The 50604-nt window shown below is 64.1% G+C and carries 37 protein-coding genes (1 of these 37 only partly in view); 24 read left to right on the forward strand and 13 right to left on the reverse strand.

From position 1 onward, the window contains the following. Together DKM43_RS10965 and DKM43_RS10970 are read right to left on the reverse strand one after the other, a co-directional pair. Positions 1-308: the beginning of a dihydroorotase gene (locus tag DKM43_RS10965; protein WP_109798555.1), read on the reverse strand. Its footprint begins 922 nt before the window's first position; 308 of the gene's 1230 nt are visible here — the first part of the coding sequence; it begins with the start codon at positions 306-308; the stop codon falls past the left edge of the window. Beyond that, the gene (locus DKM43_RS10970; RefSeq protein ID WP_109798556.1) at positions 305-1348 is read right to left on the reverse strand and encodes an aspartate carbamoyltransferase catalytic subunit; all 1044 of its coding nucleotides are present in this window, start codon (positions 1346-1348) and stop codon (positions 305-307) included. Before DKM43_RS10970 ends, DKM43_RS10965 begins: the two co-directional genes overlap by 4 nt. A gap of 130 nt (positions 1349-1478) precedes the next feature. Here DKM43_RS10970 and sppA point away from each other — a divergent pair, with 130 nt between their 5' ends. Beyond that, complete coding sequence (sppA, locus tag DKM43_RS10975; protein ID WP_109798557.1) at positions 1479-3368, forward strand: signal peptide peptidase SppA; 1890 nt, start codon at positions 1479-1481, stop codon at positions 3366-3368. On the opposite strand, the gene DKM43_RS10980 is transcribed toward sppA, so the two are convergent. The 3 genes from DKM43_RS10980 to DKM43_RS10990 are packed head-to-tail and all read right to left on the reverse strand — an operon-like array spanning position 3365 to position 6808. Continuing rightward, positions 3365-4471: an acyltransferase family protein gene (locus DKM43_RS10980; RefSeq protein WP_236632527.1), complete on the reverse strand. Its 1107-nt coding sequence runs from the start codon at positions 4469-4471 to the stop codon at positions 3365-3367. The two genes, sppA and DKM43_RS10980, sit on opposite strands and share 4 nt — an antisense overlap. 14 nt (positions 4472-4485) lie before the next feature. After that, entirely contained in the window at positions 4486-6042 is a 1557-nt protein-coding gene (gene ubiB, locus DKM43_RS10985) for a 2-polyprenylphenol 6-hydroxylase (protein WP_109798558.1), read from the reverse strand. A 4-nt stretch (positions 6043-6046) separates the two neighbouring features. Continuing rightward, positions 6047-6808 (reverse strand): class I SAM-dependent methyltransferase, encoded by a 762-nt coding sequence (locus tag DKM43_RS10990; protein WP_109798559.1) that lies wholly within the window; start codon positions 6806-6808, stop codon positions 6047-6049. 59 nt (positions 6809-6867) lie between these two features. Here DKM43_RS10990 and mutM point away from each other — a divergent pair, with 59 nt between their 5' ends. Then, positions 6868-7680: a bifunctional DNA-formamidopyrimidine glycosylase/DNA-(apurinic or apyrimidinic site) lyase gene (mutM, locus tag DKM43_RS10995; RefSeq protein ID WP_109798560.1), complete on the forward strand. Its 813-nt coding sequence runs from the start codon at positions 6868-6870 to the stop codon at positions 7678-7680. Between the two features lie 156 nt (positions 7681-7836). Continuing rightward, positions 7837-8217, forward strand: a complete 381-nt coding sequence (locus DKM43_RS11000; RefSeq protein WP_109798594.1) for a VOC family protein — start codon at positions 7837-7839, stop codon at positions 8215-8217. A 3-nt stretch (positions 8218-8220) separates the two neighbouring features. Here the strand turns inward: DKM43_RS11000 and DKM43_RS11005 are convergent, their stop codons facing one another. Continuing rightward, positions 8221-9630 (reverse strand): helix-turn-helix domain-containing protein, encoded by a 1410-nt coding sequence (locus DKM43_RS11005; protein WP_109798561.1) that lies wholly within the window; start codon positions 9628-9630, stop codon positions 8221-8223. Between the two features lie 285 nt (positions 9631-9915). Here DKM43_RS11005 and DKM43_RS11010 point away from each other — a divergent pair, with 285 nt between their 5' ends. The 7 genes from DKM43_RS11010 to DKM43_RS11040 all read left to right on the forward strand — a co-directional run bounded on the left by DKM43_RS11010 (position 9916) and on the right by DKM43_RS11040 (position 22468). After that, positions 9916-11442 (forward strand): acyl-CoA carboxylase subunit beta, encoded by a 1527-nt coding sequence (locus tag DKM43_RS11010; protein WP_109798562.1) that lies wholly within the window; start codon positions 9916-9918, stop codon positions 11440-11442. Between the two features lie 29 nt (positions 11443-11471). Beyond that, the gene (locus DKM43_RS11015) at positions 11472-12650 is read left to right on the forward strand and encodes an acetyl-CoA C-acyltransferase family protein (RefSeq protein ID WP_201739849.1); all 1179 of its coding nucleotides are present in this window, start codon (positions 11472-11474) and stop codon (positions 12648-12650) included. Positions 12651-12665: 15 nt separating this feature from the next. Then, entirely contained in the window at positions 12666-13106 is a 441-nt protein-coding gene (gene mce / locus DKM43_RS11020; protein ID WP_109798596.1) for a methylmalonyl-CoA epimerase, read from the forward strand. Positions 13107-13225: 119 nt separating this feature from the next. After that, positions 13226-15367 carry a methylmalonyl-CoA mutase gene (gene scpA, locus DKM43_RS11025; protein WP_109798563.1) on the forward strand — a complete coding sequence of 714 codons (2142 nt, stop codon included), beginning with the start codon at positions 13226-13228 and terminating at the stop codon, positions 15365-15367. A gap of 32 nt (positions 15368-15399) precedes the next feature. After that, positions 15400-16683: an O-acetylhomoserine aminocarboxypropyltransferase gene (locus tag DKM43_RS11030; protein ID WP_109798564.1), complete on the forward strand. Its 1284-nt coding sequence runs from the start codon at positions 15400-15402 to the stop codon at positions 16681-16683. Between the two features lie 20 nt (positions 16684-16703). Next, complete coding sequence (locus tag DKM43_RS11035) at positions 16704-18725, forward strand: acetyl-CoA carboxylase biotin carboxylase subunit (RefSeq protein ID WP_109798565.1); 2022 nt, start codon at positions 16704-16706, stop codon at positions 18723-18725. 278 nt (positions 18726-19003) lie between these two features. Continuing rightward, a complete protein-coding gene (locus DKM43_RS11040) occupies positions 19004-22468 on the forward strand; it encodes a hybrid sensor histidine kinase/response regulator (protein ID WP_236632528.1) in 3465 nt (1154 codons plus the stop codon). On the opposite strand, the gene DKM43_RS11045 is transcribed toward DKM43_RS11040, so the two are convergent. Continuing rightward, positions 22442-23074: a response regulator transcription factor gene (locus tag DKM43_RS11045; RefSeq protein ID WP_109798567.1), complete on the reverse strand. Its 633-nt coding sequence runs from the start codon at positions 23072-23074 to the stop codon at positions 22442-22444. The genes DKM43_RS11040 and DKM43_RS11045 overlap by 27 nt on opposite strands. Positions 23075-23122: 48 nt before the next feature. Next, positions 23123-25069, reverse strand: coding sequence for an acetate--CoA ligase (gene acs, locus DKM43_RS11050; RefSeq protein WP_109798568.1), 1947 nt, complete (start codon positions 25067-25069; stop codon positions 23123-23125). 175 nt (positions 25070-25244) lie between these two features. Between acs and DKM43_RS11055 the strand changes: the two genes are divergently transcribed. The 11 genes from DKM43_RS11055 to DKM43_RS11105 all read left to right on the forward strand — a co-directional run bounded on the left by DKM43_RS11055 (position 25245) and on the right by DKM43_RS11105 (position 40251). Beyond that, positions 25245-26696, forward strand: a complete 1452-nt coding sequence (locus DKM43_RS11055; protein ID WP_201739850.1) for a DcaP family trimeric outer membrane transporter — start codon at positions 25245-25247, stop codon at positions 26694-26696. Positions 26697-26714: 18 nt separating this feature from the next. Continuing rightward, positions 26715-28391: an MFS transporter gene (locus tag DKM43_RS11060; protein WP_109798569.1), complete on the forward strand. Its 1677-nt coding sequence runs from the start codon at positions 26715-26717 to the stop codon at positions 28389-28391. Positions 28392-28461: 70 nt separating this feature from the next. After that, positions 28462-30345, forward strand: coding sequence for an AMP-binding protein (locus DKM43_RS11065; protein ID WP_109798570.1), 1884 nt, complete (start codon positions 28462-28464; stop codon positions 30343-30345). A gap of 180 nt (positions 30346-30525) precedes the next feature. Further along, a complete protein-coding gene (locus DKM43_RS11070) occupies positions 30526-31248 on the forward strand; it encodes a response regulator transcription factor (protein WP_109798598.1) in 723 nt (240 codons plus the stop codon). Next, on the forward strand, positions 31248-32555 hold the full coding sequence (locus DKM43_RS11075) for an ATP-binding protein (protein ID WP_201739851.1): 1308 nt from the start codon (positions 31248-31250) through the stop codon (positions 32553-32555). The genes DKM43_RS11070 and DKM43_RS11075 overlap by 1 nt, the downstream gene beginning before the upstream one ends. Before the next feature lie 118 nt (positions 32556-32673). Continuing rightward, positions 32674-33369, forward strand: coding sequence for a carbonic anhydrase (locus DKM43_RS11080; protein WP_109798572.1), 696 nt, complete (start codon positions 32674-32676; stop codon positions 33367-33369). Further along, positions 33366-34898 carry a SulP family inorganic anion transporter gene (locus DKM43_RS11085; RefSeq protein ID WP_109798573.1) on the forward strand — a complete coding sequence of 511 codons (1533 nt, stop codon included), beginning with the start codon at positions 33366-33368 and terminating at the stop codon, positions 34896-34898. The genes DKM43_RS11080 and DKM43_RS11085 overlap by 4 nt, the downstream gene beginning before the upstream one ends. A gap of 283 nt (positions 34899-35181) precedes the next feature. Next, positions 35182-36108: a DUF6733 family protein gene (locus DKM43_RS11090; RefSeq protein ID WP_109798574.1), complete on the forward strand. Its 927-nt coding sequence runs from the start codon at positions 35182-35184 to the stop codon at positions 36106-36108. 182 nt (positions 36109-36290) lie between these two features. After that, positions 36291-37136 (forward strand): TorF family putative porin, encoded by an 846-nt coding sequence (locus DKM43_RS11095; RefSeq protein ID WP_109798575.1) that lies wholly within the window; start codon positions 36291-36293, stop codon positions 37134-37136. A gap of 153 nt (positions 37137-37289) precedes the next feature. After that, a complete protein-coding gene (locus DKM43_RS11100) occupies positions 37290-39761 on the forward strand; it encodes a M1 family metallopeptidase (protein ID WP_109798576.1) in 2472 nt (823 codons plus the stop codon). 1 nt (position 39762) lies between these two features. Further along, positions 39763-40251: a DUF6702 family protein gene (locus tag DKM43_RS11105; RefSeq protein WP_109798577.1), complete on the forward strand. Its 489-nt coding sequence runs from the start codon at positions 39763-39765 to the stop codon at positions 40249-40251. A gap of 9 nt (positions 40252-40260) precedes the next feature. Here the strand turns inward: DKM43_RS11105 and bchJ are convergent, their stop codons facing one another. Both bchJ and bchE read right to left on the reverse strand, forming a co-directional pair. Beyond that, positions 40261-40827 (reverse strand): bacteriochlorophyll 4-vinyl reductase, encoded by a 567-nt coding sequence (bchJ, locus tag DKM43_RS11110; RefSeq protein WP_161554076.1) that lies wholly within the window; start codon positions 40825-40827, stop codon positions 40261-40263. Between the two features lie 11 nt (positions 40828-40838). Next, positions 40839-42446: a magnesium-protoporphyrin IX monomethyl ester anaerobic oxidative cyclase gene (gene bchE / locus DKM43_RS11115; RefSeq protein ID WP_109798579.1), complete on the reverse strand. Its 1608-nt coding sequence runs from the start codon at positions 42444-42446 to the stop codon at positions 40839-40841. Between the two features lie 539 nt (positions 42447-42985). Here bchE and DKM43_RS11120 point away from each other — a divergent pair. The 3 genes from DKM43_RS11120 to DKM43_RS11130 are packed head-to-tail and all read left to right on the forward strand — an operon-like array spanning position 42986 to position 45961. Beyond that, entirely contained in the window at positions 42986-44827 is a 1842-nt protein-coding gene (locus DKM43_RS11120) for a hypothetical protein (protein WP_145960504.1), read from the forward strand. 19 nt (positions 44828-44846) lie between these two features. After that, complete coding sequence (locus DKM43_RS11125) at positions 44847-45605, forward strand: hypothetical protein (protein WP_109798581.1); 759 nt, start codon at positions 44847-44849, stop codon at positions 45603-45605. A gap of 23 nt (positions 45606-45628) precedes the next feature. Further along, complete coding sequence (locus DKM43_RS11130) at positions 45629-45961, forward strand: hypothetical protein (protein ID WP_109798582.1); 333 nt, start codon at positions 45629-45631, stop codon at positions 45959-45961. On the opposite strand, the gene DKM43_RS11135 is transcribed toward DKM43_RS11130, so the two are convergent. The 3 genes from DKM43_RS11135 to DKM43_RS11155 all read right to left on the reverse strand — a co-directional run bounded on the left by DKM43_RS11135 (position 45958) and on the right by DKM43_RS11155 (position 50285). Continuing rightward, the gene (locus DKM43_RS11135) at positions 45958-47271 is read right to left on the reverse strand and encodes an NRAMP family divalent metal transporter (protein WP_236632529.1); all 1314 of its coding nucleotides are present in this window, start codon (positions 47269-47271) and stop codon (positions 45958-45960) included. The two genes, DKM43_RS11130 and DKM43_RS11135, sit on opposite strands and share 4 nt — an antisense overlap. 1033 nt (positions 47272-48304) lie before the next feature. Continuing rightward, positions 48305-49585, reverse strand: coding sequence for a DUF6538 domain-containing protein (locus DKM43_RS11150; RefSeq protein ID WP_109798584.1), 1281 nt, complete (start codon positions 49583-49585; stop codon positions 48305-48307). A 472-nt stretch (positions 49586-50057) separates the two neighbouring features. After that, a complete protein-coding gene (locus DKM43_RS11155; RefSeq protein ID WP_109798585.1) occupies positions 50058-50285 on the reverse strand; it encodes a hypothetical protein in 228 nt (75 codons plus the stop codon). Positions 50286-50604 lie beyond the last annotated feature (319 nt).

Below are 50604 nucleotides of genomic sequence, written 5' to 3' on the forward strand. Positions count from 1 at the left end.
TTGCCCGATTGCGCGGCAAAACGCACGCGCGCGGGATGATCGAGCGGCGGTGACTGGTCGGGCATCAGGCCCGCTCGGGTGATGCCGCCAAAGTGGAACGCGGGCTTGTCGATGGCGAAAACGCCCAGATCTACAAGACCGGGCGCAACCACCGCGCCCTTGGCATCGAAGATTTCATCGCCGGGCTGCGGCGCAATATCGCCCAGCGCGGCGATGCGCCCGCCTTCGCAGCGCAGGGCGCCCGGCACCGGCGCGCCCTCTGCCAGAACCAGCCTGCCGCCCGTGATCGTGAGAGGCCGCGCGATCATGCCGCTGCTCCTGCGTCGTCCGATGCGCCTTCGCTGTTCCAGCCGGGCACGCGGCGCGCCCTGCGCGTAAGGACTTCAAGGCAGGCCATGCGGATTGCCACGCCCATTTCCACCTGCCGGGTAATAAGGCTGCGGGTGGGATGATCGGCCACCGTCGAATCGATCTCGATCCCGCGGTTCATCGGGCCGGGGTGCATGATGAAGGCATCCGGCTCGGCACGCTCCAGCCGTTCCGGGGTCAGCCCGTAAAGGTGGCGGTATTCGCGCGGCGAGGGGATGAACTGGCCCGACATGCGTTCCTGTTGCAGGCGCAGCATCATCACCACGTTCGCCCCTTTCAGCGCCGCGTCGAAATCGAAGAATGCGGTTACGCCCATGGCTTCGATCTCGGCCGGCATCAGGGCTGGCGGCGCGCAGACGCGCACATCCGCGCCCAGTGCAGTCAGGCTGAGGATGTTCGATCGGGCCACCCGGCTGTGCAGGATATCGCCGCAGATCGTCACCTTCAGCCCGTTGAGGTCGGAACCTGCGGGCAGGCCCATGGCGTGGCGCATGGTCAGCGCATCAAGCAGGGCCTGCGTGGGATGCTCGTGCTGTCCGTCGCCCGCATTCAGAACCGGGCAATCCACTTTCTCCGCGATCAGCCGCACCGCGCCCGAACTGGCATGGCGGATCACGATGGCATCGGCGCGCATTGCGTTGAGCGTCATCGCCGTGTCGATCAGCGTTTCGCCCTTCTTCACGCTGCTGGTGGCCGCATGCATGTTCACCACGTCTGCGCCCAGCCGCTTGCCCGCAATCTCGAACGAAAGCAGCGTGCGGGTGGAGTTTTCGAAGAAGGCGTTGATGATTGTCAGCCCGCTCAGGAGATCGGTCTTCTTCTGGCTCTGCCGGTTCAGCGCCACCCACTGCTCCGCCTCGTCGAGCAGGTAGAGGATTTCGTGGCGCGCAAGCTGGCCGATGCCGGTCAGGTCGCGGTGCGGGAAGGCAAGGCCGCCCGCCGGGTAGCGGCCTGTCGAAGGGTGGTTCGGGCTTTGCATCAGGCCCAGTTCCCTAGAGATGCGGTGCCCGCGGCTCAAGTCGTTTCCCGCGGCCCGTTACCCGCTGCCCATTCCTTGCGGGCCGTTTCCCGCTGGCATTGCGCCCCCGTCCACAATAGACATCCCGGTCATGAGTTTTGCCGCATCGGTCTGGAAAGCCCTCGTCGCCATCAAGGACGGCCTTGTCCTGTTGTTCCTGCTTCTGTTCTTCGCCGCACTCTACGGCGTGCTGGCCATGCGCCCCGCGCCGGGCATGGTGCGCGAGGGCGCGCTCTATCTGCCGTTGTCGGGCGTGATCGTCGAGGAAGCAAGCACGGTTTCCCCCGCTGCCCTGCTTTCCGGCCAGACTCCCGAACCCGAATATGTCGCCCGCGATGTGGCGCGCGCCATTGCCGCCGCCGCCGATGACAAGCGGATCAAGGCGGTCGTGCTTGATCTTGAGGCCTTCGGCGGCGGTTCCGCAGTGCACCTGTCCGAAATCGGCGCGGCCATGGACAAGGTGCGCGCCGCAAAGAAGCCGGTGCTGGTGCGCTCGCTGATCTACACCGACGATGCGATGCAGCTTGCCGCCCATGCCGGCGAGGTCTGGGTCGATCCCATGGGCGGGGTGGCGATCACCGGGCCGGGCGGCACGCAGCTTTTCTACAAGGGCCTGATCGACCGGCTCAAGGTAAAGGCCAACGTGTTCAAGGTGGGCACCTTCAAGAGCGCGGTTGAACCCTATCTTCTCACCGGGGTTTCGCCCGAAGCGCGCGAGGCGCTTGAGGCGGTTTATGGCGCGGTCTGGGACAACTGGCAGGCCGAAGTGAAAAAGGCGCGGCCAAAGGCCGATCTGGCCGCGGCCACTGCCGATCCCGTGGCGTGGCTTGCCGTCAGCGGCAACGATGCGGCGCAGGCCGCGCTCAAATCCGGGCTGGTCGACCGGATCGGAGACCGGATCGCCTTTGGCAAGCGTGTGGCCGAACTGGTCGGCGCGGACGCGGACGGCTCGCTTGGCAGCTTCAAGAATACTGAACTGGATGTCTATCTGGCCGACAAGGCCACCTCGCGTTCGGGCAAGGCCATTGCGGTTGTCACCGTCGCTGGCGAGATCGTGGATGGCGATGCCGGGCCGGGCATGGCTGGCGGGGACCGCATCGCCGATCTGATCGATGGCGTCACTGCATCGGATGATTACGCGGGCATGGTGCTGCGCGTTGATTCGCCGGGTGGGTCGGTGCTGGCGTCAGAGCGTATCCGCGCCGCGGTCGAGCGGGTGCGGGCCAAGGGCCTGCCGGTGGCGGTTTCGATGGGCAGCGTTGCGGCCAGTGGCGGATATTGGGTTTCCACCCCGGCGCAGCGCATCTTCGCCGAACCTTCCACCATCACCGGATCGATCGGCGTCTTTGCGGTGCTGCCCAGCTTCGAGGCGGCGCTGCCGCAGATCGGCGTGACCACCGATTCCATCCGCACCACCCCGCTTTCGGGCCAGCCCGATCTGCTGGGCGGGCTGACCCCGCAGATGTCCGCCCTGTTGCAGGCGCAGGTCGAGCAGACCTATGCCCGCTTCCTTGGCTTCGTTGCCCGTTCGCGCGGCAAGACCCCGGCCGAGATCGACCGTGTGGCGCAGGGGCGCATCTGGGATGGCGGAACCGCCCGCCAGCTTGGTCTTGTCGATGCCTTCGGCGGGCTGGATGATGCGCTCGGCTGGGTGGCGGGCCAGGCCAAGCTGAAAAAGTGGCATGCCGATTTCATTGCTGACGAGCCTGATCCGCTTGCCGCGTTTCTGGCCAGCATCGTGAAAACCCGTGCCGCATCCGCACACCATCCGGCCGCGCGCGATCTGGTGGGCGCTCTGGCGTTGCGCCAGCAGGGGCTGGCCGCGCGGATCGAGGCGGACGTGCGGCGGCTTGTCGATGGGGCAGGAATGAGGGCCTATTGCCTCGAATGCGCGCCGCAGGCCGCGCTCGTGCGGCGCGGCGGTTCCTCTGATGATGCCGGGGTCGTGGCGCTGTTCGCGCGGCTGATGCCGGCAGGCTAGGCTCCGCTCTGCGCGGTGCGGGCGCGCCACCAGCCAAGGATGGCGCGCTGGGCGGGGCGCTCGAACAGCTTGTGGCTGATGAAACCCGCCGCGATGGCCATTCCCACATAGGCCAGCATGAACCATCCCTGCCGGGCAATGTCGCGCGAACCGGCAGTGGCGTCGATCAGCAGCACCAGCGCCAGTTGCAGCGGAATGTGCCACAGATAGATGCCATAGGACGCATCGCCCAGCTTCTGGCCAAAGCGCAGGCGTCCCGTGCGGTCTGCGATATCGGCGGCCAGCGTCAGGAACAGCACGCCAAACGTCCCCGCGATGGTGGCCGCATCGCCATCGCGCCACAGGCCCTTCAGCCAGAACGCCGCCGCGATGAGCGCCAGCGCCGCCGGGACCAGCAGGGCGGGGCGCAGCCATCCCTTCAATGCCGCGCCATAGACCGCGCAGCCAAGGAAGAAGTAGCCGATGCACGCCGTGACATCGCGGTTTGGCCCGCCTGCCAGCATCACCCCAAGGAACAGGGCGCCCAGCGCCAGCCCCGCCCCAAGCGGCGCACGCCGCACCACCGGCAGCAGCGCGAAGAACGCGAGGTAGGCAAGGATCTCGGTCGAAAGCGACCACGACGGCCCGTTGAACGACTGATCGACCTGCCAGCCCCAGTGCTGCATCAGCGGAACCGACAGGAGGAAATGTTTCAGGTCGTTGGTGTGATAGACGAACTCGGTGCCGGTGCGCGCCGTGTAGATCGCCTGAAGCAGCGCCATCAGCACCAGCGTCAGCAGATGCAGCGGCCACAGCCGCGCGATGCGCGCAGGCCAGAACCGGCGGCGCACTTCGGGATCGGCCAGATAGACGTGCGCAAAGACGAACCCCGATACCGCCCAGAAATACTGCACGGCAGTGTGGCCATGATCGTAGAACCAGCCCAGCATGTCATACCATGGCTGGATCTTGCGGTTCACGTTGAAGTGGCGTTCCACCGGCGGCACGAAGAAGTGCTGGTAATGCCAGAACAGCACCATCACCGCCGCCAGCAGGCGCGACAGATCGAGCGCATGGAAGTGGCGCTTGCCAAGGCGCAGGCGCGAAAGATCGTTGGCAGTCAATGCGGTTGTGTCTTTCAGCCCCACCAGCCCAGCGCGTGGGTGCCAAGCACGATCGCGCCCCCGGCAAGGAACGTCAGCGCCCGGCCGATCAGGCCGGAGCCGCGGCGGCGCCGACGCTGCCACATGAGTTCGACCCTGGGCAGCGGCGGGGCTTCCGGCGCGCCGCCCTTGGGCGGAAAGCGGTCCTCGATGCGGCGGATGAGGTCGGGGATGCGCAGCAGCGTCTGCGTGTCCTCGCGCAGCCGGTCGGCAATGGCGGCTTCGGGGCCAAGTTCATCGCGCACCCAGCCGCGCACGAAAGGCGCGGCGGTTTCCCACATGTTGATTTCAGGATCGAGCTGCGTTGCGATGCCTTCGACCATGACCATGGTCTTTTGCAGCAGCAGGAGGTGGGGCTGGGTCTGCATGTCGAAATCGCGGGTGATGGCAAAAAGGCCATCCAGCATCTGCCCTACCGAGAGTTCGGACACCGGTTTGCCGCGCATCGGTTCGCCTACCGCGCGCAGGGCCGTGGCAAACTCGTCGACCGAATGATAGCTTGGCACATATTGCGCCTCGAAATGGATTTCTGCCACGCGCCGGTAGTTGCCCGTCGTCAGTCCATAGAGGATTTCGGCCAGCCACTGGCGCGCACGCCGGTCGATGCGACCCATGATGCCGAAATCGATGGCAACGATGGTGCCGTCGGCTTCGACGAAGAGGTTGCCCTGGTGCATGTCGGCATGGAAATAGCCGCCGCTGATCGCCTGGGTCAGGAAGGCGAGCACCAGCCGCCGTGCCAGTTCCTTGCGATCATGGCCTGCCGCATCGAGCGCGGCCACGTCGCTGATCTTCACGCCATCGATCCAGTCGAGCGTCATCACCCGCCCGTTGGTGCGGTCCCAGTCGATCGCGGGGATGCGGTATCCGGCATGGGCGCGCATCGTGTCGGCCAGTTCGGACGCGGACGCCGCCTCGCGGCGCAGATCAAGCTCGCGCACGGTCCAGCGCTTGAAGTTGGCAATGACCATGCGAGGGCGCAGGCGCGCAGCCTCGCCGCCGAAGGCTTCGAGATGGGCTGCGGCCCACTCATAGGTCTCGATGTCGCGCGCGAACTTTTCGCGCACGCCGGGGCGCAGCACCTTGACGGCAACCTTGCGCCCGTCGCTCGTGACCGCGCGGTGCACCTGCGCCACCGAAGCCGCGCCCACCGGATCGGGATCGAACGCGGAAAACAGGCTTTCCAGCGGCTTTTCGAACGAACGCTGGATCTCTGACCGGATCAGCGCGAAATCAACCGGCGGCAGCTTGTCCTGAAGTTCAAGCAGGTTGTGCGCGGCTTCCTCGCCCACCAGATCGGGGCGCGTGGCCAATGTCTGGCCCAGCTTGATCGCGGCCGGCCCAATGGCGCGAAAGGCCCCGGCATAGTCGGGCGTTTTCGGCTGGATCGTGCCGAACCGCGCCACCCTGCACAGCGTGCGCACCGGCGCAGGGGTATTGGGATCGCCTTCGATCCCGCGCAGCGCGCCGTGGCGGGCAAGCGTCCGGCCCCAGCCCAGCAGGCGGCGGATATGCGTGGCAGGAAGGGTCAAGCGATCAGACCTTCCATCCCGAATGGATGGCCACCAGCCCGCCAAGGATCGGCTCGACCCGCGTGCGCCTGAAACCGGCGGCGCGGATCATGCCCTCGAACTCTGCCATGGGCGGAAAGCGGCGGATCGATTCGATCAGGTAGCGATAGGAATCGGCATCGCCCGCGATCATCTGGCCCAGCTTGGGCACGAGCCTGTGCGAATAGGCGTCGTAGATTTCGGAAAAGCCCGGCCACTGCGTGGTGGAAAACTCAAGGCAGAAGAACCGCCCGCCGAACTTCAGCACCCGGTGCGCCTCGGCCAGCGCGCGGTCGATGTGCGTCACGTTGCGAATGCCGAAGGCGATTGTGTAGGCATCGAAGCTGCGGTCAGCGAAGGTCAGTTCCTCGGCATTCTGGCGCGACCATTCAAGGCCCTCGATGCCGCGCTTTGCGGCGCGTTCGATGCCCACATCGAGCATGTCCTGATTGATGTCCGCGACAGTGATGTGCGCACCCGAAGGCGCCATGCGAAAGGCGATGTCGCCGGTGCCGCCTGCCATGTCGAGAATGGCCTCGCCCGGCTGCGGGCGCACGCGGCGCACGAACTTGTCCTTCCACAACCGGTGCATCCCCACCGACATGGCATCGTTCATCACGTCATACTTGCGCGCGACGTTCGAGAAGATCGCGCCGACGCGGTGTTCCTTCTCCGCGGCCGGGATGTCTTCGTAGCCGAAGGATGCCGTTTCTTGGGCGGTCTCGCGGGCGGTTTCAGGAGTCGTCATGGCTAGGGCCTTTAGTGGGGAATTGCCCGGACGGCAAAGCCTGATAGGGGAAAGCGATCATGCCCGAACTTCCCGAAGTAGAAACCACCGTCCGTGGTCTTGCAACCGTGCTCGAAGGGCAGGTCATCGCCCGTGTGGCGGTGAACCGGCCCGATCTGCGCCGGCCCTTCCCGGCCGATCTGGCGCAGGCGCTTATCGGCGCGCGGGTGACGGGCATGGGACGCAGGGCCAAGTATGGCCTCGTCCATACCGACCGGGCGCGCACGATGGTGTTTCATCTGGGCATGTCGGGGCGCTGGCGAATCGATCCTGAAGACATCGGCAAGCACGATCATCTCGTGCTGGAAACGGCGGGCGGGCGCGTGCTTGCGCTCAACGATGCGCGGCGCTTCGGCTCGGTCGATCTGGTCGTCAGCGATGCGCTGGACGCGTGGGGACCGTTCGCCGCGTTGGGGCCTGAGCCGCTGGGCGAGGGGTTGACGCCCAAGCACCTGCGCGCCGCGTTCAGGGACCGGGGCGCCGCGGTCAAGCTGTTGCTGCTCGATCAGCGCATCGTGGCGGGGCTGGGCAACATCTATGTCTGCGAGGCGCTGAACCGCGCGGGCATCCACCCCGAACGCGCAGGCGGCAAGGTCTCGCGCGCCGCGCTCGAACGGCTGGTGCCCCTTATCCGCGAAGTGCTGGAAGAGGCCATCGCGGCGGGCGGATCAACCTTGCGCGATTATGTGCAGCCCGATGGCGAACTGGGCTATTTCGCCAAGGACTGGCGCGTTTACGGCCGCGAAGGCGATGCCTGCCCCTGCGGCGGCACGGTGCAGCGCATCGTGCAGGGCGGCAGGTCCACCTTCTTCTGCGCCCGCTGCCAGAAGTAGCGCAGGGCAACCGGCCGGTTCATGGCCGTGCGCGCCAACGTTGCACTACGTGACGATCGGCGCGCAAGGGATTGAGCGCGCCGCCGCCTTGGGGCAACAGGTGAGCAAAGGTCGCCCCGACGCGCAATGGGGGCGCGCAAACAGGAGAGTCCCGCAATGTTCACGCACAGCTTTCTTGGCACCAACGACGTTGAAAAGTCGCGCAAGTTCTACACGGCGGTGATGGAAACGCTCGGCCATACCACGGTCGTCCCCCTGCCGCACGGCACCGCGTTTCCTTCCGCCAGCGGTGCGCTGATCGTCGGGCGGCCCGCCAACGGCGAACCCCATACCATTTCGAACGGGCATACGCTGGGCTTCAAGGCGGCGGATGCCTCGGTGGTCGATGCCTGGCATGCGGCAGGGCTTGCCAATGGCGGCACCTGCGAAGGCGCGCCCGGTGTCAGGGCCAATTCGCCGGGCCAGCAGTATGGCGCCTATCTGCGCGATCCCGATGGCAACAAGATCTGCGCCTTCGCACCCAATCCGAACGCCTGACCGTCACAGGTTGGTGATGGCGTAGGGCACCAGATCGCGGGCGTGGGGATCAACCACGATCGCGCGGTCGCTGGGCGGAAAGGCGCGCTGGTCACACCGGTCGCGCGGGCAGATGCGGCAGGAAATGCCGATCCGCGCGACCGTTTCCGGGCGCGAGAGGTTGAGGCCGTCGGCATAGATGAACTCGTCCGCCAGTGCCGCCTCGCAGCCCAGCGCCACGGCATAGCGGCGCGGGCTGCGGTGGAAGCTGCCCGATGGTTTGACCAGTCCCTTGGCGATCGAGACATAGCGCACTCCGTCGGGCATTTCGGCCGCCTGCACGTGGATGCGGTCGGGGATGGCCACGGCCTCGTGCACCACCCATAGCGGACAGGCCCCGCCAAAGCGGGCGAATTGCAGGCGCGTGGCGGAATGGCGCTTGGTGATGTTGCCCGCCATGTCCACCCGGCAGAAGAACATGGGAATGCCGCGCGCCTGCGGACGTTGCAGCGTGGACAGGCGGTGGCAGACCTGTTCGAAGCTGGAACCGAACAGCAGGCGCAACTGGTCGATATCGTGGCGCAGTTCGCGCGCGCGGGTGCGGAACCATTCGTAGGGCATGATGAGCGCGCCCGCCGCATAGTTGCCAAGCCCCACGGTCAGGAGCTGGCGCGCGGCATCCGATTGCAGCCGGGCTTCCGCCACGATCCCGGCAATTTCCTCGCGCAGGGCCTCGGCGGCAAGCTGGTAGGCCATCTGGAAGCGGGTGCTTTCCACCGGCTGGTTGGGATCGAGCGTCAGGCGGCGTTCGGCAGGATCGAAACGGCGCATGGCGCCGCCGCTGACCTGCTCCACCGCAATGCCCCGGCTTTCCAGCCAGAGCGCCATCTGGCCCATGGTGGGCGACATGCCGGTGCCCGAAAGCCGCACGGCCAGCCGTTCGGCCGCGCGGTCGATCGCGTCGACATAGTTGTTGGCGTGGTGGAACCAGTCGCGCACTTCCTCCCACGGCAGGCGGCCGCCAGAGATATTGTCCGATCCCAGGGCCTCGTCGATGATCTCAAGCCGCTGCACCGATCGGCGGTGCTGGTCCCACAGTCTGGCGAAAGCCTCGGCGAAGGCGGGATACTGTTCGGCCACCCGCTCCACCTGTTCGCCGGGCAGCATCGCCCCGATCAGGGGATCGGCCGCCGCATCGCGCAGCGCGGTGAGCACCGGCTCCACCCGGTCGGCGGCGAAATCCTGCCATTCCACGGGAAAGCTGTGCTGGAGCCGGTCGGTCAGCGCGGGGGTGAGCGGCCGTTCGTCGTTCTCGATCTGCGAGAGATACGATGCGCTGATACCCAGAATTGCGGCCATTTCGCCCTGCCGCAGCTTGCGCGCCCTGCGCAGCGCCCTGAGCTGTTCACCCGCGAAGAGGCGGCGTCTGGCCATGGCGGATCACCCGATTTTTGCAAAGTTCATCTTCGCAAGTTTGCAGAATAACAGTGGACTTGGCAAGCCGGGCGTTGCAAGCGCTAGGGCCTGTCCGCAGTTGAGCCCGACCCCTTCAGCGGGTGCAGGTGCGGGTCCGGCTTCGGCCTGGCGCTCCGGGGAGGGGGCGCGGGCCGGAGCCGGGCAACGGATCGGCGGAATACGGGCCAGCACGGTTCCGCATCAGCCGGTCAGAGGCCAGCCGATCAACAAGTCAACACCGTTCAAGCGAAAGGGTGCAAGCAAATGTCCGCCAATATTGCCGAGATGGAAAAGCGCCGGGAAGCCGCGCGGCTGGGTGGCGGGCAGAAGCGCATCGATGCGCAGCACGCCAAGGGCAAGCTGACCGCGCGCGAACGCCTCGAAGTGCTCCTCGATGAAGGCAGCTTCGAGGAAGTGGACATGTATGTCGAGCACAACTGCGTCGACTTCGGCATGCCCGAAACGGTCATTCCCGGTGATGGCGTGGTGACGGGATCGGGCACGATCAACGGCCGCCTCGTCTATGTGTTCAGCCAGGACTTCACCGTGTTCGGTGGCTCGCTTTCGGAACGCCACGCGCAGAAAATCTGCAAGATCATGGACATGGCCATGAAGGTCGGCGCGCCGGTGATCGGGCTTAACGATTCGGGCGGGGCGCGCATTCAGGAGGGCGTGGCATCACTGGGCGGCTATGCCGAAGTGTTCCAGCGCAATGTGCTGGCATCGGGCGTGGTGCCGCAGATTTCGCTCATCATGGGGCCTTGCGCGGGCGGCGCGGTCTACAGCCCTGCGATGACCGACTTCATCTTCATGGTGAAGGACAGCTCCTACATGTTCGTGACCGGCCCGGACGTGGTCAAGACCGTCACCAACGAAGTCGTCACGCAGGAAGAGCTGGGCGGGGCGGTCACGCATACGACCAAGACTTCGGTTGCCGACCTTGCGCTGGAAAACGACATCGAGGCGCTTCTCGCCGCGCGCGACTTCTTCGATTACCTGCCCCTGTCGAACCGGCAGGACGTGCCCGAACGGCCGACATCCGATCCTTACGACCGGCTTGAGCCGAGCCTCGATACCATCGTTCCGGCCTCGGCCACGCAGCCCTATGATATGCACGAGGTCATCCGCAAGACGGTGGATGAGGGCGAGTTCTTCGAAATCCAGCCCAAGCACGCCGCCAACATCATCTGCGGTTTCGGCCGTATCGAAGGGCGCACCGTGGGCGTTGTGGCCAACCAGCCGATGGTGCTCGCGGGCGTGCTCGATATCAACTCCTCGAAGAAGGCCGCGCGCTTCGTGCGCTTCTGCGATGCCTTCAACATCCCGATCGTGACTTTCGTCGATGTTCCGGGCTTCCTTCCCGGCACCGCGCAGGAGCACAACGGCATCATCAAGCACGGCGCCAAGCTGCTCTTCGCCTATGCCGAGGCGACCGTGCCGAAGATCACCGTCATCACCCGCAAGGCCTATGGCGGCGCTTATGACGTGATGGCATCCAAGCACCTGCGCGGCGATCTCAACTATGCCTGGCCCACTGCCGAAATCGCGGTGATGGGCGCCAAGGGGGCGGTCGAGATCATTTTCCGCGGCCTTTCCGCCGAAGAGCAGGCGATCAAGACCAGAGAATACGAAGACCGCTTCGCCAATCCGTTCGTGGCGGCAAGCAAGGGCTTCGTCGACGAGGTGATCCACCCGCATTCCACCCGGCGCCGCGTGGCGCTGGGCCTCAGGAAGCTGCGGAACAAGGCCCTCGAGAACCCATGGAAGAAGCACGACAACATTCCGCTCTGATTTGCTCCAGGACTTTGGAAAGACTGACAATGACCGACATCTACATCGTCTCTGGCGCGCGCACCGCCATTGGTTCCTTCGGCGGCAGCCTTGCCTCGCTGCGTCCGGCCGAAACCGGTGCCATCGTCATCAGGGAAGCCATCGCCCGCGCCGGAATCACCCCCGACAAGGTGCAGAACGTGGTGATCGGCACGGTCGTGCCCACGCAGCCGAAGGACGCCTACGTCAGCCGCGTGGCGGCGGTGAATGCCGGCATTCCGATTGAAGCACCCGCGATGAACGTCAACCGCCTGTGCGGTTCGGGCCTGCAGGCGATCGTCTCGGCGGCGCAGGGCATTGCGCTGGGCGAACAGGACATCGCCATCGGCGGCGGCGCTGAAAGCATGTCGAACGCCCCGCACATGGTGCTGACTGCGCGCAACGGGCAGAAGATGGGCGATCAGGTGCTGATGGACGCCATGCTTGGCGCGCTGCATGATCCGTTCGAGAATATCCACATGGGCGTCACGGCCGAAAACGTGGCCGAACAGTGCCAGATCAGCCGTGAAGATCAGGATGCGCTGGCCGTGGAAAGCCACAGGCGCGCAGCCGCCGCCATTGCGGGGGGATATTTCAAGGAACAGATCGTCCCGGTCGAGATCAGGACGCGCAAGGGCGTGGTCGTGTTCGACACCGACGAGCACGTGCGCGCCGATGCCTCGCTTGAGGCGATGGCGGGCCTGAAGCCCGTGTTCAAGAAGGATGGCACCGTCACGGCGGGCAATGCTTCGGGAATCAACGACGGCGCAGCGGCGGTGGTCCTTGCCAGCGGCAAGGCGGTAGAAGAACACGGCCTGAAGCCGATGGCGAAGATCCTCGCCTGGGGCCACGCGGGCGTTGAGCCGAACGTCATGGGTCTTGGCCCGGTCAAGGCGGTGCCGGTGGCGCTGGCGCGTGCGGGCCTGACACTCGACCAGATCGACGTGATCGAGAGCAACGAGGCATTCGCCGCGCAGGCGTGCGGCGTGGCCAAGTCGCTGGGCTTCGATCCGGCCAAGACCAACCCCAACGGTTCGGGCATCAGCCTTGGCCATCCCATCGGCGCGACCGGCGCGATCCTGACGATCAAGGCCATGTATGAACTGCACCGCACCGGCGGACGCTATGGCCTTATCACTATGTGCATCGGCGGTGGTCAGGGCATCGCCATGGTCATCGAAAGGGTCTGATCCATGAAGCCCAAGATGCAATTAGGCCGCTTGAACCACGTCGGCGTTGCCACGCCCGACATTGACGCATCCATCGCGTTCTACCGCGACGTGATGGGGGCCACCGACATCACCGAGCCGTTCGTGCTGGAAAGCCAGCAGGTGCGGGTGTGCTTCGTCAACACGCCGGGCGAGAACGGGACCGCTGGCACGCAGATCGAGCTGATCCAGCCGACCAGCCCCGACAGTGCGGTGGGCAAGTGGCTCGCGGCCAACCCGCTCGGCGGGCAGCACCATCTTTGCTACGAAGTGCCTGACATTCACGAGGCCAAGGCCTGGTTCGAGGGGCAGGGCAAGCGCGTGCTGGGCGAACCCCGCATCGGCGCGCACGGCACGCTGATCTTCTTTGTCCATCCCAAGGATATGGGCGGACAGCTGACCGAGATCATGGAGACGCCGAAGGGCGGGCACCACTGAGGTTGTGAGGGAACCGTCACCCCGAACTTGTTTGAGGGGCCCTCGTGCGAACGGCACAGCGGTTCGAGTGGCAGAAATGGATGCTGAATCAGGTTCAGCATGACGTGTGAGATGGCAAAATGACCGACAAGACTCTGGCAGACTGGCAGGCCGCGGCCGCAAAGGAAGTCAAAGGCAAGGATCTGATCTGGCACACGCCCGAAGGTATTGCCGTCAAGCCGCTCTATACCGCTGACGACGTGACCGTTGATCCGGGCCTGCCCGGTTTCGCGCCCTTCACGCGCGGCGTGCGCGCATCGATGTATGCGGGGCGCCCATGGACGATCCGCCAGTATGCGGGCTTCTCCACCGCCGAGGAATCCAACGCCTTCTACCGCCGCAACCTTGCCGCCGGGCAGAAGGGGCTTTCGGTCGCCTTCGACCTTGCCACGCACCGCGGCTACGATTCCGACCATCCGCGCGTGGTGGGCGATGTGGGCAAGGCGGGCGTGGCGATCGACAGCGTCGAGGACATGAAGATCCTGTTCGACGGCATTCCGCTCGATCAGATGTCGGTCTCGATGACCATGAACGGCGCGGTCATCCCGATCCTCGCGTTCTTCATCGTGGCGGGCCAGGAACAGGGCGTTCCCACCGAAAAGCTGGACGGAACCATTCAGAACGACATTCTGAAGGAGTTCATGGTCCGCAACACCTATATCTATCCGCCCGAACCCTCGATGCGGATCATCTCCGACATCTTTGCCTATACCTCGGCAAACATGCCCAAGTTCAACTCGATCTCGATTTCCGGCTATCACATGCAGGAAGCCGGGGCGACGCAGGTGCAGGAACTGGCCTTCACCATCGCCGATGGCATGGAATACGTGAAGTATGGCGTGGCCTCCGGTCTCGATATCGACAAGTTCGCCGGCCGCCTGTCGTTCTTCTTCGCCATCGGCATGAACTTCTTCATGGAAGTGGCCAAGCTGCGCGCCGCGCGGGTGCTGTGGCACCGCGTGATGACGAAGCTGGGCGCCAAGGACGAACGCTCCAAGATGCTGCGCACGCACTGCCAGACATCGGGCGTTTCCTTGCAGGAGCAGGATCCCTACAACAACGTCATCCGCACCACGATCGAGGCGATGGCGGCCATGCTGGGCGGCACCCAGTCGCTCCACACCAACGCGCTCGATGAAGCCATCGCGCTGCCGACCGACTTTTCCGCCCGCATCGCGCGCAACACGCAGATCGTGCTTCAGGAAGAGACGGGCATGTGCAACGTGGTCGACCCGCTGGGCGGTTCGTATTACGTCGAAGCCCTCACGCAGCAACTGGTCGACAAGGCGTGGGAAATCATCGAGCGCGTCGAGGCCGAAGGTGGCATGGCCAAGGCCGTGGCCGCCGGCTGGCCCAAGGCGATGATCGAGGAAGCCGCCGCCGCCCGTCAGGCCCGCGTCGATCGGGGTGAGGACGTGATCGTCGGCGTCAACAAGTATCGCCTGGCAAACGAAGACCAGATCGAGACGCTGGAGGTTGACAACCACGCGGTGCGCGAGGCGCAGATTGCCCGCATCAAGCGCGTGCGCGAAACGCGCGACGAGACGAAGTGCCGCGCAGCGCTCAATGCGCTCACCGAAGGTGCCAAGACCGGCGGCAACCTGCTCGAACTGGCGGTCGAGGCTGCCCGCCACCGCGCCACCCTGGGCGAGATTTCGGATGCGATGGAGGTTGTCTTCGGTCGCCACGGAACCGTGCCCACGCCGGTCAAGGGCATCTACGGTTCGGCCTATGCCGGAGACAATCGCTATCAACAGGTGCTCGATGGGGTCGAGGCCGTCACTCGCCGCCTTGGCCGCAAGCCGCGGATGCTGGTGGCCAAGATGGGGCAGGATGGCCACGATCGCGGCGCGAACGTCATCGCCTCGGCCTTTTCGGACATGGGCTTTGACGTGACCAGCGGTCCCTTGTTCCAGACGCCCGAAGAAGCCGCCGCCCTGGCGCTGGAAAAGGATGTGGATGCGGTGGGTGCATCGAGCCTTGCCGCCGGACACAAGACGCTGATCCCCGAACTGATCGCCCACCTCAAGGCGGCAGGCCGGGCCGACATCAAGGTCGTGGCAGGCGGCGTCATCCCGCCGCAGGACTACGACTTCCTGCGCGAGGCAGGCGTTCAGGGCATTTACGGCCCCGGTTCGAACGTGGTCGAATGCGCGGCCGACATGCTCCGCCTCCTCGGCCACAACATGCCGCCGCTGGGTAGCGAGATCGAGGCCGCCTGATAGTATCCGCCCAGAACCACGGGAGCGATGCCATGACACAGAAGCTTGAGACGCTGACGATCCACGCCGGGTGCGAGCCTGATCCGACCACCAAGGCGCGGATCACGCCGATCTACCAGACGGCAAGCTATGTGTTCGACAGTGCCGAACATGCCGCGAACCTGTTTGCGCTGGCCGAGTTCGGCAACATCTACACCCGCATCATGAACCCGACCAACGCCGCGCTCGAAGCCAAGATTGCGGCGCTGGAAGGGGGCGTGGGCGCCCTCGGCGTCGCATCGGGCCATGCTGCGCAGTTCATCGTCTTCCACACCCTGATGGAGCCGGGCTGCGAGATCGTTGCGGCCAAGAAGCTCTATGGCGGCACGCTCAACCAGTTCGCGCACAGCTTTGCCAAGTTCGGCTGGAAGGCGGTGTTCGTCGATGCCGATGATCCCGCCGCCGTTGCCGCCGCGATTACCGACAAGACGCGCGGCGTGTTCATCGAAAGCCTCGCCAATCCCGGCGGCGTGGTGCAGGACATTGCCGCGATTGCCGAGGTCGCCCATGCTGCTGGCGTGCCGCTGATCGTCGACAACACGATGGCCAGCCCCGCACTGTGCCGCCCGATCGAGCACGGCGCGGACATCGTCGTCCATTCCTGCACCAAGTTCCTCAACGGCCACGGCAATTCCATCGGCGGGCTGATCGTCGATTCGGGCAAGTTCGACTGGGCGGCGAGCGACAAGTTTCCCTCGCTCTCGCAGCCGAACCCCAGCTACCACGGCGCAGTGCTGACCGAGGCGCTGAAGCCGGTCGGCCCGATCGCCTTCATCATTGGCTGCCGCGTGCTGGGCCTGCGCGATCTTGGTCCGGCGATGGCGCCGATGAACGCGTTCCTGACGCTCACCGGCATGGAAACGCTGGCGCTGCGCATGGAGCGGCATTGCAGCAATGCGCTGCATCTGGCGCAGTGGCTTCAGGCCCATCCCAAGGTCGCGTGGGTATCCTATGCGGGCCTGCCGGAAGACCCCTATCACCAGCTTGCCCGCCGGTATCTTGGCGGCAAGGGGGGCGCGGTGTTCACCTTCGGCGTGAAGGGGGGCTACGAGGCGGGCGTGAAGCTGGTCCAGTCGGTAAAGCTGTTCAGCCACCTCGCCAACATCGGCGACACCCGCTCGCTCATCATCCATCCCGCCTCGACCACGCACAGCCAGCTGGGCGAAGAGGAGTTGCAGGCTGCGGGCGCGGGCGCGGACACCGTGCGCGTGTCGGTCGGCATTGAACACATCGACGACATCGTCGCCGACCTCGCGCAGGCGCTCGAACAGATCTGATAAACGGAAAGCAACCGCCAATGTTCAAGAAAATCCTCATCGCCAACCGTGGTGAAATTGCCTGCCGCGTCATCAAGACGGCTCGTCGGATGGGTATTCAGACGGTGGCGGTCTATTCCGATGCCGATGCGCGGGCGCCGTTCGTGCAGATGGCGGACGAGGCGGTGCATATCGGGCCTGCGCCTGCCGCGCAGTCCTACCTGATTGCCGACAAGATCATCGCGGCGTGCAAGGCAACGGGCGCGGAAGCCGTGCATCCGGGCTATGGCTTCCTGTCCGAGCGCACCTCGTTTGCCGAGGCGCTGGCGGCAGAGAACATCGCGTTCATTGGCCCCCCTGTCGGCGCGATCGCCGCGATGGGCGACAAGATCGAATCCAAGAAGCTGGCCAAGGAAGCGGGCGTCAACGTCGTCCCCGGCTTCGTCGGCGAGATCGAGGATACCGAGCATGCGGTGCGCATCTCGGACGAGATCGGCTATCCGGTGATGATGAAGGCCTCGGCCGGCGGTGGCGGCAAGGGCATGCGTCTTGCCTACAACGAGAAGGATGTGCGCGAGGGCTTCGAGGCCGTGAAGCGTGAAGGCCTGAACTCGTTCGGCGATGACCGCGTGTTCATCGAAAAGTTCATCCTCAACCCGCGCCACATCGAGATCCAGATCCTCGGCGACAAGCACGGCAACATCCTTTACCTGAACGAGCGCGAGTGCTCGATCCAGCGCCGCCACCAGAAGGTGGTGGAAGAAGCGCCTTCGCCGTTCGTGACGCCCAAGATGCGCAAGGCCATGGGCGAACAGTGCGTCGCGCTGGCCCGCGCGGTGGGATACTACTCGGCAGGCACGGTGGAACTCATCGTTTCGGGCGCCGATCCCAGCGGCGAAAGCTTCTACTTCCTCGAAATGAACACGCGCCTACAGGTGGAGCATCCCGTGACCGAAGCCATCACCGGCATCGATCTGGTCGAGCAGATGATCCGCGTGGCCGCTGGCGAGAAGCTTGCATTCACGCAGGACGACGTGAAGATCGACGGCTGGGCCATCGAGAACCGCGTCTATGCCGAAGACCCGTATCGCGGCTTCCTGCCATCGACCGGCCGCCTGATCCGCTATCAGCCTCCCCTCGCCGGTTGGACTGACGATGGCGAGGCCAACGGTCGGCGCGGCGTCGATGGCGTGCGGGTGGATGACGGCGTCTATGAAGGCGGTGAAGTCTCGATGTTCTATGACCCGATGATCGCCAAGCTCATCACCTGGGGCAAGACGCGCGACGAGGCTGCCGACAAGCAGATCGAGGCGCTTGATGCCTTCGAGATCGAGGGGCTGGGCCACAACATCGATTTCGTGAACGCGATCATGCAGCACCCGCGCTTCCGGTCGGGCGAACTCACCACCGGTTTCATTGCCGAGGAATATCCCGAAGGCTTCACCGGCGCGCCCGCTTCGTCAGAATTGAAGCAGCAGCTTGCAGCGCTTGCGGGATTTCTTGCCACCGCGCGGTCCGACCGGGCGCGGCAGGTGGACGGGCAGCTTGGTGATGAACTCGATCCGCCGTCGCAATGGGCGGTGAAGATCGGCGGCGAGACTTTTGCGGTCGGCGTGACCGAGGACGACATCACCGTTGATGGCAAGGTCATCGATATCGCGCTCGAATACTCGCTCGGCGACCGGATCGTGCATTGCGAGGTGGATGACAGGCCGCTCTCGGTAAAGGTCGAGACGACTCGCGCAGGCTTCAAGCTGACGACGCGCGGCGCGATCCACGATGTGCAGGTCCTGCCCGCACATATCGCGCACCTGACGAAGCACATGATCGAAAAGGTGCCGCCTGATCTTTCGAAGTTCCTGATCTGCCCGATGCCGGGCCTGCTCGTTTCGCTTCACGTGGCCGTGGGCGATACGGTGGAGGCGGGCCAGCCGCTGGCCGTGGTTGAAGCGATGAAGATGGAAAACATCCTTCGCGCCGAGAAGGCGGGCACGGTGAAGGCGGTCAACGCCAAGGCTGGCGACAGTCTCGCGGTGGACGCGATCATCCTTGAAATGGAGTAAGCGCGCCCGTCCGTTTGGCTTCCGGCTCTTCGGCTACTGATCGGGGCCGGGAGCGGGGGAGGCGGGAATCGGGAGCGGTAAACCTTGGGCTTGTGTCCATGCTGCATCAGTCTGGCGCGATTTTGTGCGCACACGAAACTTCGTGTGACAGCCGCCTGACGAGCAGCTAAAGGAAGCGCCACACAAGTCGCCCGGCGCGGCCTTGGGAGAGGGTGCGACAACGTTCGCGCCGCGCCGGGTGTTATTGCGGGATCTGCGGCATTGCCTATGCGCCCGCGATGTGGTTGCCTGCGGGCCAGCATGATCGTCCGCCCCTGCAACAGCAATCCTTTCCGATGAGCGCGGGGCTTGCCGCACTTCTGGCGCTGGCGCTTGGCGCACTGCTTTTCGCCGTGGCCTTCTATGCCGAACGGCGGCTGCGTTCACGCAGCCTTGGCCCGCGCGCGCGTCATCTCGTTTATATGTTGGCGCTGGGTGTCTATTGCTCAAGCTGGACCTTCTACGGAACGGTCGGCACGGCGGTCAGCGAGGGCTGGAACTACCTGCCGATCTATCTTGCGCCCGCGCTCCTGCTGCTGTTCGCTCCGCGCTTTCTGGAACGGCTGGCCGAAGCGGTGCAGCAGGAACGTGCCGTCACCATCTCGGACTTTATCGGGGCGCGCTTTGGCCACGATGCCGCCGTGGCGCAGCTTGTCACCGTCATCGCCCTGTGCGGCACGATACCCTACGTGGCGCTGCAACTGCGATCGATCGGCGCGGCGGTGGCGGGCATTTCGGGCGCGGACATTGCCGTGCCCGCCATCCTTGCCGCAGCCATTGTGCTGGCGACTTTTGCGATTCTTTTCGGTGCGCGCCGCTACGAGATTGCCGGGCGCAGCGACGGGCTGGTGGCGGCGGTCGCGCTGGAATCGCTCATCAAGATCATCGCCCTGGGGGTGGTGGGGGCCTATGCCTTCAGCGTGATTGCCGATGCCGATCCGGTGCGGCTGGCTGATGCCGTCCGGCATCTCGAACTGCGCTTTGCCCCTTCGCAGGTTTCCGCCGAAACACTGACCATCGCGCTAATCTCGACCTTTGCGATCATCGTCCTGCCGCGCCAGTTCTACATGGCGCTGGTGGTGGCGCAGTCGCCGCACGATCTGCCCCGCGCGCGGGCTGGCCTTGCGCTCTATCTCCTTGCCATGGCGGCCCTGATCCTGCCGATTGCGGTGGGCGGGCTGGTGGCGCTTCCCGCTTCGGTGCCGCCTGATCTCTATGTCCTGCTGCTGCCGACCAGCACCGGGGCATCGGCCATTGCCACCATTGCGCTGATCGGCGGTATCAGCGCCGGGGCGGCCATGGTCATCGTCGATGCCACCGCGCTTGCCACGATGGTTTCGAACGACCTGATCTTCCCGGCCGTGCTTCGGCAGGGCGGGCCCAGCGGCGAAGGCGATCTGGGCCGCCGCATGGTGCTGGTGCGGCGGCTGGCGATTGTCGGCGTGGTGGCGCTGGCGCTGCTGTGGGCGCTGCTCGTCGATCCGGCGCGCTCGCTCGCATCGATCGGGCTGGTGGCCTTTGCCGCCATGGTGCAGTTCGTGCCGCATCTTCTGCTGGCGGTTCAGGCGCCGGGGCGCGATCCGGTGGCGGCGCGCGCCAGCCTGCTCACCGGGCTTGCGCTCTGGCTCTATACGCTGGCCTTGCCGCCAATCATGCCGCGCGCCCTGCTCGATGCGCTGGCGGGCACCCTGTTCGATCCGCTGCGGCTCTTCGGCATCGGCCACGCCTCGCCGCTGGTGCACGGCGTGGCATGGAGCCTTGCCGCCAATCTTGCGGTGCTGGGTCTGGTGGCCGCGGGCAAGCAGCGCGCCCCGCGCCTGCCGCGGCTTGCCGCAACCGGACGTGCCGCGGGCAATCTGGGAGAACTGGCGGCGCTGACCGCGCGATTCGTCGGCGAAGAGCGCGCGCTTGAGGTCTTTCCGGCGGCGCGGCATGGGCACGGGGTTGACCGCGCATCCGCCCGTCTCGCGCGCGAGATGATCGCGGGCGTGGTGGGCACGTCCTCGGCGCGGGCGCTGGTGGCGTCGGCGTTGGCGGGCGGGCGCATGACGCTTGAGGACGTGACCCGCCTGCTCGACGAGGGCGGCCAGTCGCTCAGCTTCTCGCGGCAGCTTCTGGCCGCCACTTTCGAGAACCTGCAATCGGGCGTCAGCGTGATCGATGCGGATCTCAGGCTGGTGGCGTGGAACACCCGCTATGTCGAACTCTTCGGCTACCCGCCCGGACTGGTGCGCGAGGGCGTGGCGATAGCCGACCTCATCCGCTTCAACGTGGAGCGCGGGGCCTTTGCGGGCAGCGTCGATCACGAGGTTGACAAGCGCCTGCGCCACCTTCGCGCCCGGCGCGCCTATGTGTCCGAACGCGTGCATCACGATGGCCGGGTCATAAAGTCGGTTGGCGGGCCGATGCCGGGTGGCGGCTATCTTACCTCGTTCACCGACATTACCGAGGACGCCAAGGTCCGCGCCGAACTGGAGCGGACGCTGAACGAACTTGAACAGCGCGTGGCCGAGCGCACCGCCGAACTGCGCGAGGCGAACCGGCGGCTGGCCGATACCGGGCGCGAGAAGACGCGCTTTCTTGCCGCCGCCAGCCATGATCTGCTCCAGCCCCTGCACGCGGCGCGCCTCTTCGCCTCGGCGCTCGACCGTTCGCTGGAAGGCAATGCGCGCGCGCTGGCGCAGCGGGTGGACAAGTCCATCGTGGCCGCCGAAGCGCTGCTGCGCGCCTTGCTCGACATATCCCGGCTCGATGCGGGCGGGGTGCAGGCCAATCCCGAACCCGTCCTGCTTGCGCCGCTGATTGCCGATCTGGCCGACAACATGCGCCCGCTGGCCGAGGAAAAGGGCCTGATCCTGCGCACGGCAAGCCTTGGCGGCACTGTTGAGACCGACCCCGGCCTGCTGCGTTCGGTCCTGCAGAACCTCGTCGCCAATGCCTTGCGCTATACCCTTGCGGGCGGGGTGCTGATCGGCGTGCGGCGGCGCGGGGACGATCTGCGGATTGACGTCATCGATACGGGCGTGGGCATTCCTGCAGAACGCCAGCACGAGATTTTCGGCGAGTTCACCCGGCTGGGCACGGTCGAGGCCGAAGGGCTGGGGCTGGGCCTTGCCATCGTGGAGCGTATCGCGCGGCTGATCGGCGCGCGGATCGAACTTTCCTCGCGCGAAGGGCGGGGCAGCCGGTTCAGCGTGGCCCTGCCCGCGCGTGGCGCCGCTGCCGGGGCGGCGATGGTGCAATCGGCCGTTGCGCCGCAATCTGCCGGTGGGGGCAGGGCGCTGTCGGTGCTGGTGGTGGACAACGAGCCCGAAATTGTGGCCGCCACCACCGCGCTGCTCGAAGGCATGGGGCACGCGGTGACGGGGGCGACCGACATGGCATCGGCGCTGCGCCATGCCCGGCGCGCCGATGTGCTGCTGGCGGACTATCATCTTGGCAACGGCGAGGACGGATTGCGCCTCATCGATCAGGCGCGGGCGCGCAATCCGGCGCTGGCGGTGGCGCTGGTATCCGCCGAAGGCGGTGCGGACCTGCGCAAGCGGCTGCGGCTGCGCCGGGTGCCGCTGTTCGTGAAGCCCGCCGATCCTGCCGCGATCGAGGCCTTCCTGCGCGAGGCTGCGGGCCGGACAGGCGCCCTGCCTGCTTCGGCTGCGCCTGCCTCAGCCGCCCTTGGCTCAGACGGGAGGCGCAAGGCCCAGTGAACGCGCCACCAGCGCTGCCTGCGTGCGGTTCTGCACATCAAGTTTGCGCATGATCGCGGTCATGTGCGCCTTCACCGTCGCCTCGCTCATGCCAAGGTCATAGGCGATCTGCTTGTTCAGCTTGCCCTCAAGCACGGCAAGCAGCACCTTGAGCTGGGTGGGAGTAAGCCCGGCCACTTCGCGGCGCACCTCGTCAACCGGTTCGGCGGCGGCGCGCGGCGCGGAGGGGGCCGTCTTTTCGCCAAGCGCCACACGCAGGGCATCCTCGATCTGCGCGAGATCGGCATCCTTGCGCAGAAAGCCCACCGCACCAAAGGCGCGGGCTTCCTGCGCGATCTGCGCGCCTTCCGCGCTTGAGACGACAAGGATTGGCACATCGGGCCGTTCGGCATGGAGCAGGGCAATGCCGGAATAGCCGACCGCCCCCGGCATTTTCAGATCAAGCGTGACGAGCGCCAGATCGGGCGTTTCCGCCACGGCTCTGGCGGCTCCGGTCAGGGTGCCGGCTTCGGCCACCTGCGCATCGGGAGCGACATTGCCAACCGCCAGCGCCAGTGCCTGACGGAAGAGCGGATGATCGTCGGCAATCAGGATCGTTCTGCTCACATCCCTCCGGTCAGGCCGCGATCATGCCTTGGTGCAGGGCCAGCGCCATCAGGCACTGGCGAGCTGCGGCCTGTTGGCCACCAGATTATCCACCACCGACGGATCGGCAAGGGTCGAGGTGTCGCCAAGGTTCGACATGTCGTTCTCCCCGATCTTGCGCAGAATGCGGCGCATGATCTTGCCCGAACGCGTCTTGGGCAGGCCAGGGGCGAACTGGATCACATCGGGCGTGGCGATGGGGCCGATCTCGTGGCGCACCCACTGCACCAGTTCCTTGCGCAGGGCCTCGTCCGGCTCGACCTCGGCATTGCAGGTGACGAAGGCATAGATGCCCTGGCCCTTGATGTCGTGCGGCATTCCCACCACGGCTGCTTCTGCCACCTTGGGGTGGGCCACCAGCGCGCTTTCGATCTCGGCCGTGCCCATGCGGTGGCCCGAAACGTTGATGACATCATCAATGCGCCCGGTGATCCAGTAATAGCCGTCGGCATCGCGGCGGCAGCCGTCACCGGTGAAATAGAGGCCCTTGAACGTGCTGAAATAGGTCTGGAAGAAGCGTTCGTGATCGCCCCAGACGGTGCGCATCTGGCCGGGCCAGGAATCGGTGATGACGAGGCAGCCATCGGTCGCGCCTTCAAGGAAATTGCCGTCATTGTCGACCAGCGCGGGCTTCACGCCAAAGAACGGGCGGCTGGCCGAACCGGGCTTGAGCGGGGTGGCGCCGGGCAGCGGGGTAATCATCGCGCCGCCCGTTTCCGTCTGCCACCAGGTATCGACGATGGGGCAGCGGCCATCTCCCACCACCTTGTGATACCATTCCCACGCTTCGGGGTTGATCGGCTCGCCCACCGAGCCAAGCAGACGCAGCGAGGCGCGGCTGGTCTTCTTCACCCAATCGTCGCCTTCGCGCATCAGCGCGCGCAGCGCGGTGGGCGCGCCATAGAAGATCTCGACCTTGAACTTGTCGACCACCTGCCAGAAGCGGCTGGGATCGGGGAAGTTGGGCACCCCTTCGAACATCACCGTGGTCGCCCCGTTCATCAGCGGGCCATAGACCACGTAGGAATGGCCCGTGACCCAGCCGATATCGGCCGCGCACCAGTAGATCTGTCCCGGACGGTAATCGAACACATACTGGTGCGTCATCGAAGCCCAGACTGCGTAGCCGCCGGTGGTGTGCAGCACGCCCTTGGGCTTGCCCGTGGAACCGGAGGTATAGAGGATGAACAGCGGATCTTCCGCGCCCATTTCCTCAGGTGGGCATTCGGCGCTCTGGCTGTCGGCGGCGGCCCAGTCGATATCGCGGCCTTCGGTCATCGGCACATCGGCGCCCGTGCGGCGCAGCATGATGACGGTATCCACTCCGGGGCACTGCTTCAGCGCTTCGTCCACGTTGGCCTTCAGCGGCACCTTGCGCCCGCCACGCAGGCCCTCGTCCGCTGTCAGCACGATGCGGCTGTCGCAATCGGTGATACGGCCCGCCAGCGCATCGGGAGAAAAACCCGCAAAGACGATCGAATGAATCGCCCCGATGCGCGCGCAGGCCAGCATGGCAACGGCGGCTTCGGGCACCATCGGCAGGTAGATCGTCACCCGTTCGCCGCGCTTCACGCCCTTTGCCTTCAGGAGGTTGGCAAAGCGGCAGACCTGCTCGTGCAGCTCGCGATAGGTGATCGCGCGATGGTCTTCGTCCAGCCCGTCCGGCTCCCACAGGATCGCCACGCTGTCGGCGCGGGTGGCCAGGTGGCGGTCAAGCGCATTGGCGCACAGGTTCAGAGTGCCGTCCTCGAACCAGCGAATGCCGAAATCGGCCTCGTTGTATGACGTGTTCTTCACCCTGGTGAAGGGCCTGATCCAGTCAAGCCGCTCGCCATGTTCGGCCCAGAAGGCTTCGGGATCCTCGACCGACTGGCGATACATCTCGAAATAGCGCGCTTCGTCCACAAGCGCGTTTTCGGCCCAGTGCGCGGGAACGGGATAGACGGCTTCGGCCATGTCAGGCTCTCCTCGTGGATCGATTCTGATCTTGGCGGCAAGGTTTACGGTCTGCGCAACCTGCCCGCCTTTAGACAATAGTCGTAGAACTAAGACCATCCTCTGTCTGGCTGGCAAGGCCGAACCGATCGACATTCACGGCAGGATGTCCCGAAAGCGGGGTGCCGGGAGAGGAATGATGATCGCACGGCGTTTGCGGACCCTGAAGGCGCTGCTGGCAGCAACCGCGCTGGCCGCCCCCGCAGTCCTGATGCCTGCCGCAGTGCATGCAGCCGCGCCTGCGTCCAGCCGCGAGGCCGAACTCGAAGCGCGGCTCCTGCGCCTTGAAGCCGAGATGGCCGACATGAAGGCAGCCCTGCGCGAGGCCCGGCAGGCTTCGGCCGAGAAGCCGTTGACGGATGACGCGGCAACACAGGCGGCAAGGGCTGCCGAGGCCAAGGCCGATGCCGCTGCGGTGCGCATTGCCGCGCTTGAGGCAAAGGCCGGGCAGGTTCCCGCCCAGCCCGACGGTTTCCGCATGGGCGGCACAAGCTGGCGGCTGGGCGGCTTCGTCAAGGTGGTCGGCAGCGTCACCCGCTTCGGCAATGGCGAACTGGCGGGGGGATCGCTGGGCAAGGAGTTCTTCCTGCCGCAGCAGATTCCGGTGGGCGGCGCGGCCAGCACGGATGTCATCGGCCATGCCCGCCAGACCCGGCTGTTCTTTTCCACCAGCACCCCGGTGGCGGGCAAGGAGCTGAAAGGCCATATCGAGTTCGATTTCGCGCTGGCGGCCGCGCCCCTTGGTGCGCAGCGCGCCACCAACGCTTATACCCCCACCTTCCGGCGCGGCTTCATCAGCTATGGCAACCTGCTGATCGGGCAGGAATGGACCACCTTCCAGAACCCTGCCCATTTGCCCGAATCCACCGATTTCGTGGGGCCGATGGATGGCTCGGTCTTCGTGCGGCAGATGATGGTGCAATATCGCCAGCCGCTGGGCCGGGGGCTGGACCTCTATCTTGCGGCGGAAAACCCGCAGACCGAAACGCTCACGTCCACCTCTGCCGCCATGGTCGACAACGATCAGGACCGGATGCCCGATTTCGTGGCGAAGCTGGCCTATCACGACAAGACGAAGGAACTGCACATCGCGGGGCTGGTGCGCAGCGTTTCGGTGCATGGCGGCGGGATGGGCGACAATGCGCTGGGCTATGGCGCGAGCGTTGGCGGAAAGATCATGTTCGGCCCCGGCAATCGCCACGATATCCGCTTCATGGGTGCGGTGGGCCGGGGGATCGGCCGCTATTTCACCGTAGGCTATGCGCCTGATGCGATATATGACCGCGCCGTGGCCGACCGGCTCTATCTGGTCGACAATCTGGCGGGCTGGGCCTCGGTCAAGCTGGGCTGGACCGAAACCCTGCGTTCCACATTCATGGCCGGATACCAGCACGCCGGCTATCCCGACGCCATCGGCAGGCCCGCCCTTGCCAATGTCGAGGCATGGAGCCTTGCCGGCAACCTGTTCTGGTCGCCGGTGCGCAATCTCGATTTCGGAATTGAATACCGCCACGCCGTCCGCAAGGTTGCAAGCGGGCTGTCGGGCACGATGGATCGCGTCGAAATGGCGGCGAAGTACACATTCTAAGAACGGGGAAGAGGACCGATGGCAACTCTGGAAGACACCTTGCCCAAGCATCACCGGGCAACACACAGCGAAAAACTCATCATCACCGCCTCATCGCTGGGCACGGTGTTCGAGTGGTATGATTTCTACCTCTATGGGCTGCTCACCGCGATCATCGCGGCGCAGTTTCTTACCGGGCTGAACCCCACCACGTCGTTCATCATGGCGCTGCTGGTATTTGCCGCGGGCTTCATCGTGCGCCCGTTCGGCGCGCTGGTATTCGGCGCGATCGGCGATATCGTCGGGCGGCGCTATACCTTCATCGTCACGCTGCTGGTGATGGGGCTTTCCACTTTCCTTGTCGGCTGCCTTCCCACCTATGAAAGCGTCGGCGTTGCCGCGCCGATCATGCTGGTGGTGCTGCGCATGTTCCAGGGCCTTGCCCTTGGCGGCGAATATGGCGGCGCGGCCACTTACGTTGCCGAACATGCGCCCAACAACAAGCGCGGTTTCTACACCAGCTGGATCCAGATCACCGCGACGGCGGGGCTGGCCATGGCGCTGCTCATAGTCATCCTCGTGCGCTCGCCCGTCACGGGCGTGGGCGAAGAGGCGTTCCGCGCATGGGGCTGGCGCATTCCCTATCTGCTTTCAGGCGTGTTTCTGGCGATCGGCCTGTGGCTGCGCCTGAAACTGCATGAATCGCCCGTCTTCCAGAAGATGAAGGAAGAGGGCACTTCGTCCAAGCGCCCGCTGTCAGAAGCCTTCGGCGAATGGAAGAACCTCAAGATCGTGCTGATCGCCTTCTTTGGCGCCATCGCGGGGCAGGCCGTGGTCTGGTACACCGGTCAGCTCTACGCGATGTATTTCCTTGAAAAGATGCTGAAGGTTGATGGCCTTACCGCCAATACCCTCATCATTGTCGCGCTGGCTCTGGCTACCCCGTTCTTTCTGTTCTTCGGCTGGCTTTCAGACAAGATCGGCCGCAAGAAGATCATCCTTGCCGGCTGCGCGCTCGCCGCGCTCACCCTGTTCCCCGCGTTCAAGATGTTGACGGCAGCCGCCAACCCGGCGCTTGCGCACGCGCTTGCCAATGCTCCGGTCAGGGTCGTGGCCAATCCGGGCGAATGCTCCTCGCAGTTCGATCCGGTGGGCGGCAACAAGTTCGATGCGACCTCGTGCGATATAGTGAAAAATGCGCTCGCCAAGGCAGCGGTGAACTACGAGAACGTCGAGGCCCCGGCGGGCACCGTCGCCACCATCCAGATCGGCGGCACCACGATGACCGCACCTGATCCTGCAAGGATTTCGGGCGAGGAAAGGAAGGCCGCCATTGCCGCCTTCACCAAGGCGATCACCGCCGAACTGGAAAAGGTCGGCTATCCGGCAAGTGCCGATCCCGATCAGATCAACCGGCCGCTGGTCGTGGCGATCCTGTTCTACCTCGTGCTGCTGGTAACGATGGTCTATGGCCCCATTGCGGCCATGCTGGTTGAACTTTTCCCAAGCCGGATCCGCTATTCCTCGATGAGCCTGCCCTACCATATCGGCAATGGCTGGCTCGGCGGCCTGCTGCCTGCCATCGGCTTTGCCATGGTGGCGGCCAACGGGGATATCTACCATGGCTTCTGGTATCCGGTGATAGTGGCGGCGGCCACTTGCGTGATCGGCCTCATTTTCCTGCCGGAAACGCACAAACGCAGCATAGACGACTAAGGTCTGACTTGGAGCAGGTGCCGGTTTGCGCCGATACCTGCTCCGACCGTTTGGGGAATCGGGTGAGGACATGAGCGCAGCATACGAACGGGCATGGCAGGAAAGCATCGCCGATCCGCAGGCATTCTGGGGCGATGCCGCACAGGCGATAGACTGGACCGCACAGCCTTCGGCCGCCTATGCCGAAGCGGCGGGCTGGTTTCCCGGCGGAACGCTAAACACTGCCGCCAACTGCCTTGATCGCCACGTTGCCGCAGGGCGCGGCGATGCTGCGGCGCTCATCTACGACAGTCCCGTGACCGATACGGTCCGCCGCTTCACCTATGCCGAACTGCTTGAAGAAAGCGGCAGGGTTGCTGCCATGCTGGCCGCCCTTGGCGTGGCCAAGGGGGACCGGGTCATCATCTACATGCCGATGATCCCCGAAACCGTCTTTGCCATGCTTGCCTGCGCAAGGCTGGGGGCGGTGCATTCGGTGGTGTTCGGCGGCTTTGCGCCGCTGGAACTGGCCAAGCGGATCGATGATGCAACGCCCAGGGTGCTGCTGACGGCATCGTGCGGGATCGAGGGCAGCCGCACCGTTGCCTACAAGCCGATGGTGGACGAGGCGCTGACGCTGGCCCGCCATCAGGTTGAGCGCGTGGTCCTGTTCCAGCGGGACCGCCTGCGCGCCGATCTTCAAGCCCCGCGCGATCTTGACTGGGAAAGCCTGCGCGCAGCCACGGCGGCCGATCCCGTGCCCGCGCCAGTGCCGGTCGCATCCGCTGATCCGCTCTACATCCTCTACACGTCGGGCACCACGGGCACGCCCAAGGGCGTCGTGCGGGAGAACGGCGGCCATGCCGTCGCGCTCGCCTGGTCGATGCGCAACATCTACGCGATTGACGCGGGCGACGTGTTCTGGGCCGCATCGGACGTGGGCTGGGTCGTCGGGCACAGCTACATCGTCTATGCCCCGCTGCTGGTAGGGGCGACGACGGTCCTGTTCGAGGGCAAGCCCGTCGGCACGCCCGATCCGGGCACGTTCTGGCGCGTGATCGCGCGGCACGGGGTGAAAACCTTCTTCACCGCGCCCACCGCCATCCGCGCCATCCGCAAGGAAGACCCGGATGCCCGCCTGCTCAAGAACATCGGCACAGGCCGGTGCGAGGCGATCTTCCTCGCGGGCGAGCGCGCCGATCCCGATACGATCGGCTGGCTTGAGGACAAGTCCGGCCTGCCGGTGATCGACCACTGGTGGCAGACCGAGCTGGGCTGGCCCGCCATTGCTTCGTGCTTTGCGCTGGGCGATCTGCGCCGCAAGCGCGGCAGCGCGGGCTTTCCCGTGCCCGGCTATGCCTTCGCCGTTCTGGACGAGGCAGGCCATCCTGTTCCGGCCGGGCACAGCGGCGCCGTGGTCATCAAGGCGCCGCTCGCACCTGGCGCGTTCCGCACCTTGTGGAACAATCCTGCCGGTTACGCGAAGAACTTCGCCACGTTTGCCGGCTACTACGAAACCGGCGATGCGGGCTTTATCGATGAAGAAGGCTTCGTCCACATCATGGGCCGCACGGATGACATCATCAATGTGGCCGGGCATCGCCTGTCGACCGGGCAGATGGAGCAGATCGTCGCCGCCGTCGAAGGCGTGGCCGAATGCGCGGTGATCGGGGCCGATGATGCGATCAAGGGCATGGTGCCCATCGCCTTTGTTGTGCCGCGCGCCGGGTTCGATGACGATTCCGGTCTTGCGGCGCGCGTCGTTGCCGCAGTGCGTGCGGAACTCGGCCCGGTGGCGGCGCTCAGGACTGCCTATGTCGCACGGGGCCTGCCCAAGACGCGGTCGGGCAAGATCCTGCGCAATCTCCTGCGCAGGATCGTCAATGGCGAGGCATGGACGACGCCTCCCACTATTGATGATCCGGCCGTCCCGGCGCAGTTGCAGTCGCTGGTGGCAGAGCACCACGCGGTCTAGGGCGCTTTGTTCCGACAATTCGGACGAAATCGTTCATATTCTGCATTGCGGCAATATTTTGTTGCATGAAGGCCGGTCGCGGGCAAAACCGCGCGCGCAGCTATGGGGCGAGTTCAACCTTGGCATGACGCTTGCGCCTGCTATCGTGGCCAAGTGCTGCTGCAAACGCACCGGGATTTTATGCAACCGACCTCGATCGTATTGGTGGAAGACGACGGACCGCTGCGGACCCTCACGGCGCGCGCGCTGCGCGAAAACGGCTACAACGTGCGAACGGCGGCCACCGGCGCGGAAATGTGGGTGGCGCTGGAAAGTGAACCGGCCGACTTGGTCGTGCTCGACATCATGCTGCCGGGCACCAGCGGGATCGAACTGTTCCGGCGGCTGCGGCGGCAAAGCGATGTGCCGATCATCTTCGTTTCGGCCCGTGGCAGCGAGGAAGACCGCGTGCTGGGCCTTGAATTGGGCGCGGACGATTACCTGCCCAAGCCTTTCAGCACGCGCGAACTGGTGGCCCGCATCGGCGCCGTGCTGCGGCGCGGTTCCAGCACCGTCACCGATACGGCGGGCGATACCGGCGCGCGCAGCGGCGATATCCGCTTCGATGGCTGGACCGTTTCCATGGCGCGGCGCGAACTGCACTCGCCATCGGGCGCCATGGTCGATCTGACGGGGGCGGAGTTCGATCTTCTCGCCACCTTCATCAGTCAGCCGCAGCGCGTGCTGGGCCGTGAACGCCTGATCGAACTGTCGCGCACCCGGCTGGGGGACAGTTCGGACCGCAGCGTCGACGTGCTCGTTAGCCGACTGCGGCGCAAGCTTGCCGCTGCTGGCGGCAGCGCGCCCATCGTCACCGTGCGCGGCGTGGGCTACATGTTCAAGGCGGAAGTCCAGCGCGCCTGATGCTTGCTCGCCGCTTCGGTCTGCCTGAGCGGCTGCTTGCCATCCTGTTGCTGGTGGCCGGGGTGGATTTTGCCGCAAACACGCTGCTGTTCGACCGGGCCAGCCACTTCGCCGTGCGCGAGGACGACGCGTCGCGCATTGCCGAAAACCTCATCCTTGCCAGCCGTGCGCTGGAACAGACGCCCGCCACAGACCGCGAACGCATTGCCAGGACGCTGAGCACCAGGCGCTTCTCGTTCGAGTGGCAGGCCCAGGGGTCGCGCGCCGCAGGATCGGTGCCGCTCGCCACCATGCGCCAGCAGATCGTCGCGGCTTCGCCTGATCTTGCCCGTGCCGATCTGCAATTGCAGCTTCGCCCCATTGGCGGGGGCGGGGCCATCACTGGCTCCATGCTGCTGCCCGATCGCAGCGTGCTCCAGTTCCAGACTTATGCCAGCAATGCCTGGACGCTCAATCTCGGGCGGATTGCCACGCTGCTCCTGCCCACGCTGGTGCTGGCGTTTCTGGCTTGGGTGATGTTCCGCGCAACGCTGGCGCCCCTGCGGATGCTGGTGGCGGCAACGCGCAATGTCGGTTCAGGTCCGCCCCAGCCGCTAGAGCCGCGCGGCGCCTCGGAGGTGCGCGAACTGATTACCGCCTTCAACGAGATGCAGCAGCGCATCCACGAATCGATGACGAATCGCACGCAGTCGATGCTGGCGATCGGCCACGATCTGCGCACGCCGCTGTCGCGCTTGCAGCTCAGGCTGGAAAATCTCGCGGTCGACGAGGAAACGCGCCGCGAAATGGCGGTCGATCTGGGCGAAATGCGCCACATGCTCGAATCGCTTCAGGCCTTCGTCGACAGTGGCGGAACCCGCCTTGCCCCAGAGCGGGTCGATCTTGCCGTCATGGCGCAGACGCTGGTCGATACGGCCGCTGACGATGGCGGGGATGCAAGCTTTCATGGGCTGGAAAGCCTTGTCATTCTGGCGCGCCCGGTGTCGCTGCGCCGGGCGCTGGCCAACCTCATCGAGAACGCGATCCATTATGCCGGCAATGTGCGCGTAACCGTGCGCCGCGACGCGGACAAAGCCGAAGTGGTGGTCGAGGACGATGGCCCCGGAATCCCGGAAGATCGCATGAACGACGTGCTCCAGCCCTTTGTCCGGCTCGATACGGCACGGTCGCGCGATACGCCCGGCATGGGGCTTGGTCTTGCCATCGTGCGGCGCGCGGTGCAGCTTGATCACGGCACGCTGCATCTGCGAAACAAGCCGACAGGCGGCCTTGTAATCACGCTGCAATTTCCGCTCGCACCTGCGTAATTTGGCGAGGAAACACTTCGTTACAGAAATGTCGGAATGAAGAAAGAGCGCATACATACTTTATAACGCAAGCCGCCACCGATCCCGGTCAGGCGGCCTTGTGAAAAGGTATGGTGCCGTGAACGAACTCATCGGCCGCGTCTTCAGCTTCGAGAAGACCGTTTTCCCCGACAGCCGCGAACTTTTCGGCAAGCTTGCCACCGAGGGGCAGGCCCCCAAGGCGCTGATGATCTCGTGCGCGGATTCGCGCATCGTGCCCGAACAGATCATGCAGGCTGGACCGGGCGAACTGTTCGTATGCCGCAATGCAGGCAACATGGTTCCGCCCTTTGCCACGATGAACGGCGGCGTGTCCTCCACGGTCGAATATGCGGTGGTCGCGCTTGGCGTGCGCGACATCATCGTGTGCGGCCATTCCGATTGCGGCGCGATGAAGGCTCTGTCCGCGCCCGAATTGCCGGAAGGGATGCCCAGCGTGGTTGCCTGGCTGCGCCATGGCGCTGCGGCAGAACACATCGTTTCAAGCTGCTCGCCCAACCTGCACGGCGATGCCCGCGTGCGCGCTGTCAGCCTCCAGAACGTCATTGCCCAGATCGCCCATCTGCGCACCCACCCATCGGTGGCGGCGGCCATCGCGCGCGGCGAAATGGCGCTGCACGGCTGGTTTGTCGATATCTCTGCGGGCGTCGTGCTCGGCCTTGATGGCGAGACCGGCGAGTTCACCCCCCTGCGCGAGGACCAGCCGCTGCCCGTTGCCCTTCCGGCCCGCGCGCGCCAGATCATTGATACCTTTCAGGCCGAGGCCGCAGAATGACCGGCGCGGCGGAGACGGCTGACGCAGGCGGCTTTTCCCGCTTCTTCGCCAGAGACTTCACGGCTTCCATCGTGGTCTTTCTGGTGGCAATGCCGCTGTGCATGGGCATTGCCATTGCGTCGGGCGTTCCGCCGGAGAAGGGGCTGGTCACAGGCATTATCGGCGGCATCGTCGTTGGCCTGCTGGCAGGCTCGCCGCTTCAGGTCAGCGGTCCGGCCGCCGGTCTGGCGGTGATCGTCTTCGAATTCGTGCGCGATAATGGCCTTTCGGCGCTGGGCCCGGTGCTGGTGCTTGCGGGTGCGCTGCAACTGCTTGCCGGCGCTGCGCGTCTGGGCGGTGCATTCAGGGCCATTTCGCCCGCCGTGGTGCATGGCATGCTGGCCGGGATCGGTGCGCTCATCGTGATCGGCCAGTTCCATATCCTGTTCGATGCCAAGCCGCTGTCGAACGGGATCGACAATCTCGCCATGATGCCCGCGCGCGTTCTGGGGCTGACCCCTTTCGATCTGCGCTCGACCGAACTGGCGCTTATGCTGGGGCTGTTGACGATCGGCACGATGATGGCGTGGGAAAAGCTGAAGCCCGCAAGGCTGGGGCTTCTTCCGGGCGCGTTGCTGGGGGTTCTTGCCGCCACTTTCGTGGCATGGGCTTTCAGCCTTGATGTGGCGCGCATCTCGGTGCCGGATTCGATTGCGGCGGCCTTCGCGCTTCCCGCAGGAGGTTATCTTGAAACCCTGACGCAAGGCTCGATGATTGTCTCGGCCATTGCCATCGCCTTCATTGCCAGCGCCGAAACGCTCCTTTCCGCAGCTGCGGTTGACCGGATGCATGATGGTGTGCGCACCGATTACAACAAGGAACTGCGCGCGCAGGGCGTGGGCAATCTGCTTTGCGGCGTCTTCAATGCCCTGCCGATGACCGGCGTGATCGTGCGCAGTTCGGCCAATGTGCAGGCAGGCGCCAGGACTCGTCTGTCAACCGTCCTGCACGGGGCATGGATCCTCGGCTTCGTGGCGCTGCTGCCGTTCATCCTTCGCGAAGTGCCGATGGCAGCGCTTGGCGGCGTGCTGGTCGTGACCGGGTGGAAGCTTGTCAGTCTCAAGCATGTGCGCCACCTGTTCAAGGTCCATGGCTATTTGCCTGCGCTCATCTGGACGGCCACGTTCGTCCTCGTGGTGACTACTGATCTCCTCACCGGGGTGATTGCTGGCCTTGTCCTCTCGGCCTTCGAGATCGTGCCCAACCTGCGCAACCTTAAGTTGCAGGTTGCCGAACGGGTGGTGGGCGATACGGTAAAGCTGGAGCTTCAGGGTGCGGCCACGTTCGTGGGCCTGTCCAAGCTGCTCGGCGTGCTGGAACAGTTGCCGCCGCGCAAGCCCGTCCATGTCGATCTGGATGGCGTTCACGCCATGGATCATACCACCGCGGAAATGCTCACCGAATGGCTCTCGCGGCGGCGGCTGCGCGGGGATGACGTGAAGATCACGGGGCCTGCACCGATACTCAAATCGCTTGCGCTGGTGGCCTGATAGCAGCGCCTCTCCCGGCGCTTGCCCGCAATCCGGTAGGGTCGGCTCGCCCAATGAGCCGGCCCATTTCTGTGCCGGATTTCCGGTCAATGTCCCGAATGTCTGGCCGGTGTCTGATGTGTAAGATCAAATTATTAAAAATAAACGATTTTTTGCAGTTGCGAAATGATCGGGACCTAGTCCTGCGTTAACCAGAAGGCTCTGGTGCCATCGTCCTCGCAACGAAGGGAAGAGCCGCCAGACGCAGGTGGAACGTGAAACCCAGATTCAGGGAGCGTTCCATATGAATACCCGTTCGATCCTTACCGTTCTGCCCGCTGCGCTGTGCGTTCTGTCGTCGCCTGCGCTCGCCGCGGAAGAGGCTGCCTCCGAAGAGGCCATTGTCTCCGAGGCCGCCAGAGACAGCGAATCCGTATCCTTTTCTGCCAGCAATATCGCGTCGGGTTACAGCGTTTCGCCTGTGACTGCCGAAAGCATTGCAAGGCAGGGCCGCTACGCGCTTGCGCAGGATGGGGCCGGCGGCGCCGCCGGTGGTCGCGAGGCGAGCTATACCGTAGCGCTCAACCAGGACAGCTTCTTCGGGTTCAACCCGTCGTTCAACGGCCTGATCCCCGTCAACGAGACGATGGATTTCAGCTTCTACGGCATTTTCTGGACCAAGCCTGCTTTCGGTCTCGGTCAGGGCAATACCGGTGATGACCTGTGGACCGAGTTCGGTGTCGGCGTGAACTTCAACCTCATGGATGGCAAGCTCAAGGTGAAGCCGCAGCTTGGCATCACCAACGGCTCGCTGCTTTCGGGCGGACAGATTGCCGGCGGCAACACCCAGGGCGCGCGCTTCCTCGATGGCATCGTGCCGAGCCTGACCATCAACTACAGCGACGACACCTTCGAGGCGGAATACTATGGTGGGTATTATGCCGCGCTGCGCCAGCGCAACGGCAATGCCGCGCTCGACTTTGCGCACACCTGGCTGAACTTCGGCTACAAGGCCACCAGCAACGTGTCCTTCGGCCCGCACTACGAACTGCTCTACAACACCCGCAATACCTATCCGGGCGGCAATACCGCCAAGACCTATGAATGGCTGGGCGGCTATGTCCAGTTCTCGCTGCCCAAGGGCCTTTTCGCGCGCTTCACCGGGGGTGGCTCGATCGGTTCGGGCGATACCGGCGACTTCTACAAGATGAGCGTCGGCATGAGCTTTTGAGGCTTGAGCTCCCTGAGTGACGGAAGGGGTCTCCGGAAACCTTCCGTCACGGTCGGGAAGAAATATCTTGCAGTGCAGCAATTGTCTGCTATCTCTGGGGCTCTGCTACGACAGCGCCCCACGAGAGGTTCTGCGCAGCAGACGCAGGTGGAACGCGATAACCTATACAGGGAGCGTTCCAGATGAAGATCCGTCTTGCTGCAGCACTGGCTGCCACCACCGTTGCCGCTGCCGCAACCCCCGCTTTCGCGCAGGATGCCGAATCCGGCCCCATCACCGTTTCGGGCAGCGCAGCTCTCGTTTCCGATTACCGGTTCCGCGGCGTTTCGATGACTGACAAGGAAATGGCCGTTCAGGCAGGCGTCACTGTGGCGCATGAAAGCGGTTTCTATGTCGGCACCTGGGGTTCCAACCTTGCCGGTTGGGGAACCTTCGCCGGTTCGAACATGGAACTCGACATCTACGGCGGCTACAAGAAGGAAATCAGCGGCGTCACCGTCGATGTCGGCCTGACCTGGTATATGTATCCGGGCGGTCTCGACAACACCGACTTTGCCGAGCCCTACGTCAAGATTTCGGGTGCAGCCGGTCCGGCCAACCTGCTCCTTGGCGTCGCCTATGCGCCCAAGCAGGAAGCGCTTGGCCAGTGGTACAATAACGGCGCTGCGGCCGTGAACGGCGTTTACAACAACCCCGGCGCCAAGGCCGACAACGTCTATATCTGGACCGACGCCTCGACGACCATCCCCGACACCAACCTCACCCTCAAGGGCCACCTCGGCTACACCAAGGGCGGCAACCGGGGTCTTGGCCCTCAGGGCACCTCGATCTCGCCCACCGGCGAATACGTGGACTGGCTTCTCGGTGCGGATTACGCGCTGGGCAACGTGACGCTCGGCGTCGCCTATGTCGACACCAACCTCAGCCCGTCGAAGTATAACTATCTCACCCCGAACTTCTCCTCGACGAAGGACGGCTCGAACATCGCCGGTTCGCGCGTTGTGGTCTCGGCCACGGTCGCATTCTGATCGTGCCATGATCTGCTGAAGGGCCGGGAAACCGGCTCCGGGCAGGCCCCCGCGTCAACACGGCGCGGGGGCCTTGTCTTATGAGAAGCCTCATATGAACTCCTGTACGAACGCAGCGGCGCCGCGTCCCGCGGCCTTCTTGCCCCACATAGGATGTTGACGGCGCCGAGCCTCTCTTCCAGTCTGCCGCCCGATCAATCGAAAGGGGCGCACTTGTCTTCCGTTACCACGTCTTTCCGGGCCGCGCTGGCGGCATCGGCTGCCTTTGCCATCGTTCCCGTCCTTGCCGGCGCAGCGCTGGCCAACCCGATCGAACAGACCAAGGGCGGCTTCGAGGACAAGTTCCGCCAGCTTGAAGGCGAGGAATGGCCCACGCCCACCGACTATCGCAATGCGTCGGGCGCACCCGGCCATCGCTACTGGCAGCAGAAGGTGGACTATGACGTTAAGGCGCGGCTTGACGAGGGCAAGCGCACCGTCAGCGGCACCCAGATGGTGACATACCGCAACAATTCGCCCGACAGCCTGCCTTACCTCTGGCTCCTGCTCGACCAGAACGACTACAAGCGCAACTCCATCGCGGAGCTGACCAATACCGTCGGCGGCGACAAGATCAGTCTTGATGAAGTGCGCCGCGCCAAGCGGATGCAGGAATGGGAAGGCGGCTTCACCATCACAGCGGTGCGCGATGCGGCAGGAAAGCCGCTGCCGTTCACCGTGGTCGACAGCCTGCTGCGCATCGATCTGGCGCAGGCCGTTGCGGCGGGTGGCGGCGAGACGACCTTCAGCATCGAGTGGTCCTTCCCCATGGCCGAGGCCAACGTGGTGGGCGGGCGTTCGGGCTATGAATGCTTCACCCAGCCCGGCGAGGACGGCAACTGCATCTTCGAAGGCGCGCAGTGGTTTCCGCGCCTTGCCGTCTATTCCGACTACGAAGGCTGGCACAACAAGGCTTTCCTCGGTTCGGGCGAGTTCACGCTGGAGTTCGGTGACTACAAGGTGGCGCTGACGGTTCCGGCAGATCATGTCGTGTCGGCAACCGGCGTCCTTCAGAATGCCGATGCCGTGCTCAGCCCGGTGCAGCGCCAGCGGCTGGAACAGGCCAGGACCGCCAAGTCTCCTGTCTATGTCGTCACGCCCGAAGAGGCGCTGGCGGCCGAACGCGGCAAGGCTGCGGGGGAAAAGACCTGGATCTTCGCAGCGCAGAACGTGCGCGATTTCGGCTGGGCGTCCTCGCGCAAGTTTGCATGGGATGCGCTGGGCGTGCGGCAGAACTATGCCGAACAGCCGCTCGTCATGGCGATGAGCTTCTTTCCCAAGGAAGCGCGGCCTTTGTGGGATGCCTATTCGACCAAGGCCATCGCCCACACGATCGATGTCTATGGCCGCTTTGCCTTCCCCTATCCCTATCCGGTGGCGCAATCGGTCAACGGGCCGGTGGGCGGCATGGAATATCCGATGATCACCTTCAACGGCCCGCGCCCGGTGAAGGACAAGAAGACCGGCAACCTCACCTATACCGAGCGCGCCAAGTATGGCCTGATAGGCGTTGTGATCCACGAGATCGGGCACAACTGGTTCCCGATGATCGTCAATTCGGATGAACGGCAGTGGACGTGGATGGACGAGGGACTGAACACCTTCCTCCAGTTCCAGGCCGAAAAGCTGTGGGACAAGGATTTCCCATCGCGGCGCGGCGAGCCCAAGGACATTGCCGAATACATGCTGTCGCAAAATCAGGTGCCGCTGATGACGCAGTCGGACTCGGTGCTCCAGTTCGGCGCGAACGGCTATGGCAAGCCCGCCACCGCGCTCACCATCCTGCGCGAAACGGTGCTGGGGCGTGACCTGTTCGACCGCGCATTCCGCGAATATGCCGAGCGCTGGCGCTTCAAGCACCCCACGCCCTATGACTTCTTCCGCACGATGGAGGAAAGCAGCGGAGTGGACCTCGACTGGTTCTGGCGCGGGTGGTTCTACTCGACCGACCATGTCGACATCGCACTGGACAAGGTCGTGCAGGCAACGCTGGAACCGGCCGATGCCGTGGCCGCCGCCGCCCGCCGCAAGAAGGAGCGCGATGCCGAACCGAAATCGCTCACGGTCACGCGCAATGCCGAAAAGACCGTGACCGAACGCGATCCGGCCACGCGCGACTTCTACGACCAGATCGATCCGCTCGATGCCACCGCCGCCGACAAGCGCAAGGCCGCCGATGCGCTCAAGGATCTCACTGCCGAGGAAAAGGCCGCCCGGCTCGTGACCGACAACTTCTACCGCTTCACCTTCTCGAACCGGGGCGGGCTGGTGATGCCGGTGATCCTCAAGATGGATTTTGCCGACGGGTCGAGCGAGACGAAACGCATTCCCGCCGAAATCTGGCGCTACAACAGCCGCAAGGTCACGTGGCAGCATGTCACGCCCAAGACCCTGGTGCGCGCCGAGATTGACCCGATGTGGGAAACGGCCGACGCGGACCGTTCGAACAACATCTACGCCGGCCGGATCGAACCGCTGACGCTGGGGATCGACAAGCGCGAGGATGCAAAGAACCGCATGAAGGATTCGGACCGCAAGGTGCTGCCCGGTTCGCTCCAGACCTACGATGCGCCCGCGGGCAAGTAGCATGGCGGCAATGCTGCGCTTCGCGGCTGCCTTCGCCGTCATGGCCGCCGCTGCGTCCGCACAGGCCCATCGCGGTCACGATGCGATGAGCGTCGTCACCATCGAGCCGGGCGGTCATCTTGTCGTGTCGCACCGGTTCGAGGCGCACGATCTCGAACCGGCGCTGGCCGCTATCGCGCCCGCCGCGCAGACCAGCCTCGATGATCCTGATGCGATCGAGGCCCTGAAAGGCTATCTGCAAGCCCGCTTCACGATCCGCGTCGGCGCAACGCCGGTGCCGCTTGCCTTCCGCAGCATCGACGTGGGCGTGCAGCAGGTTCGGGTCGATTATGAAGGCACACTGAGAGGCACGCCGAAGACGCTCAGTCTCCAGTCCACGATCCTGCGTGATGTCTATGCGAAACAGGTCAATCAGGTCGTCGTCCGGCGCGGCCAGACCGTGCGCACGCTGCGCCTTGCCGGAAGCGAGGCGCAGATCGTTTCATTCTAGGCACCAACACTAGACCCAGCCGATTTCAAATCGGCAGCTATCGGCACCAGCGGCGCAGCAATCGCGATGCGTCATGCGCAGGTGCCGCGAGACGAGGACGGTGAAGAGGCGGTTGAACACCGCGCAGTGCCACGGACAGCCTGGCAGGGCGAGGGGGTTATGCGCAATTTCCAGCACCAACTTCCGACCACCGGGAAAACTGGCCGAGAACATGCCTGATCCGGCAAAGGTCCAAGCATTGCGGGCGATGGCTCGCACCAGCAGGCGTGCGGCTAGGCCCGGTGGGAGCAGGCGCAGCAACACTTGCGCGAAAGCGGGTATGCGGTTGGCGAGCAGGTAGTCAGCTGTGCGGGTGCCCGCCTCGGCGCACAAATTTGGGCCGGTGCCCGGCGCGGCGCGCAGCAGGGCGTGGTGCAGGGCTGCTACCTCGGTCTCGTCGATCATGCATTGCGGTGGCCGGTCAAGATAGCGCGCAATCCCCGCGGCGGTGAATGCTGCAATCATGGTGCTGGCAGAAATGCGTTCACGCAGCACATCAGTCAATTGTAGCACGGCATTAGGGCCGACTTTCGCCATGGCTGGCGTTGTCATTGTGCGCTGTCGGCCAGTTGCTCGCCGCCGCCCCCGCAGGCTTTGACAATGGCCACCTGTGCCTTTCGGCTGCGGTCGGCGGCAGCAACCCAGTCCTCGTTCATGTCCACTGCCTGCGCCGGAGCCAGACGGCGCATTTCGTCAAAGCCGAAGTTCACCTTCCCGCGCGACTGTGGCCCCCAGTAGTTGACGCGGCCCAGATCATAGAAGGTTCGCTTGAATCCGGCCTTGAGAAACGCCTTGAGGCAGCCGAGAAGGTATTTGCGCCTGTATCCGGTTCCCTGCCAGGGATAGGAGAAGAGCGCCTTGCGCATATAGAAGCGCCGATAATTGTTCATCACCCTGTCCAGCAGTTCGCCACGCTCCATCGCGGCAGGTTTGATGATCGGGGTGACGAAATTGTATTTGTCGAAATCGTAGATCTCCACCTTGTCGCCCAGTTCGCGGAACAGGTTGGAGAAGGGCCAGGGCGTGTACATCGACCAGTTGGCCAGATCGGGCTCCCAGTCCTGCGCCATGCGGTAGGTTTCCTCAAGCGTCTCTGCCGTCTCGTTCTCCAGCCCGACGATGAACTGCGCTTCCACCAGAATGTCGGCCTCCCGCAGCAGGCGGATGGCCTTCCTGTTCTGCTCGACCGTGGTCTCCTTGTTGAACAGGTCAAGCTTGAGCTGGGCCGCCGCTTCGGTGCCAAGCGAGACATGGACAAGGCCGGCCTTGCGGTAAAAGGGCAGCAGTTCCTCGTCGCGCAGGATGTCGGTCACGCGGGTGTTGATGCCCCACTGGATCTTTTCCGGCAGACCGCGCGCGATCAGTTCCTCGCAAAAGGCGATGAACTTCTTCCGGTTGATGGTCGGTTCTTCGTCGGCAAGGATGAAAAATCCCACGTCATGATCGTATACCAGCGTCTCGATCTCGTCGATCACCGCTTTGGGATCGCGTATGCGGTAATCGCGCCAGAACTTCCACTGCGAGCAAAACGAGCATGTGAAGGGGCAGCCGCGCGCCATGTTGGGTATCGCCACGCGTTTGCCCAGCGGGATGTAGATATACTTGGCCCAGTCAAGAATACCCCAGTCCGGGCGAATGGCGTCCAGATCCCTGATGGTGGGTGCAGCCCGTGTGGCGATGATCTCTCCACCATCGAGAAAGGCAAGGCCATCGATCGCATGCCGCGCCAGCGGCCAGCGGCCTTCATCAATGGCCCGCACCAGATTGACAAGGATATCCTCGCCTTCGCCGCGCACGATGGCATCGATCCACGGTGCTTCGGTCAGAACCTGGCGGAACATGAAAGTGGCATGCACCCCGCCGAGGACAGTCACGATCGCGGGCGAAATATCTTTGGCCATGCGCAGAACCTCCTGCGCCTTGTAGATCGCAGGCGTAATCGCCGTGGTTCCGACGATATCGGGGCGCAAATCGGCAATGCGCTCGCGCAAGTCCTCATCGGATATGTGATCGGTCATTGCATCGATGAAGTGCAGGTCATTGTGGCCCGCCCTGCGCAATGCTCCGGCAAGATAGGCTGCCCATGCCGGAGGCCAGTTGCCTGCGATTTCCGCACCGCCGGAGTGATAATTCGGATGAATCAGCAGGATGCGCATGGGTTGCCCTTCTTGGTTTGACACATCATGTGTCCACCGATCTGGACAGTCGAACATTGATCCAGCGCAATGGCCGACCGCTAGATATGCCGGGGCATAGAGGCGTAAGCAGATGGAGTCAGGCAAGTTTCAATGATCGCAGATGCAGGTTTTTCGCCCTGTGATTACAGTCATTGCCTGGCCGATTGACTCACCCTAAGCTTGTCATTGACTTGGCGCAGAGCTTTCCTTGGAAAGTCGAAGCCGCGTCACTATTTCTTTCAAGGGGCAACCAGATGGCAAGCAAGGGTTCCGGTTGGTCCGATTTTGCTGCACCATCGCTGAAGCTCCTGTCCGAGCCGGCGGCGTCCTATCGTCCTTCACCTCTGTTGCCTGCACCGCCCCCGCAATCTTCGTCCCCGCAATCATCGTCCCCGCAATCATCGTCTGGGCCAGTCCCCCAATCGGCGCCAGCCTCGCTTTCTACTCCGCCTCAGGTTTCCTTTTTGCCGCTCGCGCCGGTGCAGATGTGCCCGCTCAGGCAGGGCAGCGCGGGAGGGGTGGCTGCGCCTGTGCGCACCGATCACACCAAGCCCTGTGATGTTGAATCGCTGACCCTGGCGCTCTCGCCACCGTCTCCCACCGTCTGGCCGCAGTTCATGGGGCTGGGCTGGCTGGGCAAACTGCTGAAGGAACAGAACAAGCCGGTCATGGAGCCGGTCATCCTTGCACCGCTCAGCGGCGGGCCAACCCGTCCAGGCCCGGCCTGCGGTCCTCTTGCCATGCGGTATATCCGGATCGAGGTGGTCGCTGCCCCACCGCCCAGCAGTGGCAATGCACAGGGCAAGGGGGCCAGGATCGACATTTCGGCCCGGCCCGGACCTGGCTACTGCGGCAGCAGTGGGCATGCCCTGCTCGAAATCAGTCCGCGGCCGGTGGAACTGGTCAAGGGGCCGGTTATCGGTGCGTCCGATCCTGAAGGTATTCTCCGGCGCGAAGGCTTCGCTACCGGGCAGTTCATGTTCTACGCTGAACGGCTTGTGTCGGACGATGCCTTTGGCGGTTATGCAGCACCGTTCCAGATTGCGTGGGCTTTGTGGCAGCGCCGCGATCTGGGCAAAGCCTATCGCGTCTCGCTTGGCACTTGCGGCAATCGCAATGCGCCAAGGGCTGTCGGTTCGATCTCGGCTGATGTCGTGGTCTATCCCGAAGCCCTGCTGACGCTTGAGGTCGCGATCCCTGCCAAAGCGCAGCCATCGACCTTCTTCGAAAAGTCGGGAACGGCATCGGTGGCGTGGAACCGGCAGACCGGCACCGACGGCAGCGTCTTTTCCTCCCGGTCGGTGCAGACCGGCAGCACCTCGATCAATCGCACGCCGCTGGCTGGGCGCGATGCCAATGGCATCAGCCAAACCGGACGGACAAGCCAGACCAGCAGAACAACCGGAAACCTCGTCACCTCTGATGGTGGCCGCACCACCTTCACCCAGACCTCTACGGTCAAGGGCAAAGAGGCCAACCTCCGGCTGGAGGACGGATCGTCCGGCAGTTTCGCACGGACCGAAACCAGCAACCGTTTCGAGGCAAGCGGCGCCAAAGGGGGCACCCTGTCGGACAGCAGCGTGACCACTGGCGAATACCTCACACCGGGGCAGGCACCGCCGGGCTTTGCCGAGCAACTTGGCCTTTCGCTCAAATACAATGGCGTGACGATCGGCGGCGACATGAAGACCTGGCGTGAGCGTATCCTCATCGCCAAGGTTCTGCTGGAAGACCTGCCGCGGATGGCCAGCTTCCTCAATTCCAAGGTGCAGGTCGGCTGGGCACTGAAGGGCACGATCAGCGGCCCCAGCGGCACGGTGAAGCTGGTCTGGGGACTGAAGTCCTCGACCAAGCGAATGCGGGTGGAGCGCTATTGCGGGATACTCGCCAGCGCCGCGATAGTATCCGCCTCGGTTGAGCTGAGCTTCGGCTTCAAGCTGGCTTTCGGCGAGGCAATGAACCACCTGGGCAAGAAGACCTCCGCCGAACTGTTCGATGCGCGGGTTCTCGGATCACTGACCGGCACGGTTTCGCTCGCTGGCGAATACGAGGAGCTGGAGAACGTGGATCGTTATGGCAAGGTCCAGCTTCTCGGCGATGTCACGGTAAAGCTTCAGGCCAAACTGCATGCCCTGAAGGCAATCTATGTCGATGCCAGCGTCACCGGGGGGCTGCTGGTGACCGGAGGCTATGCAGCCAGTCTGGAGAAGAACCCAACGCTGGGCGTTACCGCCGGTTTCAAGAGCCTCGTCGCAACGGCCACCGTTGCCGCCATGGGGCACGAGTTCTGGTCAGCCGGCCCGAAAGTGCTCATCCCCCAGACCGAACCGTTTTTCGAAATGGACTTTCTCAAGGCATGATCGCGCGGAGGCACTTGCCATGTATGTCCTGAAGCTCGAATCGCGCGGTGTTGCCTGCGAGGTTTCGGTCAACGACGTGCCGCTGGCCAGCGTCACAGGGTCTGCGGCCAGCAACCGGCTCGCCTTTGCGGCTCCGTGGATCACCGAACCGACGGGCATCATGTCCGCGCGCATCCTGCCGCCGCCGATCCCGCCCGAACGCCCGGTTGAACGGAGCGCCGACGCGGTGCTGATCGCACTTCCTCCCGGCGCGCCTGCTGGTGAGCCCGAAGGCGAGGTGATTGCCGAAATCCGCTGGTCAGCCCCTCCGGGCGACGAGACCGAAGTGCCGCCTCTCCAGCGTGAAGCACGCTTTTCGGCCCGGCCTGCACCACCGATGCGCTGGCAGCGCTCGCGGCTTTCGGCGGGCACTCCGGCCGATGCGGAAGCGCTTTTTGCGTGGATCGTCGGACTTCAGGCGGCGGTCGAGCGCGGGGATGTTGCGCATTTCATGAGGGCATCGGAACCGGGGCTGCGCGATCTGGCCGAAGCCATGGGGCTGGACCCGCAGGAGCAGATCGAGGAACTCACCGAGCTGCTTACGCTCAACTTCCCTGTGACCGGGCTGAAACCACTCGTGCCCGATGATCTGGTCTATCGTCCGGTTGCAGGCGGACGGTTGCTTGCCGTGACGCGCAAGAACGGCGATCCGGTCATCGCCACGGTGCCAGATGCGGCGCGGCCCTACCGCTACAGCCTTCGCGCCGGCATGATCGATGGCCAGTGGTGGGCGTTTTGACGCTGGATATATCCCCGGCGGTCATGGCCGCGTTCGAGCGCGACATGGCCGAGCGCGCCGCAGTCGAGTTTTCCGCGCTGATCCGCACCGCGCATCCCGGCATCGTCAGCGTCATGCCGGATGCCGAACTGCTTGCCCGCACCCGCGCGGGCGTGGAGCTGTGCTGCCGTCACGCCATTGCCTCGCGCCGCGACATCCTGATCCTGTGTCTGGTCCATGTTCTCTATGGAACCGATCCGGTAAGCCAGCCCGGTCTATCGTGGATCGGATCAATATTGGCCGAAGGCACACCCGCCGATAGCACAGAGCCTGATACCAGAGCCTATCGTATCCACTGCCGCCTGTCCGAAAGCTAATCCGACCAGAACATCCAGAGTGAGGCGGCGGCCATGATGGCCGTTGCCATCCAGCCAAGCACCAGAACGCTGCGGCCTGCGGCAAACTGGCCCATCACGGATTTGCGGGCGGCGATCATCAGGATTGCGATCATCAGGGGCACGGCGACCACGCCGTTGATCACCGCGCTCCAGAACAGGGCCTTCATCGGGTTGATGGGCGAGAACTGGATCACGATGCCCAGCGCCATGCTGATGAAGATCACACCATAAAAGCCGCGTGCTTCGTTGACTGAACGTTCAAGGCCCCACTGCCAGCCCATCGCTTCGGCAAGGCCATAGGCGGCAGAGCCTGCCAGTGTCGGCACGCCTATCAGGCCAACCCCCAGAATGCCGAGCGCAAAGAGCAGGAACGCCATATCCCCGGCCAGAGGGCGCAGGGCATCGGCGGCCTCGGCGGCGGTCTGGATGTCGGTCACGCCCGATGCGTGCAGCGTGACGCCGCAGGCAAGGATGATGAACCATGCGGTCACGTTCGAATAGAACATGCCGCTCCAGGTGTCCCACGCTATCCGGCGCAGCTCAGCCGGTGCGGCTGCCGGTTCGTCGAGCAGCGGCCGTGCCCCGGCCACGTGCTGCATGTCTTCCACTTCTTCCGATGCCTGCCAGAAGAACAGATAGGGGCTGATCGTCGTGCCGAAGATCGCCACGATCATGGCCGCCGCCTGCGCATCGAAGGTCAGCCGGGGCAGGAAGGTGCGCACCAGAACCTCGCCCCACGGGACATGGACAGCAAAGAGCACCGCCGCATAAGCCAGCAGGGAAAGGGTCAACCACTTCAGGATCTTGACATAGCGATGATAGGGTATCGCGATCAGCAGGCCCGCCATCAGGATGACGAATACGACCGTCATGACATGGCGCGGCGCACCGGTCACGAGTTCGGCCACTTCGCCCATTGCCGCCACGTCGGCCGCGATGTTGAGCGTGTTGGCAATCAGCAGCAGCCCCACCACCACGGCCACAACGGGGACCGGGAACACCGCTTTCATGTTGGCCGCAATGCCGCGTCCGGTCACGCGGCCGATGCGCGCGCAGACAAGCTGGATGGCCGCCATGAACGGATAGCACAGCGGCATCGTCCACAGCATGTTCAGTCCGAACTGCGCTCCGGCCTGCGAATAGGTGGCGATACCGCTGGGATCGTCGTCGGCAACGCCGGTAATCAGGCCCGGCCCCACGCGCAGATGGGGCCCACGCGCGAACCGCGCCAGCCTGCGTGGCGCCGGTGCTACCGATTGGCTCGGCGCGATTGCTTCAGGATCGGTCACGCCAGCTCAGCTTTGACAGGGATTGAGGAAGCCGGCGCGCCGGACGATGCCGGGCATTCGCCTTGGGCTGGGACCACACCAAAGAAATACGCGTGGTGGAGGCGGAGGGAGAGTGTCTGAGTCAAGCCTCAATCAGAGAAAATCAGGGCCTTCTGCCAGGAACCCCTGTCGATTGACCCCTTAGGTGGCACAGCAACGACGACCGTGCAAGCCTTGGGGGCACGTCAATCCGAGTTCTCTCTACTCACGCAAATCGCAAAGCTTCAAGCCCATGACGCCGTCTCCGCCACCATTACGTCCTGCATCGCCTTGGCGCCCGGCAGCCGCATTTTCACCGCGCTGCGGCGCGCCGACATAGCGGTTCGACGGAACAAGGCAGTCAGCCTTAGGATCATAGCGCGCCCTCGTTGGCAGGGCCTCTACAGGATCGCTTGGCAGCATTGCCCGCAGGAGTTCCAAGGCACCCGCGTAGGCGGGGTGGCGGCATCTGCCTGATGAGTATGGCAAGTGGAACAGTGTGTTCCGGCGCTATCGACGATGGGTCACGACCGGCGTGTTCGATGCCATGCTGGAGACGCTGGCCGAACTGGCGGGGCGCGACACGGCCGCCGACATGATCGACAGCACGGTGGTCCGGGCACATCATTGTGCCGTCGGCATAAAAAGGGGACTCAGCAAACCGAGGCGCTTGGCCGATCGCGCGGTGGCTTCACCACCAAGCTCCACGCAAGGTGCGATGCCAGACGCGTTGCAACCCGATACGACAAAACCAAGGAATCCTAGCTCGGCTTCGTCGCTCTCGCCTCAGTCAAACTCTGGCTACCCTTTGTCCACGAAACCTAACTCCCAGCTTCCCATAGAGGGGATACGAAGGGTTCTTGTCGTTTTCGCAACGCTGCTTTGCGTTGTAGAACGCATCGTGAGCCTTTTTCCCCATGGGGGTCTTCAGCACCGCAGACACGGCAGATTTCTGGGTATTTCCCATTGTAATTGTCCTTGTAGATGTATTGTAGGTAGCAGGCCGCTGGCATTCTCACTGCGAACCGGCGGCAGCTTCGATCAACTCGGGCACCCGCACGGGGAGTTTCAGACTGGCGATGACTTCGTGCAGGTCTTCAAAGGACAGGCCGAACCCGTAATCCCCACCCGACGAATGATCCTGGTGGCCGATGATCTGGTCGATGATGTACTTCGGGACCTTGTTCGTCCGCAGATAGTCCTCTGCACTGTGCCGGAACGAGTGAAACACGAGCGCCGGGTCATCCAAGCCGATCTTGTCGAGGAAGCGCCCAAACCATTTCGAGAACACGGTCGAGGGCTGGCCATCCATGCCGAACTTGATCCTGTGGAACACCCGCTTGGGCGATCCGGCCATTTTGCGCTGCCGCTTCACGAAGTCGGCGAACCACAACGCCATGATGTCGGGGTGCAGAGGGATTTTGCGAACCCCTGCATCCGACTTCACATGCTTGTATCCGTCTTCACCGTGCTTCGCGTCCGACTCCTCGTTGATCGAAATATAGGGGACCGGGCCATCGAGCACGCAATCGGTGAAGTGAAGCTGGATCAGTTCACCGTCGATGAACTGATTGAAGAGTATTGCCGCCACAAGAAGGTCGAATGGACCGAAAAGACTTTGGCAACTCACCGGCCCAAGCTGAAACTGCTGTCCGATTTCATTGGCGGTGACAGGCGGGCCGACCGGCTCGCACCTTACACCCCGACGGACCCCTTGTTTGTCGGAGATCGTCGGGACCGTGAGAAGAGCATCGGCCTCACCAAGCCGGAAAAGATAGAGTTGCTCGGCTTCGATCATCGCTCGAACTACGCCCTCCACAATGGCCTTGAGCTTCTCATCGCTGGCATCGTCCAGATCGATCTTCTGTCTGGCTGCCATCTGTTTTGCGGCGGCGATGGTGTCGGCTTCGAACGCCCCGGCTGAAAGCTGGTGCTTCAACGTGCGGAGGTGGTCTTTCGCCATGGACTCTTGGTCGAGCACTTCGAAATCAGGCTCTGACGTAACGGGTTCAAAACCCCGGTCCCGATCCTTCTCAAGTTCGGCAAAGCAGTCCCGGATCAGATTGCGAATATCGTTCTTCGACAGATTGTTGGCATTACGCATCATCGCGAATGTGTCCTTCAGTTGCGAGCCGGTTCTGGCTGCAAGCTGACGAGCTTCGTGAAAGCGCATAGGGCCAAGGGACCGGCGAACTTCACGTACGCCCACCAGATTGACCAGATCGCCCGGAATGCGAACGCGGACGTAGAATGCCAATCCGCGACGCATCAGGAACGGCGCAGCCCAAGCAGTCATGGCTTCGGCTCCGCCAACCGGCTCAAGGTTAGTGGGTGATCGTTTCGCTTTTTCTGATGCGCTACGCTGGAGCGCCCTGCTTCCCTGTGACTTCTTGTCGGGGGTCGCACGGTTTGCCGGAATGGCCCATTATAGATGCCGTTCCCATCACCCTTTGGGAGATCAAACCCGGTCGGGTGTATCACCAACGGCCCCAATAAGGGCCATCGGAGACAGACAGGATTTCGAGATACTAGGGTTTCCCAAGCATTGCAAGGGTGGTGGCGGTGGGAGCGGAGCCGGATTCCGACCTTCTCTGGAGCGTAACCTATTGATTATTATATTACGACTGTGAGTTCGAATCCCATTTGAGACCGGTGAAACATCGTTCGCGGATTAAACGTAGATCAAGGCCACTCATGCGGCCTACTTGTCTATCGGTACAACACTTTGCTCTCGTGATTTACGTAGAACCAGATGCCTATCGTACTGATCAGTGCGTTGACCCCACGCCGTTCATCATCTGTGACACTAACCCATTCAGCCTGTGGGCCGCATCATCTAAAGGAATCGTGACACGCACTTTGTTCGGCGGAATTCTTAACACGCCTTCAGCAGTGATCGACGGGTCGCCACGATCGAGCCTCGGCGAAAGCTGGCGCAAATCGGCAAAGGGCGTCCCGCCGATCACCGGAGTGATCGCTGCATCGAGCCGCATCATAAAAAGGCGATCTACCGAAAGGGCTATGTCGAGCCATTCATCGCCATACTTTCGTGCACCATGTGCCAATCCGTTCCGGACAGGTTTAGCATAGTCGTTCCAGAGCTCCCAAAGCTCTTCCAGGTCCTGGCCGGCTTTGAGGGTGTCGGCCCAATTGCGCGCGTAAAGGCGGTCAAAATAGACGATGAAAGTGCCTTGCCCGTGCTTCTTCCCGTACGTGATTGTGAGGTGGTCCCGCCTTCTTGGACAGTTTGGCGGCTGAGTTAAGCTAATCCCGGTTGTCGTTCATGCCGCCTGTTTGATCATCAGATCATGGGGG

The organism is Novosphingobium meiothermophilum (assembly GCF_003171715.1).
Taxonomy (GTDB): domain Bacteria; phylum Pseudomonadota; class Alphaproteobacteria; order Sphingomonadales; family Sphingomonadaceae; genus Novosphingobium; species Novosphingobium meiothermophilum.

Bases quoted from the DNA above. Each gene is read 5' to 3' on its own strand.
- DKM43_RS10970 (WP_109798556.1), bottom strand. From the start codon at position 1,348: ATGCAAAGCCCGAACCACCCTTCGACAGGCCGCTACCCGGCGGGCGGC.
- sppA (WP_109798557.1), top strand. From the start codon at position 1,479: ATGAGTTTTGCCGCATCGGTCTGGAAAGCCCTCGTCGCCATCAAGGAC.
- DKM43_RS10990 (WP_109798559.1), bottom strand. From the start codon at position 6,808: ATGACGACTCCTGAAACCGCCCGCGAGACCGCCCAAGAAACGGCATCC.
- mutM (WP_109798560.1), top strand. From the start codon at position 6,868: ATGCCCGAACTTCCCGAAGTAGAAACCACCGTCCGTGGTCTTGCAACC.
- DKM43_RS11000 (WP_109798594.1), top strand. From the start codon at position 7,837: ATGTTCACGCACAGCTTTCTTGGCACCAACGACGTTGAAAAGTCGCGC.
- DKM43_RS11005 (WP_109798561.1), bottom strand. From the start codon at position 9,630: ATGGCCAGACGCCGCCTCTTCGCGGGTGAACAGCTCAGGGCGCTGCGC.
- DKM43_RS11010 (WP_109798562.1), top strand. From the start codon at position 9,916: ATGTCCGCCAATATTGCCGAGATGGAAAAGCGCCGGGAAGCCGCGCGG.
- DKM43_RS11015 (WP_201739849.1), top strand. From the start codon at position 11,472: ATGACCGACATCTACATCGTCTCTGGCGCGCGCACCGCCATTGGTTCC.
- mce (WP_109798596.1), top strand. From the start codon at position 12,666: ATGCAATTAGGCCGCTTGAACCACGTCGGCGTTGCCACGCCCGACATT.
- scpA (WP_109798563.1), top strand. From the start codon at position 13,226: ATGACCGACAAGACTCTGGCAGACTGGCAGGCCGCGGCCGCAAAGGAA.
- DKM43_RS11030 (WP_109798564.1), top strand. From the start codon at position 15,400: ATGACACAGAAGCTTGAGACGCTGACGATCCACGCCGGGTGCGAGCCT.
- DKM43_RS11035 (WP_109798565.1), top strand. From the start codon at position 16,704: ATGTTCAAGAAAATCCTCATCGCCAACCGTGGTGAAATTGCCTGCCGC.
- DKM43_RS11040 (WP_236632528.1), top strand. From the start codon at position 19,004: ATGTGGTTGCCTGCGGGCCAGCATGATCGTCCGCCCCTGCAACAGCAA.
- acs (WP_109798568.1), bottom strand. From the start codon at position 25,069: ATGGCCGAAGCCGTCTATCCCGTTCCCGCGCACTGGGCCGAAAACGCG.
- DKM43_RS11055 (WP_201739850.1), top strand. From the start codon at position 25,245: ATGATGATCGCACGGCGTTTGCGGACCCTGAAGGCGCTGCTGGCAGCA.
- DKM43_RS11060 (WP_109798569.1), top strand. From the start codon at position 26,715: ATGGCAACTCTGGAAGACACCTTGCCCAAGCATCACCGGGCAACACAC.
- DKM43_RS11065 (WP_109798570.1), top strand. From the start codon at position 28,462: ATGAGCGCAGCATACGAACGGGCATGGCAGGAAAGCATCGCCGATCCG.
- DKM43_RS11070 (WP_109798598.1), top strand. From the start codon at position 30,526: ATGCAACCGACCTCGATCGTATTGGTGGAAGACGACGGACCGCTGCGG.
- DKM43_RS11075 (WP_201739851.1), top strand. From the start codon at position 31,248: ATGCTTGCTCGCCGCTTCGGTCTGCCTGAGCGGCTGCTTGCCATCCTG.
- DKM43_RS11085 (WP_109798573.1), top strand. From the start codon at position 33,366: ATGACCGGCGCGGCGGAGACGGCTGACGCAGGCGGCTTTTCCCGCTTC.
- DKM43_RS11090 (WP_109798574.1), top strand. From the start codon at position 35,182: ATGAATACCCGTTCGATCCTTACCGTTCTGCCCGCTGCGCTGTGCGTT.
- DKM43_RS11095 (WP_109798575.1), top strand. From the start codon at position 36,291: ATGAAGATCCGTCTTGCTGCAGCACTGGCTGCCACCACCGTTGCCGCT.
- DKM43_RS11100 (WP_109798576.1), top strand. From the start codon at position 37,290: ATGTTGACGGCGCCGAGCCTCTCTTCCAGTCTGCCGCCCGATCAATCG.
- DKM43_RS11105 (WP_109798577.1), top strand. From the start codon at position 39,763: ATGGCGGCAATGCTGCGCTTCGCGGCTGCCTTCGCCGTCATGGCCGCC.
- bchJ (WP_161554076.1), bottom strand. From the start codon at position 40,827: ATGGCGAAAGTCGGCCCTAATGCCGTGCTACAATTGACTGATGTGCTG.
- bchE (WP_109798579.1), bottom strand. From the start codon at position 42,446: ATGCGCATCCTGCTGATTCATCCGAATTATCACTCCGGCGGTGCGGAA.
- DKM43_RS11125 (WP_109798581.1), top strand. From the start codon at position 44,847: ATGTATGTCCTGAAGCTCGAATCGCGCGGTGTTGCCTGCGAGGTTTCG.
- DKM43_RS11130 (WP_109798582.1), top strand. From the start codon at position 45,629: ATGGCCGCGTTCGAGCGCGACATGGCCGAGCGCGCCGCAGTCGAGTTT.
- DKM43_RS11150 (WP_109798584.1), bottom strand. From the start codon at position 49,585: ATGACTGCTTGGGCTGCGCCGTTCCTGATGCGTCGCGGATTGGCATTC.
- DKM43_RS11155 (WP_109798585.1), bottom strand. From the start codon at position 50,285: ATGATGCGGCTCGATGCAGCGATCACTCCGGTGATCGGCGGGACGCCC.